Source organism: Streptomyces sp. XM4193 (assembly GCF_023072595.1).
In the GTDB taxonomy this organism is placed as follows: domain Bacteria; phylum Actinomycetota; class Actinomycetes; order Streptomycetales; family Streptomycetaceae; genus Streptomyces.
This window is the reverse complement of sequence record NZ_JALLGK010000001.1, coordinates 1665900-1723570: the sequence shown is the minus strand read 5'-3', so window position 1 is coordinate 1723570 and position 57671 is coordinate 1665900. Positions and strand designations below refer to the sequence as shown.

The window sequence follows — 57671 nt, the reverse complement described above, 5'->3', positions numbered from 1 at the left end:
CAGTACGGCCACCGCGACGTTCTCCGGCAGCGGCCAGCCGATCCGCGCGGCCCGTTCGGTCAGCATCGACCTGCGGCTGTCGGTGTTGCCGTGGTCGGCGAAGAGCATGTCGAGCAGCCCGCGCTGGAGCCGGAGACGTTCACCGGCCTTGCGCGCGGCGGCCTCTGCGTAGCCGCGCACCGACTCGGCGACCAGGCCGTCGAGGTACTGGAAGCCGGACTCCGCGAGTTCGTACATGGCGGGGGCGGGGATGTCCGCCTCCTGGCCGATCTCCGCCAGCCGTCGCCAGGCGAGTCGTACGCCGAGCCGGTAGATGGCCTGGAGCGAGTCCAGGCTGCGTCCGCTCAGCAGCTCGCCCCGCCCGAACTCCTGGAAGACGGGCGGGTGTTCGTGCGGGTTGCCGAGGCCGGTGGCGAGGTGCTCGACGAACTGCTCCAGCGCGCGGCGGATTCCGATGAGGGACATCGGTACGCCGTTCTGGTCCAGGATCACCGGGAGCATCGGGTACTCGGTGCGGATCTCCTGGAGGATGACCTCGGCGAGGATGGGGATCTCGCTGCGGGCCTGCTCCGTGAAGTGTCGCGTCTGGCTCGCGGGCACCGACCGCCAGGCGGATCCGGCCGCGCTGTCCACGGTCACTCCTCAGCGGGTGCCGGTGCGTCCGAGGCGGCCTCTTCGTTCTCGGGGAAGTGCACCAGGGGAACGTTGGGCTGCTCGGGGCTGGCGTTGAGCAACGCCACTGCGCCAAGACCGGCGCCGACGGCGAGAAGGGCCGCAGCTACGCAGGTCAGAGCGGCTGCGAGGAATCTGTGCATGGCGCGGCGGACCTCTCCGTGTGGATTCACTGCACCAGCGGTCGCCCCCGACACCAGTTCGTCTAGGTGAGTGTGGAAGGGCATTGACTCGCTGTCAAGAGTTCGCCTACGGTCACCGACCCAGGCGGGCTTACTCGCCGCCTTCACTTTTCGAACGGGCACTACACCCTCTGGGAGCACCCGCCATGCGCCGTTCCGCATCACCCCTGTCGCTGACCCTCCTGGGGATCGGCGTGTTTCTGCTGGTCCTCGGGCCCATGTTGGCCTACTACGTCGAGCCGCGTGCCCAGCGCACCCCGATCGACATCGACCAGACCACGGTCTTCAACGGCACTGGCAAGTACTTCGACCAGGGCGCACTGGAGACGAAGAGCGACCAGAAGCTCACCATCACCCGCCGGGTACTGGGGAACGTCGCCGAGAGCGAGAAGAACGACGTCGCCGTCTGGGACGTGTCGACCTCGATCGACAACCCCGACACCCTGCCGCACAAGGACCCCCGCAAGTCCTTCCAGTGGGAGACCGAACGCTGGGTCTCCGACCGTGAGACGACCAAGCCGGTGCACTGCTGCGGCGAGGCTCCGGTGCAGGTCAAGGGCGACGCGTACCTGAAGTTCCCGTTCAACGTGCAGGAGAAGACCTACCGCTGGTGGGACGGCACCCTCGGCGACACAGTGCCGCTGCGCTACTCCGGCCGCGCCAAGGTGCAGGGCTACGAGGGCATGCGCTTCACCGGCAAGGTCGAAGCGACCAAGGCGGGCAAGCGCCAGGTTCCGGGCCGCCTCGTCGGACAGGACGAGACGGGCCAGGTGGTGGCCGAGGAGTGGTACGCCAACCACGGCATCGAGCTGATCGTCGACCAGGCCACCGGCCGCATCCTGCGCGCCGCCATCGGGCCGCGGGTCACCCTGCGCGCCCCGGGCGGCGACAAGGACGAGGTCGTGCTGCTGGAGAGCAAGCGGATCGTCTTCGACAAGAAGACGCAGCTCGGCCAGGTCGAGCAGGCCAAGGAGCAGAGCGGGCAGTTGAAGCTGGTCGGCGAGACGGTGCCGATGGCCAGCGGCGGCGCCGGCGTGCTGCTGGCGATCGTGGGCGGCGTGCTGGTGGTGCGCGGCCGGCGCGAGCAGGTCTGACCCGACGCCCGGGACGGCGCCGGCCGGCGCCACGGCCCGCGACGGCCGGGATCGCGAACCGCGTTCGTGCAGACGGGGTTCGCGCGGGTGAAGGGCTGAACAGCGACGAGCGGGAAGGGCGTCCGGCGTCGTACGGAAATCTCCCAGAGGGTTCTCCGTACGGCGCCGGACCTCGCTCGGGCCGGCCGTGCGCCGGTGTTCGGTCGGGCCGGTTCCGGGCCGGGCCCCGGTCACGCGCCGCACCCCCGTGCGGATCCGGTTTCGCGGTCGGCCCGAGCGGGGCCCGGGGTCGAGAACCGCGCCTCGCCCCCGGTCGCACGGGGTCCGAGGGTGCGAGGCGGCGTGACGTACGAGACCGCACCGGGAGGTGTGCGAGACCGGATCGAGACTTCCTCCCGAAACACTGAACGAGCATGCTGACCGGCCAGTAGGAAACGGCTCCGACGGGCTCGAACCCGGACCCGAATGACAACTGGAACGGTCCGCGATGACAGAAATTGTCATCCAGGTGAGTAGCCGCATCGAACGCGGCAGCGAACACTGATGTTTCCCATCGCCAGCTGCCCCCCGGCGATCACCGGTTCGTCACCCTCGAGCAACACCGAAGCAATACCAGCAGCACCCGGCACTACCGATCAGTAAGAGCTGTACCTGCAGATTCGAGCAATACCCAGCAGCATCCCGGCGCCGTCCGGGCGGCCGGCCGGCCGCTCGAACCGGCAGCGCGGAGCTCCACTGCAGCAACGAACTCACCGCGCGACACCCGCGCACCCGCACCACCGGAGTCACCGCACCACCGCACCACCCGAGTCACGGCACCACCGGATCCACCACGGTCCACCCGCAAGAGCCGCCGCGCCACCCCAGCGCATTGGTCATCCCTCATTCGCACCTTGAGACGAGTTGGAGCGCCCATGCCCCAGCACGTGCCGCCGGTCGCACCCCCCGTCACGTCCCTGGTTCCGCGTCAGCCGTCGGAGGCGAACGTCCCGACGCCTCCCTCCGAGAGCACGCCCGTTCCGCGGCGCATCGTCTTCCTCGCCCGCCGAGACCTCGACAACCCCGCCGCCGGCGGGTCCGAGCTGCTCATCGACCGCATCGCCCAGGGCCTCACCGCCCACGGGCACCAGGTCACGCTGCTGTGCGGCGGCCCCGCGGCCTACCGCGACTACCGGGTCGTCTCGGCCGGTGGCGACGCGGGCCACTTCCTCAAGGCGAAGCGGGCGCTGCGCCGCCAGGTCGGCGAGTGCGATCTGCTGGTGGAGGTGTCCAACGGGCTGCCGTACCTGGCACCGCTGTGGCACCGCGGCCCGACGCTGTGCCTGGTCAACCATGTGCACACCGATCTGTGGGGCATGCGCTACCCGGCGCCGGCCGCCAGGATCGGGCAGAAACTGGAGCACTGGGCACTCGCCGGTTCCCACAAGGAGAACCTGATGGTGGCCGTCTCCGGCTCCACCGCGGGCGCGCTCCAGAACATCGGGGTGCCCGGCGACCGCATCCGGATCGTGCACAACGGCGTCGAGGACCCGGGCCAGTTGATGGCCAAGTCCCGGGAGCCGCTGTTCCTGGCGGTCGGGCGGCTGGTGGAGTACAAGCGCATCGACCTGCTGCTGCGGCTGTGGGAGCGGGTCCGCCCGGTCACCGGCGGCCGGCTCGTGATCGTCGGCGAGGGCCCGGAGCGTGCGCGGCTGGAGGCGATGGCCGGTCCCGGCGTCACGTTCACCGGTCACGTCTCGGAGGCCGAGAAGCACCGGCTGCTGTGCGAGTCCTGGCTGCTGCTGCACCCCTCGATGATCGAGGGGTGGGGGCTGGTGGTCATGGAGGCGGCGGCGCGCGGCACACCCGCGATCGGCTTCGACATACCCGGGTTGCGCGACTCCATAGTCGACGGCGACACCGGCACGCTCGCCTCGGGCGAGAGCTCCTTCGCCTCCTCCTGGTGCAGCCTGGCGCTGTCCACCCGCCGCCGCGAGGCGATGGGCACGGCCGCCGCCCGCCGCGCCAAGGACTTCGGCTGGGACCGTACCGTCGAGGCGTTCCGCGCCGTGGCGGCGGAGGCGTACGCGTCCCATTCGGCACGTTCCGCCGCGGGGGCCCGCCGCGGCCCGGCCGGGCGGTGAGGGGAACCCGGTGAGAGACCCGTCCTTCCGCAGATCAGTCTCGCTGTTCCGCGCCTTCATGAACGAGCAGAGCAACCCCGAGCACTGCTACCAGCTGCTCGCCCGCGACGCCGCCTCCCAGGTGGAGCGGTACGAGCCACTCCGGGGCGCCACCGTGCTCGACATCGGTGGCGGCAGCGGGCACTTCACCGAGGAGTTCCGCCGCCGGGGCGCGCGCAGCTACCTCTTCGAGCCCGATCCGCAGGAGTTGGGGGCCGGCGGTCGCAAGACGGCGGGTTCGGTCCTCGCGGACGGCTATCTGCTGCCCGTCGCCGACGGCACGGCGGATGTCACCTTCTCCTCCAACGTGCTGGAGCACGTCTCCGATCCGCAGACCTTCCTCAGCGAGATGGTCCGCGTCACCCGCCCCGGCGGGCTGATCTACGTCTCCTTCACCAACTGGTACTCCCCCTGGGGCGGACACGAGACGGCGCCCTGGCACTACTTCGGCGCCGCGCGGGCACGTGCCCGCTACCGGCGGAAGACCGGCCGACCGGCCAAGCACACCCTCGGCGAGAACCTCTTCGCCGTGCACATCGGTCCCACCCTGCGCCATGTAAGGGCACGTGACGACGTGGAACTCGTCACCGCCCGGTCCCGCTACTGGCCCTTCCTGGCGAGCGCGATCACCCGAGTCCCCGGCGTACGCGAGTTCGCCACCTGGAACCTTCTCCTCATTCTGCGGCGGTGTCCCCATGTCGACGAGCACTGATTCCACGCTCCAGTTCGCGCCAGGACGGCGGCGACGGGGCCCTGACGAGCGACCGCGCTCCCGGCGGTGGCTCTTCGGTTTCTATGCCGTCGTGCTGCTCTGCTTCGTGATCGCGGCCCCCGGCCTGGTCACCTTCGAGACGAAGCTCGGTGTCGTCCTCGACCCGTGGAAGTTCCTCGGCGACCTCGGCCAACTCTGGTCGGACGAGTCGGGCTTCGGCGGTCTGACCAACCAGTACATCGGCTACCTCTTCCCGATGCTGCCGTTCTACGCGCTGACCGATCTGATCGGTCTGCCGGTCTGGCTGGCCGAGCGGCTGTGGCTGGCGCTGGTGGTCACCACCGCGTTCTGGGGCGCGCTGCGCCTGGCCGAGCGGCTGCGCATCGGCTCGCCGGCGACCCGGCTGGTGGGAGCCACGGCGTACGCGCTGTGGCCGACCTTCACCATCATCGTCGGCTCCACCTCGGCCGGTGCGCTGCCCGGCGCCGTACTTCCGTGGGTGCTGCTGCCGCTGATGTCGGAGCGGCTGAGCGCGCGGGTGGCGGCGGCGACCTCGGCGCTGATCATCCCGTTCATGGGCGGCGTGAACGCCGCGTCCACCCTGTGCGCGCTGCTGCCGGTCGGTCTCTACCTGGTCACCCGCACCGGACGCCGACGCACCTCGCTGCTGCTGTGGTGGCTGCCCGGCGCGCTGCTGGCGACGCTGTGGTGGACGATCCCGCTGCTGCTGATGGGCTCGTACGTCGAGAACTTCATGGCCTACGTCGAGCAGGCGTGGAACACCACCAGCACCATGTCGGCCGTCGAGATGCTGCGCGGCACCGGCAACTGGGTCGGCTACCTGAACTTCGGCAGCGCCTGGCTGCCCGCCGGCTGGCTGCTGGCCACCGGCGTCCTCGCGATCATCGGTACGACGCTGGCGGCGGCGCTGGGCCTGGCCGGTCTGGCCCGGCGGGACATGCCCGAGCGGCGCTGGCTGATGCTCACCGCGATCGTGGTGACCGCCGTGATGCTCGCCGGTTACGCCGGTTCGCTGGGCGCCCCGTTCGCGGAGGGTGTGCAGAGCCTGCTGGACGGCGCGCTCAAGCCCTTCCGGAACATCTACAAGTTCCAGCCCGGTCTGGCGCTGGCACTGGCGCTCGGACTGGCCCACCTCGTGGCGGTGTTCGCCCGCAGCGACGGTGCCAGGCCGCTGCCCGGACGGCGTTTCCTGCCCGCGCTCGCGGCGGCCCTGGTGCTGCCGGCGATGGCGCTGCCGTACCTCAACGGCGATGTGCTCCAGCCCGGCGGTTTCAAGGAGCTGCCCAAGCACTGGCAGCAGACCGCCGACTGGCTGGAGGACAACTCCCCCGAGAACCGCGCGCTGGTGGTCCCCTCCACCGCGCACGGCATCTACACCTGGGGTTCGCCGATCGACCAGCCGCTGCACGTGCTGGCCGAGTCGCCCTGGGCGCAGCGGGACTACGTGCCGTTCGGCACTCCCGGCGAGCGCCGGATGATGGACGCGGTCGAGCAGGCGCTGATGAGCGGCGGCGAAGTGCCGGGCCTGTCGGACTACCTGGGCCGCGCGGGTCTGCACAACGTGGTCGTCCGCAACGACCTCGACCCGGACCAGGTCGGCTACGTGCCGCCGCAGACGGTGAAGCGGACGCTGGAGGCGTCCGGGTACAAGAAGGTCAAGGACTTCGGTCCGACCGTCACCGCCGGCCGCATCCCCGCCGACACCCCGATCGAGATCCAGGGCTTCTACCCGCGGCAGAAGTCGGTGGAGATCTACGAGCCCGCCGAGGCGAAGCGGCCCTCGCGGGTCGCCGCACAGCCGGTGTCGGAGACGGCGCGTCTGAGCGGTGGACCGGAGTCGATGCTGCCGCTCTCCGCGGACCCGAACTTCCGCGACCGGCCGGTGGTGCTGACCGGGGACAACCACCCGGGCATCGGCAACCCGAGCCTCCAGGTCAACGGTGACGGGCTGCGCCGGGCGGACACCCGCTTCGGCCTGATCAACAACAACACCTCGTACACCTACACCAAGGACGAGAAGAACCACGAGGGCAGCCTCCAGGACGCCGGCAAGGAGCCGAAGCAGATCCTGCCGAGCCCGCAGCTCAAGCACCAGACGGTCGCCGAGCTGCGCGGAGCGAAGAACGTCACCGCCTCCAGCAGTGGCAGCTGGCTCTTCCACATGCCGCAGTTCGACCCGGTCAACGCCTTCGACGGCAACCCCGAGTCGGGTTGGGCCGAGGCGAGCGCGGGCGACAGCACCGGCGAGTGGATCAAGATCGACTTCGACGGGGCGACCGACATCCCCGGTTCGATCGACCTGACCCCGCTCGCGGGCGACGGCGTCCGTCCCTCGGTGACCGGCGTGAAGATCGAGACCGACCGCGGTTCCGAGGAGAGCACCCTCCAGCCCAACGACGAGACCCAGCGCGTCAAGGCGCCGCGGGGCACGGCGAAGTGGCTGAAGCTGACCATCACCGACGTGCAGGAGTCGCGGGCCGGGATCACCGGCGCCGGCTTCGCGGAGATCGAGATCCCCGACGTCCAGGTGACCAGGATGCTGGCGCTGCCGAACGACGCCCCGGGCGACCGGACGGAGTCGGAGATCTACTCCATGCACCGCAGCCCCGACCCGGGCGGGCTCAACCCGGCCGGCATCGAGTCCGGACTGCACCGCCAGTTCACCAGCGAGCGGTCGGCGGAGTACACGCTGAAGGCGAGCGCCACCCCGGTGCCCGGCAGCGCGTACGACGACATGCTGGACGAGATCGCCCCCGGCTCCCGCGACCGGATCACCGCGAGCGCCGAGTCGGTCAGCCCCACCGGCGTCTCGCTCAGTGCGCGCAACCTGGTGGACGGTGACCTCACCACCGCCTGGATCGCGGGCGACAAGCCGGTCATCCGGCTCTCCTGGCCGGAGAAGACCGAGGTCGACTCGATGGTCCTCTCGGCCGCCGGCGGTGTCTCCGCCAAGCCGGCCGAGGTGGAGATCACCTCCGACGACGGCGCTGTCACCACCTCCGTCGACGAGAACGGCTGGGCGCGCTTCGAGGCCATGGAGACGGACTCCATGCAGATCACCATCACCAAGACCGCGCCGACCACACTGCACAACCCGGTCGCGGGTGACGACATCCAGCTGCCGGTCGGTCTGAACGAGCTGCACGTCCCGGCGCTGGAGGACTTCCGCGTCGAGGCGCCGGCCGGCAACCGGAAGTTCGAGCTGGAGTGCGGCGACGGTCCGATGATCGCGATCGACGGCACGCTCCACGCCACCAAGGCGTCCGGCAAGGTCAGCGATCTCACCGAGCGGCGGCCGATCTCGGTCGAGCTGTGCGCGGGTGACCAGAAGAACGGCACCATCGAGCTGGACAGCGGCAAGCACACGCTGGAGACCGGCAGTGGCGGTCCGCTGGCGATCAACGACCTCACCCTCACCCGCGGCGACACCGCGCCGAAGGCGAGCGCCGAGCGCGAGGTCACCGTCAAGGACTGGGCGGGCGAGGACCGCGAGGTCGAGGTCGGCTCCGGCGAGGCGTCGTACCTGCGCACGCACATGAACATCAACAAGGGCTGGAAGGCCACGCTCGACGGCAAGGAGCTCACCTCGCTGCGGCTCGACGGCTGGCAGCAGGGCTACCTGATCCCGGCCGGCGAGGGCGGCACCGTCAAGCTGGAGTACACCCCGACGACGTACTACCAGGGCGGTCTCGCGGTCGCCGGGGTCGGCATCGTCGGACTGCTGGGCATGGCGTTCATCCGTCGCCGCGGCGGCGAGCCGCTGGGTGCGCAGGACGCCGCTCCGGCGCCGAGCTGGGTGCTGGGCGGTGTGGTGCTGACCCTGGTGTTCGCGCTGATCGCCGGTCCGTACGCGCTGATCGTGCCGGCCCTCGCGGTGGTGGCCTGGCTGCGTCCGCGCTGGCTGGTGCCGCTGTCGGCGGCTGCCATGCTGGGTGCCGGTGTGATCGTGGCGCTCGGCGCGGGCGACGGGTACGTGGCGGACGCCGGTGCGTTCGGCTGGCCCGCCCAGGCGTTGGCGCTGCTGGCGCTGGCGGCGGCGCTGGTCACCGTGCCGCAGCGGGAGCGCGCCGAGGAACCGCAGGACGAGCGGCCGAGCTACACCGAGCCCGCGCCCGCCTCGGCCGGCGGCATGCCCGCACCGCCGCTGCCGCACCGTCACCCGGAGCAGCAGGGTCAGCAGCAGACCCAGCAGCTCCAGCAGACCCAGCAGGACGGCCCCGCGCAGCAGGGCCGGCACGGCGGCCCGTCCGCGCCCCCCGGGGAGGAACCCTCTCGATGACCGCACAGCGCATCCCGTTCCCGGTGGTGGACGAGATCTCCCGGCACACCCGTTCCGCGAGTGAACCGGAGAACGTCCACGTCGAACTCCACCTGCCGGGCCGGATGGACCCGAAACGGCTGAGCAAGGCCGTGCGGGAGGCGCTCCGGCGCCACCCGCGGGTCCTGGTCCGGCAGGCACCGGGACGCTGGTGGCACCGCGCGTACGAGTGGGAACTGACCGAGGAGCCGGACGTCGATCCGGTCTCCTGGCCCGGCGGCAGCCTCGAAGAGGCCCGCCGCCGGGCGATCGGCAGCATCCCGCCGCTGCACCTCTCGCCACCGGTGCGCATCGAGGCCGTCGAGCCCAACGCGGCCGAGGGCGGCGGCACCGTGCTGGTCGCGTGCGTCAACCACACCGCGCTGGACGGCCCCGCGTTCCTGCGGGTGCTGGCCACCGCCGCCGAGCTGTACGGCGGGGTGGACAACGCGCCGATGCGCCCGCCGCCGGTGCGGGAGGCCAACGAGGTCTCCGAGGAGCCGCCGCCCCCGCCCGCCCGCTCCTCCTGGGCGCGCCCGGCCAGGGTCGCGGCGGTACGGGCCGCGGCCGGGGCCCCGGCGGGCCGCGGCAACGGGATGGCGGTCCTCGACCTGCCGGTGCCCACCCGGCCCAAGGGCGCCCCGTACACGGTCAACGACCAGCTGCTGGTCGCCACCTTCCTCACCGTCGTGCGCTGGAACCGCGAGCACGGCGCGCGGGTCGATCCGGTGCGGATCACCATGCCGGTGGACGACCGGCCGCGCACCGAGGACATGCCCATCGGCAACGGCACCCGGCTGGTCGAGGTCACCTTCGGCGACGAGGAGCGCGACCCGGAGAACACCGCCCGGCTGCTGCGCGCCACCGCCGCCCGCACCAAGGCCCTCAAGGGCCGGCCCAGGGCGCAGCTCGGGCTGAGCGGTTCGCTGCTCACCACCCCCGTACTGCCGGTGGGCGTACGGGCGTTGAGCACCAGGGCGCTGCGGGTCGCCGCCTCGCCGTGGGCGTCGACGACGCTGCTCTCCAACCTCGGCCGCATCCCCTATCCGATGGATTTCGGCGACGCGGGCAGGGCCACCGCGGTGTGGGTCTCGGCACCGGCCAGGATGCCCAGAGGTCTGGCCGTCACCACCACATCCACCGGCGGCCGGCTCCAGCTGGTGCTGCGCTGGTCGCGGGCCCGGCTGGACGACAGCGCGGGTGAACTCCTCGGCGAGATCTTCACCGAGTCGCTCCACACCACCGCGCGCACCACCCCGGAGGCCGCGTCATGACAGCTCAGTCAGGCAGTACGGACACCGACGGCGCACGGGAGGCGGGCGCGCGCGGCACCGACGAGCCGCGCGACAGTCTCCAGGCGCTGTACGAGGACCCGGCCACCCCGGTCGCCTCGGGCCCGGACCGCTCCCGGCGCCAGGCCCGCATCCTCGCCCGCGCGCTCGGCCGCACCGAGCCGGGCGTGATCCTGGACATCGGCTGCGGCGACGGCAGCGCGGCGGCGACCGCGGCCCCGATCCTGCGCCCGCACCGGCTCGTCGGGGTGGACTGGTCGCAGGACGCGCTGCGCCGCGCCAACCGCCATCTGACCGCTGTGCGCGGCGGGTTGGACGATCCCGGACTGCCGTTCGCCTCCGGCAGCGCGGACGCGGTGCTCTTCAGCGAGGTCATCGAGCACCTCGTCGACCCGGACGCGGCACTCGACGAGCTGCGGCGGGTGCTGCGCCCCGGCGGCCATCTGCTGCTCTCCACCCCGAACCTGGCCGCCTGGTACAACCGCGCGCTGCTGCTCGGCGGCGTGCAGCCGGTCTTCTCCGAGGTCTCGATGCGCGGCATCTACGGCCGTCCCGGCAAGCAGGTCGTCGGACATCTGCGGCTGTACACGGCGCGGGCGCTGCGGCAGATGCTCCCGGCCGCCGGCTTCGAGGTGGTGCGGATGAGCGGCGCCCCGTACCACGACGTGCCCAGGCCCTTCCGGCCGTTGGACCGGCTGGCCTGCCACACCCCCTCGCTCGCCTCGATCCTGCTCGTGCACGCCCGGCGCAGGGAAGGCAGCTAGCCGTGTGGCTGGGAGTGGCAGCCGCGCTGCTGGCCAACCTCCTCATCAGCATCGGCTTCGTGGTGGAGAAGCGTGCGCTGACGGGGCTGCCGCCGCTGTCGGCGACCCGTCCCCAGCAGCTCGTACTGCATCTGCTGCGCAGTCCGCTGTGGATCGTGGGCGCGGCCTCGCTGGCGCTCGGTTTCCTCGCGCAGCTCGCGGTCTACCGGACGCTGCCGCTGATGGCGGCGCAGGGCCTGTTCGTCACCGGTCTGGTGATGCTCCTGCTGCTGTCCTCGGTCTTCCTCGGCGAGGAGTCCAGCGGCCGGGAGCGCTGGGGCATGGCCTCGATCGTGGTGGCGCTGGTGATGATCGTGCTGTCGCTGCGCGGCGACACCGAGGAGATCAGCCGCAGCGCGCCGACGGCCGTCATGGTGGCGATCGTGGTGCCCTCGATCCTGGCGGGGCTCGCGCTGTTCGCGGGCGCCGAACGCAGGTCCAGGCGCCGGCACCGGCTGCCGACGGCGGGTGTGCCCTACGGGGCGGCGGTCGGTTTCCTCTACGGCGTCAGCTCGCTCGCCATCAAGGGCGTCGCCGGGCTGCTGGACACCGCGGACCTGGCCGGCTCGGTCACCTCGGTGCTCACCTCGCCGTACCCGTACATCCTGATGGTCACCGGTTCGAGCGGTCTGGTGCTCTCGCAGACCGCGCTCCAGCGGTGCCGTGCGTCGCTGATCGTGCCGGTGTGCACGACGGTGACGTTCCTGTACACCGTCGCCGCGGGGACGGTGGCCTTCTCCGAGCCGCTGCCCGAGGACCCGCTGCGGCTCGCGCTGCGGCTGGGCGGCTCGGTGCTCGCGGTCTCCGTGCTGCTCACGATGCCGCGGCACGACGAACCCCCGCAGCACGGCCCGGAACGCTCCGGGGCCGGTCCGGAGGCGGACGGCGACACCGGCCGGGACGCCGACGGCGGTGCGCCGCAGGGACCGCCCACGTTCCTGGACGGCACCCCGGTCACCAGCCCTCCGGTCGGCGGCCTCTACCTGGACGGCTCCCCCGTCCCCGGCGGCCCGCACGACACACCGGCGCACGGGACTCCCCGGCACGTCCCGCCCGGACGCGTCCCGCCCGGACGCGGCGGGGAGCGCACGGGCGGGGAGCGCACCGGCCGGGAGTCGGCAGCGCGCGGGGAGGAACGTCCACCGTCGGACGCCGACTCCCCCAACGGCCGCTCCGTCAACGGCACTTCGCCCGTCCAGGGTGCGTCCGGCAGCCCACCGGCCGCACCGTCCGCCCAGGGGCCGCGCACCGCGCGTCGGCCCGAACCCCGTCCCCACCCGTCAGGGTCCACGGCGCGCCAGGTCAACGGCGCGCGCGAGGCCCACGAAACGCACGAGGAAGGCAGCCGTCATGTCACCTGACGACCCGCTCCTGAAGATCCTGGTCTGTCCGCTGGACAAGGGCGCACTCGTCCTGATCGAGGACGAGATGGCGCTCTACAACCCGCGGCTGCGGCGCCGCTACCCGATCGTGGACGACATCCCGCAGCTGCTCCCCTCCTCCGGCGAACCGGTGAGCGACGAGGAACACACGCGGTACGGCGACCGGGTCGGTCTGTCATGACCCTCGCCGCGAAGATCGGACCCCGACTGCCTCCCGCCGTCGTCGCCCGCGCGGCCGGCCTGATGTACCCGCGTTTCGAGCCGGAGATGCGCCGCCTCGCCGACTTCTGCCCCCGCGGCGGTACGGCCGTCGACATCGGCGGCTGGTACGGCCCGTGGACCCGCAGGCTGGCCCGGCGGGTGGACCGGGTGGTGACCGTCGAGCCGGTACCGCATCTGGCGCGGGCGCTGCGGGCGACCTGCCCGGCCAACGTCGACGTCGTCCAGGCCGCCGCGGCCGAGACCCCCGGCAGCGCGACGCTCCATCTGCCCTCGGGCGGACGCGGCGACCAGGGCATCTCCTCCCTGGTCCGCCGGGGCGAGGTGCACAGCACCACGCTGGAGGTGCCGACCGTCTCGGTCGACGCGCTGGAGCCCCGCGACGTACGGGTGTTGAAGGTCGACGTGGACGGCAGCGAGCTGGCGGTGCTGCGCGGCGCACGGGAGACCGTCGCCAAGTGGCGGCCCGCGCTCTTCGTCGAACTGGAGGTGCGCATCCAGCCGCTGGAGCCGGTGCTGGAGCTGATGGCCGAGTACGGCTACGACGCCTGGGTGCTGCCCGACCGCGACTGGCTGCCGCTGGGCGCCTTCGACCTGGCCGACCACCAGCAGCGGGTGGGCCATGTCGCCGAGCACGGCCTGCTGCGGCGCTCCCTGGTGCCGCGGCCCAGGTACGTGAACTCGGTGCTCTTCCTGCCCGAGGGCCGCGTACCGGGTCGGGAGCCGGGACGCGACTGAGGTCCGCACACCGACCGGGGCCCACGCGCACCGGGCCGCACGCGACGCCGCCCGCTCACCCGGGCCGACCCGCCCGGCGAGTGGCGCGGTGGCGCAGCGCCTATGGTGACGGCCATGGGAATACGCACCGCGGTCGCGCCGCTCGCCGAAGTTCTGCCGCTGCGCTGGGAGATCCTGCGCCCCGGACTGCCGCGCGAGAGCGCCGAGTTCGCGGAGGACGTCCAGCCGGGCGCCTTCCACATCGCCGCCTACGGTGACGACGCCGACACGGAGGGCGCCCTCGCGGTCTACGGCTGCGGGAGCTTCTACCCCGAGGCGTTCCCCGGCGACGAGGCGGCGACGGCCGAACGGAGCGTGCGCATCCGGGGCATGGCCAGCTCCGCGCGGGTGCGGGGGCAGGGCTACGGCACCGCCGTGCTGGAGGCCGGTACGCGGGAGGCCCGCAGCCGGGGCGCCCGGCTGATGTGGTGCAACGGCCGCACCGGCGCCCGCGGCTTCTACGAGCGGCACGGCTACACCGTGCACGGCGAGGAGTTCGAGATCGAGGGCGTCGGCCCCCACTTCGTCTTCTACCGCGCACTGGACTGAGCCCCCACCGCGGCCCGTCGCGCCGGGCACGCCGCACCGGCTCGCCCCCGTACCCGCCGCTCGACCGCGCGCCACCCGTACGTGGCCGAGGGGCCGGGTCGGGTCGGCGACCGGTGAACGTAGACTTGCCGTGTGGCGGGAAGGATCAACGACGAGGACGTACGCGCGGTGCGGGACGCGGTCCCGATCGATGCCGTGGTCTCGGAGTATCTCCAGTTGCGCCCCGCCGGCGGCGGCAACCAGAAGGGCCTGTGCCCCTTCCACGACGAGAAGACCCCGTCCTTCCATGTGAGCAACACCAAGGGCCTCTTTCACTGCTTCGGCTGCCAGGAGGGCGGCGACAGCATCGCCTTCGTGATGAAGGTCGACCACCTCAGCTTCAGCGAGGCGGTCGAGCGGCTGGCCGCACAGGCCGGGCTCACGCTGCGCTACGAGGAGGGCGGCTACGGCCGGGCGAGCCAGCAGGGCGAACGCACCAGGCTGGTCGAGGCGCACAAGGCCGCCGCCCGCTACTACGCGGAGCAACTGGACAGCCCCGAGGCCCAGATCGCCCGCACCTTCCTGCACGAGCGGGGCTTCAAGCCCGCCGACGCGGAGCACTTCGGAGTGGGCTACGGCCCCGCCGGCTGGGACCATCTCACCCGCCATCTGCGCGGACGCGGCTTCACCGACAAGGAGTTGATCCTCTCCGGGCTCTCCCAGGACGGCCGCCGCGGACCGATCGACCGCTTCCGCGGCAGGCTGATGTGGCCGATCCGGGACATCACCGGCGAGGTGGTCGGCTTCGGCGCCCGCAAGCTGCGCGAGGACGACAACGGCCCCAAGTACCTCAACACGCCCGAGACGCCGATCTACCGCAAGTCCCAGGTGCTGTACGGAATCGACCTGGCCAAGCGGGACATCGCCAAGGAGGGCCGGGCCGTCGTCGTCGAGGGCTACACCGACGTCATGGCCTGCCACCTCGCCGGCGTCACCACCGCCATCGCCACCTCGGGCACGGCCTTCGGCGAGGGCCACATCAAGATCCTGCGCCGGGTGCTGATGGACAACTCCCGCACCGAGGTGATCTTCACCTTCGACGGCGACGCCGCGGGGCAGAAGGCGGCCCGGCGGGCGTTCGAGGACGACCAGAAATTCGCCGCCCGCACCTCCATCGCGATCAGCCCGGGCGGTATGGACCCCTGCGATCTCCGGCTCGCCAAGGGCGACCGCGCGGTGACCGAACTCGTCGAAGGCCGCTCGCGGTTGTTCGAGTTCGTGCTCCGCCAGATCGTCGACGAGCACGACCTCGACAGCGCGGAGGGCCGCTCCGCCGCCCTGGAGGCGGCAGCGCCGGTCGTCGCCCAGATCAAGGACGGCTCGCTCCAGCACGAGTACGCGGTACGGCTGGCCGGCCTGCTCGGCATCCTGGACACCCAGTTCGTGGTCCGGCGGGTGGGGCAGCTCGCCCGCTGGAAGCGCGACGGCGGCGGCCAGGGCCGCGGCCCGCGCAACGCCCAGGACCCCTCGATGCAGTCCGCGCCCACCGCCCCTCGGATCAGCGGGCCGCCGCTGCATCTGCGCAGCCCCGGCCAGCTGGTCGAGCGGGAGCTGCTCAAACTCGCGCTGCAGTACCCGCAGTTGGTCTCACCCGCCTTCGACGCCTACGGCTCGGACGAGTTCACCGCGCAGCCGTACGCCACGGTCCGCGAGACCATCGAGGCCGCGGGCGGAGTCGAGCGTGCGGACCGCGACTACCTCTCGCGCGTGCTGGAGACCGCGCCCGACGACACCGTGCGCAAGACCATCACCGAGCTGGCCGTCGAGACCCCGCGCAGCCCCGGCAGCGGCGATCCGGACGAGCTGTACGCCGGTCAGCAGTTGGTCGCCGTACGACTGGCGGCGGTGCGCTCCCGGACCGCCGAACTGGAGGGCAGCGCCCGCCGGTTGGACGCCCAGGGCGCGGGCGCCCGGTCGGCGCCGCTGTGGCAGGAGCTGTGGGTGCTCCAGCAGTACGCCACCGCCCTCCGCGAGCGCGGCGCCGCAGCGCTGTAGCCGTACCCGCCCGAGACGGTTCGCGGCGCGCGCCGGCTGTTGCGGTTGTCCGCGTGCACGTCGCGGTTACCGGCCCGCCGACTCAGTCGAACCGGGCCCCCGCTCCTTAGTCGAGACCGGCTGAAGCCTTATTCGTAGGACTGCTCTTGGGTCTCCAACTCCCCTTCCTCCAGAGCGACTTAGGGAATGAGCCCCAAGATCGCCGGCGTGCGCCTCCTTAGCTTCCGGCCGCCCACTCGGGACCCCTGCCACCTGCGACGGGTGGCACTACGGTGTCGATCGTGAACAGCGGGTGACCGTTCGCAACCCATGCAGCCAGCCCCCTGCGAGGACACCCTTCACAACGCCACGGCCATTCCTGAGCAACACCGCGCACGACAGGAGCACTTGATGCCGATCAGAAGGGCCGTCACCGGTCGCTCGCAGGACCCCCGGGCACGGTTCGCCGAAGAACTGCGGTCCTGCCGCAGGCAGTACGGCAAGACCCTCCGCGAGGTGGGCAGGGAGATCACCTGGGACCACTCCCACCTCGGCCGCATGGAACTCGGGGAGACCCTGGGCGGCCCCGAGATGGTCCAGGACCTCGACCGCCTCTACCGCACCAACTACCTGCTGATCCTCTGGGAGTTGGCCCAGAAGGACCCCAGCCAGTTCCGCGCCCGCTACCGCCGCTACATGGCCATGGAAGCGGAAGCGACCGGAATCCAGATCTACTCACCGGCCATCGTCCCCGGCCTGCTGCAGACTCCGCCGTACGCCGAGGCCGTGCTCCGCGCCGGAGGACTCAAGGGCACAGAGCTCGAAGCGCAGGTCAAAGCGAGGATCGGACGACAGGATCTCCTCGCGGGGAGCAAGCCTCCGAAACTTCGCGCGATCGTTTCCGAGGCCGCCCTCCGCACTCCGATCACCCACGCCTCCGAGTGGCGCGAACAACTGCGGGCGCTCATTGACAGTTCCGGCCCCGTGGATGTCTCACTCCAGGTCGTACCGCTCAGCACCGGTCCGCACGTACTCGCCAACACCTACGTTGACTTCCTCAGACTCCCCTCGGCAGTCACGGTGGCCTGGGTGGAGACATCACACCGAGGCGAGCTTGTGGAGGAAACAGCAGCCGTCGAGCATCTGTTGCTCAGCTACGATCGTGTGCGCGACCAAGCACTGAGCGTTGCCGAGACACACGCGTTGATCACCAACCTCGTGGAGGGCGTGCCATGCGATTCCGCTTCGACATGACGACTACGGCCTGGCGCAAGTCCAGCTACAGCAACTCCGACGGTGGTTCTTGCCTGGAGGTCGCCGACGAGCATGTCGGTGTCCTCCCCGTCCGGGACAGCAAGAACCCGAGCGGTCCGTCACTCCTCTTCACCGCGCACGACTGGAGCAACTTCGTCGACGCCGTGAAGTCCGGAGACCTCTCCGCCTGACACGTGCCGCGCCGGACCCCGTCAACTCACCACAATCAGACGGGGTTCGGCGCGCCTCCCCACCGGGCAGCCTGAGAAGTACACCGCCGGCACCATCATCCGGAGGGCACTCATGCACACCCACCACCTCCGCGTCCCACCACTCACCTGGCGCAAGTCCAGCCACAGCAATGCGGACGGCGGTGACTGTCTGGAGGTCGCCGACTATCTCACCGGCGTCCTGCCCGTCCGCGACAGCAAGAGGCCGACCGGGCCCGTGCTCGTATTTCCGGCCGACAACTGGAACGCATTCGTCTCCGCAATCAAGACCGGGGGCTTCTCCGGCTGACACCGCACACCTCGAACCCCGTCCAATCGACCGCGAGTTGGCGGAGTTCAGCACGGCCCGGCACCGAACAACCACGGTTCACACACCCGGCCAGTCCTCGGAGGTTCCATGCCCTCCCGTCCCGAAATCGCCACTACCGCTTGGCGTAAATCGAGCCACAGCAATCCGGACGGCGGTGACTGTCTCGAAGTCGCCGACGACTTCACCGGCATTCTCCCCGTCCGCGACAGCAAGACGCCGACCGAGCCGGTGCTGGTGTTCCCTGCCGCCGGCTGGGCAGTCTTCATCTCTTCGGTGAAGACCGGCGGTTTCTCCGCATGACATTGGCAGCGACTCCCGCATCCCACCGGCCCACACGACCGGAGGACTTCGTGCACACAGGCCCCGACCTCACTCACGTCACTTGGCGCAAGTCCAGCCACAGCAACCAGGACGGAGGCGAGTGCCTGGAGATCGCCGACGGTCACAGCGGCGTTCTCCCCGTCCGCGACAGCAAGAATCCGGCCGGTCCGGGACTCGTGTTCTCCACCACCGAGTGGGACGCGTTCGTCTCCGCCGTGAAGGCCGGGGACTTCACGGGCTGACGGCCCCGACCCGGCGAGCGGCGAGCGCGCGAACCCCCGTCTCCCTCAGGGGAGTTGGCGTGGTGTGCACGGGCGTGCCCCGCCAGGCACTTCTCCCGTGCCCCGGCCGTCACTTCTCCACGCGTCGTCTGCGTGCGTGGGTGCGGGCCTTCATCCGGTTGCCGCAGACGGCCATGGAGCACCACCGGGCGGTGCCGGGCCGGCTGTGGTCGACGAGGTAGAGGTTGCACTCCTCGTTCGCGCAGGCCCTGAGTCGTCCCGGCAGTTCGGTGATCACGCGCGACCAGGCGAGCACCACACGGGCGGCCAGTTCGTCGTCCGGCGGGGCTGCCAGCTCCCAGGCGACTCCCCCGACGGAGACCGAGGGTCGCAGGCCGGCGTGCTCCAGCGCGGGCACGAGCCCGTCGGTCTCCGTGGAGTCCTCGCGGATCAGCCGCTGAAGGGTGTCGCGCACCTGGCGCAGCCGGTCGCGTTCCTGCTCCGAACCGCAGCCGCCGAGCGCCCGCGACCGGTTCGCCGCCTCCGGTCCGTGCAGCAGGTCGGTGGGCCGACCGTCGACGACCGGCGAGCTGTTGAGCACGGCGAGCAGCAGTTCCTCGTCGTCCACCTCGGCCACTTCCACTCTCCTTGACGCTCGCAGCAGGTCGGTGCATCATCAGCCTAACCTAACCGGTTAATTCACTTTAAGAGGTTACCGTGACTGCTGTGCACCACCGGACCGCCGACATCGACGGACTGCGGGTCTTCTACCGGGAGGCGGGGCCCGAGGACGCGCCCGTGCTGCTGCTCCTCCACGGGTATCCGACGAGCTCGCACATGTTCCGGCATCTGATCCCGGCGCTTGCCGGTCCCTACCGGCTGATCGCACCCGACCACATCGGCTTCGGCCGGTCCTCGGCGCCGGACACAGACGAGTTCGACTACACCTTCGACGCGCTCGCCGACGTGACCCGAAAGCTGCTCGCCGTCCTCGGGGTGCGGCGCTACGGCATCTACGTGCAGGACTACGGGGCGCCGATCGGCTGGCGCCTTGCGCTGGCCGACCCCGAGGCGGTGATCGGCGTCGTCACCCAGAACGGCAACGCCTACGACGCCGGCTTCACACCCGACTTCTGGGCGCCGGTCTGGGCCTACGGCCGGGACAGCGGCCCGGAGAACGAGGAACGCCTGCGGCCGGCCCTGGGCCGGGAGGCGGTGGAGTGGCAGTACACCCACGGCGTGCCGGACCCGAGCCTGGTCGCACCGGACGCGTGGGAGCACGATCTGGCCCTGCTGGGACGGCCGGGGGTCGACCGTGCCCAACTCGCCCTGTTCGCCGACTACTCCAGCAATCCGCCGCTCTATCCGGCGGTGCACGCGTGGCTGCGCTCCAGCGGCGTCCCGGTGCTGGCGGTCTGGGGCCGCAACGACGAGATCTTCGGACCGGCCGGGGCCGAGGCCTTCCGCCGGGACGCCCCGGACGCCGAGGTGCTGCTGCTGGACGGCGGGCACTTCCTGCTGGAGAGCCATCTCGACGAGGTCGCCGACGCCGTCCTCCGGTTTCGGCCGCGCCTGCTCGCCGGACGGCACGCCACCGACACCTGAGCGGGTACGGGCCGAGCGCGACCCGGGCCGAGCGCATACGGATCCAGCGCGGTCCGAGCGCGTGCGGACCTGTCCGCCGGGGGCCGGTGACGCGGCGAACTGCCCGGCGCCGCAGCGGAGTTGACGCATCACCGGTTCCGTCGCGTAGTGCTACCGACGCGTGCGGTGAGCGCGAAGCCCAGAAAATGGGCGCATACCCCTACTGACCCCCGTAGGTCGTACCCCACACTGGAGCACGGTGACTCGGCCGATGTGGCAGAGACACCCGTACGGGGAAGGACTCAAGCGCCGAGCCGAGACGGCCCCTCGCGCCTTTCCCGGTTCGCACGTCGCCCGTGTAAGGCAGCGATCACCGTGGAGGTCGCCCTCGTGCAGACTCTGAGCCCGACCGGTACGGCCACCGCCGTCCCGGCCCCGCAGAACGGTTCCGCTCCCGCCGATCCGCGCGGAGCAACGCGCGTCGACGTGCCTCCCGACGGCGTACCGATCGACGAGGGCGGACCCGAGCCGACGTCCCCGCACGAGCGGATCGACCCGCTCGCGATCGGCGGAAGGGCGTCGGGCCGGGCCGCGCGGGTGCCGTCCCAGGGCGGCCGGGGCCCGGACGGGCCGTCCGCGGACCTGCTGCGCCAGTATCTGCGGGAGATCGGGCGGATACCGCTGCTCAGCGCCGAGGAGGAGGTGGAGCTCGCCAAGCGGGTGGAGGCCGGCCTCTTCGCCGAGGAGCGGCTGCGCGGCGGACAGGAGACCGACACCGAACTCGCCCTGGATCTCGACCGGTTGGTGGTGCGCGGTCGGCTGGCCAAGCGAAGACTCATCGAGTCCAACCTGCGACTGGTCGTCTCGATCGCCAAGCGGTACGTGGGCCGCGGACTGACGATGCTCGATCTCGTCCAGGAGGGGAATCTGGGCCTGATCCGGGCCGTGGAGAAGTTCGACTACGCCCGCGGCTTCAAGTTCTCGACCTACGCGACCTGGTGGATACGCCAGGCGATGTCGCGCGCGCTGGCCGACCAGGCGCGCACCATCCGGGTGCCGGTGCACGTCGTCGAGCTGATCAACCGGGTCATCAGGGTCCAGCGCAGGATGCTCCAGGAACGCGGGTACGAGCCGCCGGCCGAGGAGGTCGCGACGTATCTGGGGATCACCGCGGAACGCGTCGCCGAGGTGCTGAAGCTGGCGCAGGAACCGATCTCGCTGCACACCCCCGTGGGCGAGGAGGAGGATGTGGACCTCGGCGACCTGATCGAGGACAGCGACGCCCCCTCGCCGGTGGAGTCGGCGGCGTTCCTGCTGCTGCGCCAGCATCTGGAGGCGGTGCTCTCCACGCTGGGCGAGCGCGAGCGCAAGGTCGTGCAGCTGCGGTACGGGCTCGGCGACGGGCAGCCGCGCACGCTGGAGGAGATCGGCCGGCTCTTCGGCGTGACCAGGGAGCGGATACGGCAGATCGAGTCCAAGACGCTCGGCAAGCTGCGCGACCACACCTACGCGGGTCAACTCCGGGGCTACCTCGACTGATCGGCGGCCCGCGCCCCGCCCGCGTTCCCGTCCCCGCCCGCGTTCCTTTCGCCGCCCGCGTTCACGCCCCGCCCGCGCTCCCCTCCCGGCCCGCGTCCCGGCCGCCCGCGTTCCCGTTCCGGCTGCGGAGGGGGCCGGGCAGGTCCAGAGGCGCGGGCGGGGGCAGCGGTTCTGCGTGCTCGGCGCGGAAGGAGTGCAGGAAGTAGGCCACCAGGCGCCGGGAAGCCGCCGTCGAACCCGGCGCCGAGTCCCCGACGACACCGCAGTTGGCCCGTAGCAGGAGCACGACGTCGGAGACCTCGAAGTCCGCACGCAGCTTCCCGGTCCCCTTGGCCGCACGCACGAGCCGGGCCAACCCCTCGTCGGCCCGGTCGCGTTCGCGGCCGAACTCGCCGCTGTCCGGGAACTCGGAGAGGAACGCCTCGGTGAAGCCGCGGTCGGCGGCCTGCATCGCACAGACCTGCTCGATGAGCGTGCAGAAACCGTGCCAGGGATCGGGGTCCGCCAGCGCCTCGTCCAACACCCCGACACAGCGCGACAGTTGACGGGAGAAGGCCGCCGTCACCAGTGAGGCGCGAGTCGGGAAGCGGCGGTAGACGGTGGCGACGCCGACACCCGCGCGTCGGGCGATGGTGGCGACCGGCACGTCGATTCCGTGCGCGGTGTACGCCTCGCGGGCGGCCCGCAGGATGCGCTCGCGGTTGTAGCGGGCGTCGATGCGCAGCCCGTCCGACGCACCGCCGGCCGCCGCGGCGGGAAGGTCCTTGTGAGAAGGCTGGTCGCGCATGTCTCTCACTTTAACGGCAACCGGAAGGGCCCGTCCGTTTCCCTGGTTAACGTGGGAAAACAGGCCCGCGGTACCCACCGCGCCGACTGACGGGACAGCGAAGTGAACGAGATGCTGGCAGCCCTCTACGACAGTTACGGACCGCCCGAGGTGCTGTACGTGGGCCGGGTGCCCGTCCCGGTGCCGAAGCCCGGCGAGGTCCTCGTGCGGGTCAGTGCGGCAAGCGTCAACGGCGGCGAACTGCACGGCCGGGCGGGGCGCGTCCGCCTGGTCACCGGGCGCCGCTTCCCCCAGCGCACCGGCCTGGACTTCGTCGGAGAGGTCGTCCCGGGCGGCGCCGCGGCGGACGGACCGCGGGCGGGCGAGCAGGTGTGGGGCGTGCTGCCGCGCGGACAGTTCGGCAGCGCGGCGGAGTACGTCGCCGTCCACCCCCGACGGCTCGCCCCCGCTCCCGCGGGGGTGGACGCCGTGCAGGCCGCCGCACTGCCCGGAACCGGTACGACCGCGATCACCGCACTGCGCGACAAGGCGCAACTGCGCCCGGGCGAGCGGCTGTTGGTGCGCGGAGCAAGCGGCGGGGTCGGCAGCGTCGCCGTCCAGCTCGGCAAGGCGCTCGGCGCGCATGTCACCGGGCTGGCGGGCCCGAGGAACCTCGACTTCGTCCGCGAACTGGGCGCCGAGGAGGCCCTGAGCCACACCACGACCGACGCCGCCGATCTGGACAGCTTCGACGTCGTCCTCGACACCGTCGGCACCCACCACCCGGCCTACCGCAGACTGCTGGCCCCGGGCGGACGGATGGTGGCCGTCGCCTTCGACACCGAGCACGTGCTGGCCGGCCTCGGCTACATCCTGGGCTCCGCGGTGCACGGCCGCCGCCGGGTGCGGGTCTTCAGCGGCAATCCGCAGCGCGAACTCCTCGCCGACCTCACCCGGTTCGTCGAGACCGGAGCCGTCCGCCCCGTCGTGGACACCGTCCGGCCGCTGGCCGAGATCGCCGACGCCCACCGCGCGCTGGAGGCGGGCGGCGTACGCGGGAAGCACGTGCTGCGGATCCCCTGAGCCGGCCCGGAGCACAGGTGCCGAACGCAGGAAGCCGAACGCAGGCGCCGAGCGCACGTGCCGGGGCGGACGCGCAGGTGCCGGGGCGGACGCGTCGCTACGTCGCGGTCTGGCCGCTGGTCGCGGCGAAGGCGCCGGGGTGGCGCTCGTCGCGCACCGCCGCGTACTGCTGGTGCACCGCCTGGCCGACGGCGACGTCCTCGCCCGGATCGTGCACCTCGCCGGCGGCGGCCGGCCAGACCGGCGGGTCGTACGCGCCGAGGCGGCCGTCGTGGACACCGAGCGCCCAGGCGGCCTGCCGGGCGGCGCCGAGCGTGGTGTAGTCGGCTGCCTCGGGCACCACGACCCGGGCGCCGAAGAGCGCTGGTGCCAGCCGGGTGACCGCGGGGAGCCCGGCCGCCGAGCCGAGCAGGAAGACCCGCCGGACCTGGACACCTCGCGCACGCAGGACGCCGAGCGCGTCCGCCAGACCGCAGAGCATGCCCTCGAACGCCGCGCGCGCCAGATGCTCGGGCTTCATCGACTCCCGGCGCAGCCCGGCCAACGTGCCGGCGGTGTGCGGGAGTTCGGGGGTGCGTTCGCCGTCCAGGTACGGCAGCAGCACGAGCCCGTGCGCACCGGGGGTCGAGCGCAGGGCGAGTTCGGAGAGGCCGGGCAGGTCGACGCCGAGCAGTTCCGCGGTGCCCCGGAGCGCGCGTACGGCGTTCTGGGTGCGGACGACCGGCAGATGGCGGCCGGTGGCGTCGGCGAAGGAGGTGATGGTGCCGGTCGGGTCGGCCAGCGCGGAGTGGTGGATCGCCGAGACCGAGCCGGAGGCACCGAGCGAGACGACCGCGTCGCCGTCGCTGATGCCGAGTCCGAAGGCGGCGGCCATGGTCTCACCCGTGCCGGCCGAGATCAGCAGCCCCTCGGGGGTGCGTCCGGCAGCCTCGGCGGGGGCCAGCACCTCGGGCAGTCCGGCCTGGTGGCCGAGTGCCAGCTCGACCAGGTCGGGACGCCAACTCCCGTCCGCCGCCGACCAGTAGCCGGTGCCGGAGGCGTCGCCGCGGTCGGTGGTGCGGCGCGCCGGACGGCCGAGCAGCTGCCAGGTCAGCCAGTCGTGCGGCTGCGCCACGGCCGCGACGCGCTCCGCGGCGGCGGGCTCGGTACGGGCCAGCTGCCGCAGCTTGGTCACCGCGCGCCCGGCCTCCGGTACGCAGCCGACGGCCTGCGCCCAGGCGTACCGGCCGCCGAGCGCGTCGATCAGGTCGGTGGCGGCGCCCTGTTCGCGCGGGTCGTTGCCGACGAGCGCGGGGCAGACCGCGTTCCCGTGGTGGTCGAGCGGTACGACGCCCTGCTGCTGCGCGGAGACCCCGATGGCCTGTACGCCCTCCAGGAGCCCGCCGCCCGCCGCCTCGCCGAAGCCCATCAGCCAGGCCTGCGGATCGGCCCGCGTCGGTTTGCCGCCGTCCGGTTCGGGAGCGGTGTGGTGGGCCGCGTACCCCTCCCGGATGACGGCACCGGTGTCCGTGTCGCACACGACGATGCGGGTGCTGTCGAGCGAGCTGTCCAGTCCAGCGACGATCCCCATGGGTGGAGATGATGCCGTACCGCCCGATGTGACGGGTCCCAGGGGCTCACCGGGCCATGTCCGGGGCCCGCCCGTCCCCGTCGCGTCGCCGTCGTGTCCGGACCGGTTCCGCCCGGGGACGCGGGTGGGCCGCGGGCGGGGCCGGACAGCGGCGGCGTGCGCGGATCAGCGGCGGTCGTAGGTGAGGAAGAGCGCCCCGCTCTCCAGGGCCACATGGTCCGTGAGGGTCCAGACACGGGGGTCGAAGGCGGCGTCGCGGCCGAAGAGGGGGATGCCGCTGCCGATGGTCAGCGGGCCCAGCTTCACGATCAGCCGGTCGATCTCGGTGTACAGCGAGCCGGCGAGCTTCCCGCCGCCGATCAGCCAGATGTCCTTGCCCTCCTGCTGCTTGAGTTCCCGCACGGTCGTCGCCGGGTCGCTGCGCAGCACCTCGACGGCCGGGTCCGGGCTCTCGGCCAGCGTCGTGGAGAACACCAGGTGCCGCAGGTGCGGGAAGGCGTCGGTGACACCCGCGGCCAGACCGACCCCGTACGAGGCGCGCCCCTCCACGACGGTGTCGAAGTGCGTTCCCTCGGCCGTGACGCCCATCGCCTGCCGGGCCGGGCCGGGCAGCGTCTCCGGATACGTCTCGATCATGTGCCGCACATAGTCCTCGGGGATCGGCCAGAAGCCCTCCGGGCCGGACGGGTCGGCTCCGTCGGGGCCCGCGACGAAACCGTCGAGCGTGGAGGCGACGTAGTAGACGAGTTTGCGCATGTGGCTCTCCGGGACGACGGATCAGGGCAGTGCGCCCACATCATGCCCAACGCGCAACCTCCGGGCGCAGCCAGGGTGTTCGCCGCGCAGCGCGGCGTACGGACGGGCGCACCGCGCACGGTCGGCACACCGCGCGCGGCGCGCGTGGTGTGGCGGCGCGGGCGGGCTATGCGCCCGGGTCGAGGTCTCCGTCGACGTAGACCCAGGCGCCCTGATGACGCACGAAGCGGCTTTTCTCGTGCAGCTCGCCGGGACGGCCGTCATCGCTGAAGTACGCCCGGAACTCCACCGTGCCGCCGGCGCCGAACGGCCCGCCGTCGTCACTGGCCAGGATCTCCAGCCGCAGCCACCGCACCCCGTCCTCCAGCCGCAGCGCACCCGGCCTGGTGCGGGGGTGCCAACTGCGCAGCAGATACGCCTCGTCGCGCAGCACGAAGGCGCTGTACCGCGAGCGCATCAGCTGCTCGGGCGTGCTCGCGGCGGCGGCGCCGCTGTGCAGCGGGCCGCAGCACTCCGGTAGCCCCGCGCCGCTGCCGCAGGGGCAGAGCGCGGGACGGGCGTCGCGGGCGGAACCGGCGGTGCGGGAAGAACCGGCAGTACGGGCGGCACCGGCGGTACGGGCGGCACCGGCGGTACGGGCGGAGGAACGGGGTCGTCCGGTCATGGGGCCATTGTCGCCGGGCAGGCAGCCGTCCCACCGAGCGGGCCCGCCCCCGTACCGCCGCGTCGGCTCCGTACGTCCCGCGCGCCCGTACCGTCGGACCGGGCACGCGCCGCCTACGCCGCGGTCGGGTGGCCCGATTCGCCGGTGGTGCGGGCCGACGGTGCCTGCGCCGCGACGTCGAGGGCGCGGACGACGAGGGCCAGTTCGTTGCGCAGGGTGTAGTACGGGCGTATCCGGGCCGGGAGTCGGGTGTCGCGGATGCGGGCGGGCGGGATCACATCGGTCTCCTTGCGGTCGGCCGCGTCGCCCCGCACTCTGCTGACCAGCACCGGCTCGGCCCCCGGCTCGGCGGTGAACTCCAGGTCCCAGAGGGTCCGTTCGCCCTCCCACTGCGCGAGCAGCGCCCGCAGCGGCAGGGTGAAGACCACCTCTCCGCCGGGGTGTTCGCTGTCGGACAGCCATGCGGTCGGGCAGTCGACCGCGAGCACGTCGGAGTCCCGCGGCACCGCGCGCACCCGGGGCCGGGCGGCGTCGCGCGCCGCGCCGTACAGCCGCAGCACCACCGTCAGCGTCTCGCTGCCCGTTCCGCCCACCGAGCCGCCGGTCGCCTCGGCCACCCAGCCGTCGGTCGTTCCGTCCGCCCGGCCGGCGCCTGTTCCGTCGGCCGCCAGGTGCACCCGGTCGACCTCGGCGTGGGCGGGGCGCAGCCAGGTGCGCAGGGTGAGGTTGCCCTCGACGGTGCCGTACGGGATCCAGTGGCTCACGCCCTCCGGGTCGGACCGCAGCGGCAGGGCCAGCAGTTCGCCCTGTTCGACCACGCCCGACTCGATCCGCAGCCGCCGCCCCTGCTTCTCGGCCCTGCCGGGGCGTTTGGCCGGGGCGAGGTAGAGGTCCCAGCGACCTTCGGCCAGCCGGTGGCCGTCGCGGTCGAGCACGACGTCCAGTCGTCCTTCGCGCGCCTCCGAACGCGGCGGCAGCGGCAGCCGCACATCCTCGTGCCCGGAGTCCTTGCGTCTGCGCAACAGCAGGTCCCAGTGGCCGGAGGGCAGCCGGTCGGTGTCCAGGCCGAAGACCGGCGAACCGTCCGGCGCGACCACGCAGTCGGCGATCGGGGCCAGTTCCTCGCGCGGTGCCCGGCGGACGCGCGGGACCGCGGCGGGCAGCCCGCGACGGAAGGCCTCCCGGAGCCGTCGCACCGCCCCGACCCCGTCCGCGGACTGCTGCGGCACAGCGGCCCGCGGTGCGCCGAGTTCCTCGAAGAGGTCCAGATAGCGCTGCCCCACCAGCTCCGGCACATAGCGCGCGGCCTTCTGGCCCGCCCTGGCGCTCATCGCCTCGCGACGCTCCCGGCTGCCCATGAGGATCCACAGCGCGTCGGCGAGCGCGTCGGCACCTCCGGAGAGCGGGACGAGCAACCCGTCGGTGCCGGAGCTGATGATCTCCCCCGGTCCGTACGGGCAGTCGGTCGCGACGACCGGCAGGCCGCAGTGCATCGCCTCGACGATGGTCATGCCGAAGGCCTCGTTGTCCGAACTGACCGCCGCCAGCTCGCCCTTGGCCCACTCGGTCTCGATCGGGGAGACCGCGCCCATCAGCCGTACCCGGTCGTAGAGCCCGAGCCGGTCGATCTGGCGGCGCAGCGCTCCGGCCTGCTTGCCGCGGCCGTAGATGCGCAGCGACCAGTCCGGGTAGTCGGGGGCGACCCGGGCGAAGGCGTCGATCAGCCGGTCGTACCGCTTGACCTTGGCCAGGCGCCCGGCGGCGACGATCGTCCGGGTGTTGCCGGTGACGCGTCGCACGCGCGGTCGCGGTACGGCGTTGGGGATGCAGGTGATGCGGGTGGTCACGTCGGGGAGGGCGGCGCGGTAGTGGGCGGCGTCCGCCTCGGAGACGGTGACGAAGGCGTCGAGTTCGGCGAGCGCGCGGTTCTGGTCGGCGCGCTGCTGCTCGTTGTGCATTTCGAGCGTGAGGTGCTCCTGGCCGATGCGCAGGCAGCGGGGATCCCCGTAGCGGGCGAGGTAGCCGTTGAGCAGCGGGCGGGTGGCGATGACGACATCGGCGTCGGTGCGGCGCAGATGGGACTGGACGCGTTCGTCGGTCAGCCGGGAGGGCGCGAGCGGGCCGAAGGCGACCCCGGAGTCCTGCCACATGCTGCTGGGGCGCTGCGCGGCGAGCGTACGGCGGGCGCAGCCGGGCTCTCCGCGGCGCCACTCGATGAGCGGACGCACGGTGACGCCGGGGCCGAGTGCGAGTGCGGGTTCGGCCGCGGTGCGGTAGACGGACGCGATCTCGACGGTGTGCCCGGCCGCGGCCAGCGCGGCGCTGAGGTTCACCGTCGAGCGGATGGTGCCGCCTATGCCGTAGAGGTTGTAAATCAGAAAGGAAATCTTCACAGCAGTCCCCCATGCGCACGCCAACCACCGTTGCGGGAAGGCGAGTTCGGGGCCGGGGTGCTCCACCTCGGCCGGTGCGTTTCGCACTGGACTAGAGCCCGTGGGAGCCGGGAGGTTGCCGGAGGACGCGGAGGGGCGACGCAGGTCACACCTCCGGTCAAAAGCCGCTAAAGACCACTCCCCGGTCGACTCAAATCGGGAACCGAAGGCGCCCGAAAAGCATCCGCGGACACCGATTACCCCTTTTGGCCCCATGGTGGGTTCGCAGTTCACCGGTCGCAACCCGGGCCCGAACGGGGTACCGAAAGCCGCACTCCGCGCAGGTCGCGGCGGAGGCCGGGCGCACAGAGCGGGGCACACCGGGCTGGCACACCGGGCGGGCACACCGGGCGGCGGAACGGAACAAATCCTTCGACAGCAGGCCCGGGCGGCGTGCAGAGTCCGTGCCCATGACGAGCAGCGAAGTGTGGAGCCGCGGTACCGCCGAACGCTACGACGACGAAGAACGCGCCAACTCCTCCGCCGAGACGCTCGGGCCGATGCTCGACCTGCTGGCGGAGCTGGCCGGGGACGGCCGGGCGCTGGAGTTCGCCATCGGCACCGGAAGAGTGGGGTGCCCACTGCGCGAACGCGGCACGCCGGTGGCCGGGATCGAGCTCTCCCCGCACATGGTCGCGGTGCTGCGGCGCAAGATCGACGAGGACCGGCTCCCGGTCGCCGTCGGAGACATGGCCACCACCGTGGTCCCCGGCGAGTTCTCGCTGGTCTACCTCGTCTACAACACGATCTCCAATCTGCTCACCCAGGACGAGCAGGTCGAGTGCTTCCGCAACGCGGCCCGGCACCTGGCGCCCGGCGGCCGGTTCGTCGTCGAGCTGGGCGTACCGCCGCTGCGGTCCCTGCCGCCCGGCCAGAACGCGGTCCCCTTCGACGTCTCCGAGCGGCATCTGGGCTTCGACACCTTCGACCTGGTCGCACAGCTCCTCGTCTCGCACCACTTCACCCGCGCCGACGACCCGGGGGGCAGACGAAGCAGCGACCGGCGACGGTGTCCGTTTCCGGCGGGGCGCTTCGCGGCACCGGTACGCCTGGCCCGCGGAGCTCGACCTGATGGCACGCATCGCCGGACTGGAGCTGGAGCGGCGCACGGGCGACTGGAGCGGGACACCGTTCACCGGGGACTCCCCGAAGCACGTCTCGGTGTGGCGCAAGCCGGCCTGAATCGGCAGCCGTCCACGCGCACCGGAACGGGGCGGGACAGAACTGGACGGGACGGCAGGACGGGACGGCAGGACGGGACGGGTCAGCCGCGGAGCCGGCCCTGGCGGTTCTGCACCTCGCCCCGCGCCGAGTACGCGACCGGCGCCCCTGCCGACAGGTCGCCCGGCGGGATGCCGGGGTGGTGCTCCACCGGCGAGGACACCGGCGGGGGCGGGGCGTCCGACGGGGACCCCTGCGGGGGCTCCAGGGAGAGCCGGGAGACGATCCGGTAGCGGTCGCCGCGGTAGAGCGCGTGCACGTACTCCACCGGACGGTCGTCGGTGTCCGTGGTCAGGCGCTCGAAGAGCAGCGCGGGCGAGAGCTCGGGGACCTCCAGCAGCCGGGACTCCTCGGGAGTGGCCACGGTCGGCTCGATCGACTGCACCGCCTCCCGGACGTGCACGCCGTGCCGCGTGCGCAACTGCTCGTGCAGACGCCCCCGTTCCAACTCGGCCGCGGTCAGCCCGGGGACGCGCTCCAGCGGCAGATGCAGATACTCCAGAGCCATCGGCACCCCGTCGACCAGCCGGAGCCTGACCACGTACCGCACCCGCCCGGCGGGCGACATCCGCAACCGGCGCCCCACCCGCGCACCGGCGGGCACCACGGTGAACTCCAGCAACCGGCTGCTCCACACCCCCGCGGCCCGGGGCAGGCTGAACGCGCCCTGTTCCGGGGCGAGTTCCTGGACGATCTTCTCGGGGGCGACGAACATGCCCCGGCCGTGCTCACGCACCAGCAGCCCTTCGCGGACCAGCTCGTCCACGGCCGCCCGCAGGGTGGGGCGGGAGACGCCGAGGTCGGCGCAGAGGGCCCGTTCGGAGGGGATGGCGTCGCCCGGACGGCGCGTCTCCAGGAGTTCGAGGATCGCCTGACGGACCCGTTCGCGTTTGAGCACCGCACCCGAGGCGGCGGGGTCGATCGTCATCCGGCAGGCACTCTCTTCGGTCGACGGCAACGTGCGGGCGGCGGCGGGCAGTTCGGCCCGCGCGGTCGGCAACGGGCTGCTCGCGGACGGCAGTTCACCGACGGGCGGACTCGGTGGGCCGGTTCACCGGCGGGCCGGAGCCGCACCGGCCGCCGGTTGACCAGTATCCACCCACTGGTCAACCCCGGGGCGAGAGCGCTCTCAGCCCTCAAATCCCGTGCACGCACGGGTACTTGACGACCGGAATGGTCCATGCCAATGTCGAGCCCGCGCCCAACTGGTAAGCCGCCCCTCCCCACTGGTCAAGTCCGCCCCGGCGCACCCCGGACCAACCGCCGTGCCCGGCCCGGGCCTGCTCGCCGCTTCCCCCGCGGGCGCCCACCGCCGTTCCTCCTCCCCCACCGAAGGGACCGCACGATGCGCACCCACTCCCGCCACCTGCGTACGACGCTGGCCTGCGCCGCGCTGCTCGGCGGCGCCGCCGCACTGGCCACCCTGCCCGCCTCCGCGTCCACCGCCGCACCGGAGGCGAAGGAGGTGCAACACCGCGCGGGTGAGGCGCTCTTCGACGACTTCGCCTACAGCTCCCACACCGACCCGGCGCTCGGCTCCAACGGCTGGCACGTCCGCTCCTCGCCCGGCGGCCCCGGGGTGCCCGGCGCCACCTGGGACCCCTCGAAGGTCACCTTCCACAACGACGGCGGCGACTCCGTGATGAACCTGGAGACCTCCACCTCCGGCACGGGCGCGAGCACCACGCACACCGAGATCCTCACCAAGAGCACCAAGTTCAGGAACGGCACCTACGCGGCCCGGGTGAAGTTCGCCGACGAGCCCAAGCACGGCCCGGACGGCGACCGCCTCGTCCAGGCGTTCTTCACCATCAACGACCTCAAGGCGCCGATGGCCAAGGACTACTCGGAGTACGACTTCGAGTACCTGCCCAACGGAGGGTGGGGCGAAAGCGACCACACTCTCTTCGTCACCTCCTGGGACACCTACAACCCCGAGCCCTGGGAAGCCGTCAACGAGCACACCGCCGACCGCTCGGGGCACGCCGGCTGGCGCGATCTGGTCGTCACCATCGACGACCGCGAGATCACCTACTACGTCGACGGACAGCACTTCGGCACCCACGGCGCCGAGTACCTGCCCGAACGGCCGATGTCGATCAACTTCAACCAGTGGCTGATCGATCTGGACGCCCTGACCTCCGACGAGCCCCGTGCCTACGACCAGCAGGTCGACTACGTCCTGCACGTCAAGGACCAGGTCCTCAGCCCGGCCGAGGTGGCCGACCGGGTCGCCGACTACCGCGCCTCCGGCACACCGTTCGTGGACGAGATCCCCGAGCCCTGACCCGAAGCCCGGACGGTGAGGCCCGGACCGCGCGTCCGGTACCGCGCGTACCGGCCCGCGGCACCGGACGTCGAACCGGCACCCGGTGGGGACGCGGTGGGAGCGGATCCGATCCGTCCGCCCCCACCGCCCCACGGGGCCGGCGGCGCCGGGCCCGCCGCACGCAGGACCGGCGCCGCCGGGGTCAGCCCAGCCCCTGCGCCAGGCGGTGGTACGCCTGGCTCCAGCGGAGCCGGTCGTCGAACTCCTCGGTGCGGGTCTCCCCGTCGATCAGCACGAACTCGGTGCCGGTGATCCGGGCGAAGTCCCGCAGCACCTCCGCACCGGCCGTGGTGAGCACCGTGTGGTGCGGTCCTCCCGCGATCAGCCAGCACTCCGCGGAGACCGGCAGCGAGGGACGCGGCTCCCACAGCGCGCGGGCCACCGGCAGCCGCGGCAGCGGCTCGTCCGGGGCGACCACGTCGATCTCGTTGGCCACCAGTCGGAAGCGGTCGCCGAGGTCGACCAGGCCGACGACGACGGCGGGCCCGGGCTGCGAGTCGAAGACCAGCCGCACCGGGTCCTCGCGGTCGCCGATGGAGAGCGGATGGATCTCGCAGGAGGGCCGGCCCGCAGCGATGGTCGGGCACACCTCCAGCATGTGGGCGCCGAGCACCTTCGGCCGTCCCGGGCCGAAGTGGTAGGTGTAGTCCTCCATGAAGGAGGCCTGCGGGCCCATCGCCTTGGCGCCGGCGAGCAGTGCCGCGGTCTTCCAGTCGCCCTCGCCGCCGAAGCCGTAGCCGTCGGCCATCAGCCGCTGTACCGCCATGCCGGGCAGCTGCCGGAGGCCGCCCAGGTCCTGGAAGTTGGTGGTGAAGGCGCCGAAGCCGCCGCGCTCCAGGAACTCGCGCAGTCCGGCCTCGATCCGTGCGGAGTAGCGCAGCGAATCGTGCCGCGCACCGCCCGGGGTCAGCTCGGGCGCGAGCCGGTACTCCTGCGCGTACCGGTCGACGAGTTCGTCCACCGCGAGGTCGGGCACCGCGTCGACCAGCTCGGCCAGCTCGGTCACTCCGTAGGTGTTCACGCTGACGCCGAACCGCAGTTCGGCCTCGACCTTGTCGCCCTCGGTCACGGCGACGTCCCGCATGTTGTCGCCGAACCGCGCCACCCGCAGCGTGCTCATCCGACGGTGGCCCATCGCCGCCCGCGCCCACTCGCCGACCCGCCTGGCCACTCTGGGGTCCGAGGCGTGACCGGCCACCGTCTTGCGGGCGACGCCGATCCGGGTCTGGACGTAGCCGAACTCCCGGTCGCCGTGGGCGGCCTGGTTGAGGTTCATGAAGTCCATGTCGATGGTCGACCAGGGCAGCGCGCGGTTGAGCTGGGTGTGCAGATGGAGCAGGGGCTTGCGCAGCGCGTCCAGACCGGTGATCCACATCTTGGCCGGCGAGAAGGTGTGCATCCAGGCGATCACACCGATACAGGAGGGGTCGGTGTTGGCCTCCTCCAGGCAGCGCCGGATGGCGGCGGAGTCGGTCAGTACCGGCTTCCAGACGATCTCGGGCACGATGCTCGCCGAGGCGTCCAACTCCCGCCGGATCTCCCGGGACTGGTCGGCGACCACCGCCAACGCCTCGGGTCCGTACAGGTGCTGACTACCCGTCAGGAACCAGATCTGCGGCGCGTCCTCGCGTGTCATCCCTCTGCCCCTCGTACTCGTGGCCACCGGCTGCGGACGTCGCCGGTCACTGGCCGTAGACGTTCTGGTAGCGCTCGTGCAGGCGGTCGACCGACGCGCGGTCGATGGCCTCGGGCGTACCGAGCTGGTACGCGAAGTGGACGGTCTTCGCCACGTCCTCCAGCATCACCGCCGCCTTCACCGCGGCCCGGGCGTCCCTCCCGACGGTGAACGGGCCGTGGCTGCGCATCAGCACGGCGGAGGAACGGTTCTCCCGCAGCGTCTCGACGATGCCGCGGCCGATCGAGTCGTCCCCGATCATCGCGAACGGGCCGACCGGGATGTCGCCGCCGAACTCGTCGGCGATCATCGTCAGCACACAGGGAATCGGCTCGCCGCGCGCCGCCCAGGCGGTCGCGTACGAGGAGTGGGTGTGCACCACTCCCCCGACCTCGGGCATGTGCCGGTAGACGTAGGCGTGGGCGGCGGTGTCCGAGGAGGGCGCGAAGTCGCCCTCCACCAGCTCGCCGTGGAGATCGGTGACGACCATCGACTCGGGGCCCAGGTCGTCGTAGGAGACCCCGGAGGGCTTGATCACCATCAGATCCGCACCCGGCACCCGCGCCGAGACGTTCCCGGCGGTCCAGGTCACCAGGTCGTACCTGGTCAGCTCAGTGTGCAGGTCCGCCACGGTCTTCCGCAGCGCCCGCACTGCCGCCTCGTGCTCCCTCATCCGTTCTCTCCCGCCTCGACGGCGTCGCGCCGCAGCGCGCGCAGGGTGTGCATGACGTCGTTGCCCCGACGACCGAAGTGGTCGTGCAGCGCCAGGTACTCGGCGAAGAGCCGGTCGTAGGCGCGGGCCGCCGCCGGATCGGGCACGTACACCGCCCGGCGCACCGAACCCATCGCCTCCGCCGCCGCCCTGATGTCCCGGTGGGCGCCGGCCGCCACCGCCGCGTGCATCGCGGCTCCCAGACTCGGCCCCTGACTGGAGCCGATGATCGACAGCGGCAGATCGAGCACATCGGCGTAGATCTGCATCAGAACCGGATTGCGCACCAGCCCGCCCGCGACGATGAACTCGGTGACCGGCACCCCCGACGCGTTGAAGTTCTCCACGATGACGCGTGCGCCGAACGCGGTGGACTCCAGCAGCGCCCGGTAGACGTCCTCCGCGCGGGTGGCCAGGGTCTGGCCGATCACCAGCCCGGAGAGCTCGTGGTCGACGAGGACCGAGCGGTTTCCGCTGTGCCAGTCCAGGGCGATCAGCCCGTGCTCGCCGACCCGCTGCCCGGCGGCCAGCTCGGAGAGCAACTCGTGCACGGAGACGCCCCGTTCGCGCGCCTGCTCGTGGTAGCGCGGCGGAACCTGGTTGTCCACGTACCAGGCGAAGATGTCGCCGACGCCGCTCTGCCCGGCCTCGTAGCCGTGCAGACCGGGCACGATCCCGCCGTCGACGACCCCGCACATGCCCGGCACCTCGCGCAGCACGTCGCTGCTCATCACATGGCAGGTCGAGGTACCCATGATCGCCACCATCTGCCCCGGCTCGACCGCTCCGGCGGCGGGCGCGGTGACATGCGCGTCCACGTTGCCGACCGCCACCGCGATCCCCTCGGGGAGCCCGGTCAGCGCCGCGGCCCGGGCGGTGAGCGAACCGGCGCGGGCGCCCAGTTCGCCGATCGGCTGGTCGAGCCTGCTGGTGACGAAGTCCGCGAAAGCCGGGTTGAGTTCGGCCAGGAACTCCGCCGAGGGATACGCGCCGTCCTGGTAGATGCCCTTGTAGCCGGCGCTGCACGCGTTGCGGACGTAGGAGCCGGTGAGCTGCCAGACGATCCAGTCGGCGGCCTCCACCCAGCGCTCCAGCGCCGCGTACACCTCCGGCGCCTCCTCCAGGATCTGGAGCGCCTTGGCGAACTCCCACTCCGAGGAGATCAGCCCGCCGTAGCGCGGCAGCCACTTCTCCCCGCGTCGCGCGGCGAGTTCGTTGATCCGGTCGGCCTGCGGCTGGGCGGCGTGGTGCCGCCACAGCTTGGCGTACGCGTGCGGGTGCTCCCGGAAGGCGGGCAGTTCGCACAGCGGGGTGCCGTCGGCGGTGGCCGGGACCATGGTGCAGGCGGTGAAGTCGGTGCCGACACCGATCACCCGCCGCGGATCGACACCCGCGTCCGCCAGGGCCGCGGGTATCGCGCCGCCCAGCACGTCGACGTAGTCGGCGGGCACCTGGAGCGCCCAGTCCGGCGGCAACGGCGCGCCCGAGCCGGGCAGTTGCCGGTCCACCACCGCGTGCGGGTACTCGTGCACGGCGCTGCCCAGCTCGACACCGTCCCGCACCCGCACCACCACGGCACGGCCGGACAGGGTGCCGAAGTCGACACCGACCACCAGCGGGTCTGTTTCGTCGGCCACGGGAGCCCACCTCACTCAGTACGGGCCCCGCTCCGGGATGCACCGGTCGGGGCGTCGGTCGTCGGGTCGCGGTCGGGAACGCGGGTGCGCGGCGGTCGGGCCGGCGACCCGGAGGCGGAAGCGCCGCGGCAAGGGCGAACCGGCCGGTGTGGACGAGCCGCCGCTCCAGCAGTGTTATCGCTAACAACAGCGACGTCAAGAAGTCGCAAAGCATTCACCGAAAACATGGCCTGCTCAGGGAGTTCGACGGGTGTGAGCGCACACAGCACTGCCGTCGCGCCGCGTCACAGCGGGCACGCGGGGCACGCGGGGCACGCGGGGCACGCGGGGCACGCGGGGCGACCTCCGCCGGCGGGCCGGCGGTGAGTGACGGCGCGGGTAGCCCTGCGTGCCTGGGCCGTCTCTGCACTTCGCCCGAAGGGACGGCAAGAGTGGCGGAGCGCGCAGGTCTCCTGAAACGCGGGTGCGTGAGGCGGGTGCGTCCTGAAGGATGCCCGGTGTGACTCCTGCGACCGACACAGCCCTGCCGCCGCCGTCCGTTCTCAAGGCCTTCGGGCTCACCGGACGGCCTGAGCCGCTCGAAGGAGGCCAGGGTCGGAGTGTCCGAGTGGGCGATGCCGTGCTGAAGCCGGCCGGTGACAGCGCGGACGTCGAGTGGGCGGCGACTCTGATGGACGGGCTCCAGGGCCGACAGGGCTTTCGGGTCCCGCGATTTCTGCGCTCCCCGAACGGGGAACACGTCGTCGGGGGATGGGCCGCGACCCGGTTGGTGACGGGCGAGCCGGGGCCTGCCGGCAGATGGGATTCCCTGTTGGCTGCGGGCAGGACCTTTCACGAGGCTCTGCGGGAAGTGCCGCGGCCTGCTCGACTGGACGTGCATCAGCACCCGTGGGCGGTGGCTGATCGAGTTGCCTGGGGCGAGACGACAACGGAAGTACCGCCGCAGGTGGAGCGGTTACTCACCGGGTTGCAGGCGTTCCGCGAACCCGTGGACGCGCGTGCTCAGCTCATTCACGGCGACCTGACGGGAAACGTTCCCTTCGCGCCCGGCCACGCCCCCGCGATCATCGACTTCTCGCCCTACTGGCGACCGGTTGCCTACGCGGAGGCGATCGTGGTCGTCGACGGCCTGCTCCATTACCGGGCTGGAGCCCGCCTGGCGGACTCGGCGGTCCCCGGCGCCGAGGGCGCTCAGATGCTGCTGCGCGCGTTGATCTTCCGCCTGGTCGCATCGGGCGTACTGGCCGGCGACGGCGGTGCGCCGCCCGATGAGGAGTTGATCGGGTTCACTCGCGTGTCCCGGTTCATCGAGAAGCGGATCGGCGGATAGCGCGGGGCGGCCTTCGACGTGCGCGACCAGGACGAGGTGGCGCCCGGGTCCACGCCCCGCGCCCGACCCCGCCCCGTGTGCGGTGCCGGGCCTGCGCGGAGTCGTCCCGCCGGGTCAGCCCGGTGGTGCGGCCGTGCTGGAGCGCGCGATCAACTCCGGGGTGAGGACGCGGTGTTCGCTGCCCGAGCCGGTGCCGTTGATCCGGGGCAGCAGCAGCTCCAGGGTGTCGGTCGCCGCCGCGTCGAAGTCCGGCCGCACGGTGGTCAGCGGCGGAGTGAAGTAGGCGGCCTCCGGCACGTCGTCGAAACCGACGATGCTCACCTCGTCCGGCACCCGGCGGCCCCGTTCGGTCATCGCCCGCAGAATGCCCAGCGCCAGATGGTCGTTGGCCGCGAACACGGCGGTCACCTCGGGCATCCGCGCCAGCATCTGGCCGGCCCGGTACCCGGAGGCGGCGCTCCAGTCCGCCGGGCTGACCGGTGGCACCTCGGCGCCCGCCGTCTCCAGCGCGCGCCGCCAGCCGCGCACCCGGCCCGCCGAGTCGAACCAGTCGGCCGGACCCGACACGTGCCACACCGTCTCGTGGCCCGCGTCCAGCAGATGCCGGGTCGCGGCGGCGGCACCCGCCTCCTGGTCCACGGTCACCAGCGCGCCGCCGCGTTCGGGGTCGCCGTCCACGGCGACCAACGGGATGTCGGCGGGGACCTCGGCGAGCGCCTCGTCGGCGGCGGCCGTGGGTGCGATCACCACGATGCCGGCGACCCGCTGGTCGCGGTGGTGCTCGACCGCCGCCGTGATCGACGCCCGGTCCAGATGCCGTACGCGCCGTACGCTCACCACGAACCCGGCCGCTGAGGCGGCCAGTTCGAAGGCGGCGAGCAGTGAGGAGGGCCCGTACAGGGTGGAGTTCTGCGCGACCACGCCGATGATCTGGGAGCGGCCGGTGACCAGTGCGCGCGCGGCCCGGTTGGGACGGTAGCCCAGCTCCTCGATGGCCGCGCGCACCCGCAGCCGGGTCTGCTCCCGCACGTTCGGGTGCCCGTTGAGGACCCGGGAGACGGTCTGGTGCGAGACTCCCGCCAGCCGTGCGACGTCGGTCATCGCGGGCTCACGTGCCGCACGCACCGTCGATGAGGTGTTCTCCACCGAATTCCCCCTGTCTTGCCCACCGACGGCCGCCGGCCCCGAGCGGGCCCGCGGGCACAGCGTCGGCCCGAACGCCGACCAGAGTACGCAGCCGGCGCACCACCGCCGCGCACCCTCGCGGCCGTCCCGCCTCCTGCGGGGCCCGCTCCGGGCGGGCCCCGCACTCCCGCGTCACGCGGTCTCCCGCCCGGAGCGGCCCGGGCCGGCGTCCCCGACTCCGGGGCGCGGACGGGCCGTTCGGATCCGCACCGGTGGTGGAACGCCGGTCCGAGCAGGCTCAGGAACCGACCCTGCGTTTGTTCCAGACGTCGAAGCCGACGGCGGCGAGCAGGACGAGTCCCTTGATCACCTGCTGGTAGTCGGTGCCGATGCCCACCAGTGACATGCCGTTGTTGAGCACGCCGAGGACGAGACCGCCGATCACCGCGCCCATCACCTTGCCGACGCCACCGCTCATCGAGGCGCCGCCGATGAACGCCGCCGCGATCGCCTCCAGTTCGAACATCAGGCCCGCCTGCGGGGTGGCCGCGTCCAGCCGCGCCGCGTAGACGCAGCCGGCGAGCGCCGCGAGCGTGCCCATGTTGACGAAGACCAGGAAGGTGACGCGCTTGTCCTTGACGCCGGAGAGCTTGGCGGCGGCCTTGTTGCCGCCAAGCGCGTACACATGGCGGCCCGTCACGGTGTTGCGCATGACGAAGCCGAGGGCGATGAGCAGTGCGCAGAGGATCAGCAGCACCACGGGCACACCGCGGTAGCTGGCCAGCGTCAGCGTCACCGCGACGACCGCGGCCACGATCGCCACGCACTTGACGACCCAGATGTTGAACGGCAACGGCTCCAGCTCGTACGCCAGTTGGCTGCGCCGGTCCCGCCACTGCTGCACCAGGACGACGACGATCACCAGTGCGCCGAGCAGCAGCGTCGGGTTGTGGTACTGGGTGTACGGCCCCACCTCGGGGATGAAGCCCTGCGCCATCTGCTGGAATCCGTGCGGGAACGGCCCGACGGACTCACCCTCCAGCACGATCTGGGTCGCGCCCCTGAAGAGCAGCATGCCGGCGAGCGTCACGATGAAGGACGGGATGCCGACGTAGGCGATCCAGAAGCCGTGCCAGGCTCCCGCCAGCGCCCCGATCACCAGTGACAGCACCAGCGCCGCCACCCAGGGCATGTCGTGTTTGACCATCATCACCGCCGACAGCGCGCCCACGAAGGCGGCGACCGAGCCGACCGAGAGGTCGATGTGGCCGGCGATGATGACGATCATCATGCCCATCGCCAGGATGAGGATGTAGCTGTTCTGCTGGATCAGGTTGGAGACGTTGTTGGGCAGCAGCAGGGTGCCGCCGGTCCATATCTGGAAGAGGACGACGATCAGCCCGAGGGCGACGAGCATGCCGTACTGGCGCATGTTGTCGCGTACGGCGTCCCTGAGGACGTCGACGACGGACCGGGAACGCCCCGGACTCGTGGCAGGCGTGCGGGTCTCGTTGGTCATGGGGGTCTCTCAGTTCCTGTCCATGGTCATGTGCCGCATGAGCACTTCCTGCGTCGCCTCGGCACGGTCGATCTCACCGGTGAGCCGCCCGGCGGCCATGGTGTAGATCCGGTCGCACATGCCCAGCAGTTCGGGCAGTTCGGAGGAGATGAAGAGCACGGCCTTGCCCTCGGCGGCCAGTCGCTCGATCACGCTGTAGATCTCGAACTTGGCGCCGACGTCGATCCCGCGGGTGGGCTCGTCGAGGATGAGCACCTCGGGCCCGGCGTGGATCCACTTGCTCAGCACGACCTTCTGCTGGTTGCCCCCGCTCAGACGCTGCACCTGCTCGAAGACGGTGGGCGTCTTGATGTTCATCGACTTCCGGTACCCCTCGGCGACCTGCCGCTCGCGGTGCTCGTCCACCACGCCCCGGCGGGCGAGGGAGGGCAGCGAGGTGAGGGAGATGTTGCGGTTGACGCTGTCGATCAGGTTGAGGCCGTAGGTCTTGCGGTCCTCGGTGACGTACGCGATGCCGTGGTCGATCGCCTCCGGCACCGAACGGGTGCGCACCTCACGGCCGTTGACCGCCACGCTGCCGCCGTCGTACACGCCGTAGCTGCGGCCGAAGACGCTCATCGCCAGCTCGGTGCGGCCGGCGCCCATCAGCCCGGCGACTCCCACGATCTCGCCCCGGCGGACCTCCAACGACACGTCGTCGACGACCTTGCGCTGGTGGTCGAGCGGATGGCGCACGGTCCACCCCGACACCTCCAGCGCGACCTCCCCGGCGTCCGCACCGGTGTACGGGGTGCGCTCGGGGAAGCGGTTCTCCAGATCGCGGCCCACCATGCCGCGGATGATGCGGTCCTCGGCGATCTGCGGCTCCGCGTCCGGTGTCTCGCGCACCGGGAGCGTCTCGACGCTGCGCCCGTCGCGCAGGATGGTCACCCGGTCCGCGATGCGGCGGATCTCGTTCAGTTTGTGCGAGATGACGATGCAGGCGATGCCCTGGGAGCGCAGCTCCAGGATGAGCCGGAGCAGGTGCTCGCTGTCCTCGTCGTTGAGCGCGGCGGTCGGCTCGTCGAGGATCAGCAGCTTGACCTCCTTGGACAACGCCTTGGCGATCTCCACGAGTTGCTGCTTGCCCACCCCGATGTCGGAGACCCGGGTCTGGGGCAGGTCGGGCAGCCCGACGCGGCGCAGCAGCCGGGTGGCGTCGCGCAGCGTGGCCCGCCAGTCGATGACCCCGCGCCGCGCCTGCTCGTTGCCGAGGAAGATGTTCTCCGCGAGCGAGAGATGCGGGATGAGCGCGAGCTCCTGGTGGATGATGACGACGCCGCGCCGCTCGCTGGCGTTGATGTCGCGGAAGGCCACCGGCTCGCCGTCGAGCAGGATCTCGCCCTCGTAGGAGCCGTGCGGATGGACCCCGCTCAACACCTTCATCAGCGTCGACTTGCCCGCGCCGTTCTCGCCGCACAGCGCGTGGATCTCCCCGGCGCCGACCTCCAGGTCCACCCCGGCCAGCGCCTTGACCCCGGGGAAGGACTTGGTGATCCTGCGCATTTCGAGTACGGGTCGGCTCACGAGATCTGACCCTTCTTGTAATACCCCTCCTCGACGAGGAGTTCCACGTTGGACTTGTCGACGCTGACCGGGTCGAGCAGGATCGCCGGGACGACCTTCTCGCCGTTGTCGTAGTCCTCGGTGTTGTTGAACTTCGGCTTCTTGTCGTTGAGAAGCGCGTCGCCGACCTGGACGGCCTGTTCGGCGAGCTTGCGGGTGTCCTTGAAGACCGTCTGCGTCTGGCCGCCGGCGACGATCGACTTGACCGAGGCCAGCTCCGCGTCCTGACCGGTCACCACCGGGTACGGACGGGACTTCGTGCCGTAACCCGCGCCCTTGAGCGCCGAGATGACGCCGATGGACATGCCGTCGTACGGGGAGAGCACCGCGTCGATCTCGCTGCTGCCGTAGTGCCGGCTGAGGATGTCGTCCATCCGCTTCTGGGCGGTGCCGCCGTCCCAGCGCAGCGTGGTGGCCTGGTTCATCTTCGTCTGGCCGCTGCGCACGGTCAGCTGCTTCTTCTTGAACCAGGGCTCCAGCACGTCCATGGCACCGGACCAGAAATAGCGCGTGTTGTTGTCGTCGGGCGAACCGGCGAACAGCTCCAGGTTGCCCTTCCTGCTCGCGCCGTCCTCCAGTTCGAGGGCGTCGACGACGTACTGGGCCTGGAGGGCGCCCACTCTCTCGTTGTCGAAGGAGACGTAGCCGTCGATGTTCGGGGTGCCCATGATCAGACGGTCGTAGGCGATGACCCTGGTGCCGGCGTCGTGCGCACGGTCCAGCACGTCGTTGAGGGCCGAGCCGTCGATCGCGGCGATCACCAGCAGCTGGTGGCCCTTGGTGATCATGTTCTCGATCTGGGCGACCTGGTTCTCCACCTTGTCGTCGCCGTACTGGAGGTCCGTCTTGTAGCCGGCCGCCTCGAACTGCTCGGCCATGTTCTGGCCGTCGGTGATCCACCGCTGCGAGGACTTCGTGGGCATCGCCAGACCGACCGTCGACCCCTTTCCCGCGTCGGGCTTGTAGCGGCTCCCGCCCCTGGCCTCCTGGCCACACGCGGTCAGCGTCCCGACCAGCACCGCGGCGACCGCCGCCGCTGTGAGTGGGAGGGTGCGCATCCGGGTACGCATGCGGGTCAACTCCTTTCGAAGGGGCTGCGCCGTCACGGGCCCGACTCCCGGCCGCCGTGGGGCGGGGTCGCCGGTGGCGCCCCGACTGCTCCGGGCGCCGCCGCGCACAGGGTTCCGCGCACGGCGCGAACACCCGGGCAAACCAGCTTGGTTAGCGCTCAACAACGGATTAACCCATATGTGACAAGCATTACGCTAGATACGTGCGGGCTCTTTGTTAACGCGCACATCACCCCGGCGCAATCCGCCCCGAACCTCCGCGCAGCCACCCGGGACAAGCACCCCGGACAGCTCCCCCATCACCCCTCGGCCACCCGCGCACGCACGCCCGGGGCCGCACCCGCGAGCACGCGAAGTCGGCGGCTGCTCCGCCTCCTGCCCCGACCCGCCCCACCCACACCACCCCGCGCCCACGTTTCGCACAGCGCACGAAGAGCGGCGCCTCCACGGACCGCACCGGGAGCCCGGACACACACGGGGACGTCGACTGCCGTGCGGGGGCCTGCCCACCGCCGCTACAGCGAGCGGCGGAGCTGCCCGCTGGGAGGGACTGCCGCCTGCCGCCGGATGGGCTGCCGCCGTCGGGGCGACGCACTGGGCGGGGTCGTACGGCCGGCATCGGCACGGCCGCGGGTCGGCAGGGATGCAACCCGGCCGCCGTCTGACGGGGCGCCAGCCCGGCGCCGGCCGCCCGGCGGCAGTGACCGCGGGGCGGCGGGGAGACGACGCTCCCCGAAGTTCGGTGGGGTGGGTGGGACTCGAACCCACGGCCGACGGATTATGAGTCCGCTGCTCTAACCGGCTGAGCTACCACCCCGGTCCGGCGCGTCGGGAAACACTCCCCCACGCCGTCTGCCGCAGCATAGCCGCTCATACGATCTCCCGCCCGCACGGGGCCGCTGCTCCCCCTCCATGACATCGATCATGGTCGGAACGGTTCCCGGGGTGTCGGAAGAAAGATCGAGGTGCGGTGGTGCGCAGGGGGCGCACTTCGCGCGGCGCGCGCCCGTACTCGTGGAGGAGCCGGGCACACGAAGAAGGGCCCCGCTTCCGGGGCCCTTCTTCGATCATGCTCCCCCGACTGGATTCGAACCAGTAACCTGCCGGTTAACAGCCGGCTGCTCTGCCGATTGAGCTACAGGGGACTGCACTGCTCGGGCTCGCCCGGACGATGTCCGGGGGCGTTCCCTCGCCGCGGGCAATACATTAGCGCATGGCAGGGGGTGCTTTGAAATCGGTACGGAGCACCGCGGCGCAGCCGGCCTGTGTGCACTGTCGAGGACCCGAAGGAAAGGCTGTCCCATGCGGCACCGTTGGACGTTCGTGACCGGACTGGCAGTCGGCTATGTGATCGGAGCCCGAGCCGGGCGGGAGCGGTACGAGCAGCTGCGCCGCAGTGCGCAGCGCTTCGCCGAGAACCCGGCTGTGCGCAACACCGTGGAGTCCGCCTCCCACAACGGGCGGGAGGCCGCCGCCAAGGCGGCGAACGCGGTCACCGACCGGGTCGGCGACCGGCTGCCCCCCTCGGTGGTCGACAGGGTGCGCGAGGCGACCGGCCGCAAGGGCTCGTCGTCGCTCGACGCGGACGACTGGGGCACCACCAACACCTGAGCGCGCATGGAGGAGGGCCTGCCACCGATGCCTCGGTGGCGGGCCCTCCTCCATGCCGGAACGGACCGCGCGGCCGGCGGCGGAGGCCGGGCGTCAGGGGCGGGGGATGTTGCGGAGGTTGGAGCGGGCCATCTGGACCATCCGGCCGACGCCGCCGTCCAGCACCATCTTGCCCGCCGACAGCGCGAAGCCGGTCACCATCTCGGCCTTGATCTTCGGCGGAATGGACAGCGCGTTGGGGTCGGTGACGATGTCCACCAGCGCCGGTCCCCTGTGCTTGAACGCGGCCTTCAGCGCACCCCGGACCTCCTTCGGCTTCTCCACCCGCTGGCCCCAGGCTCCGGCCGCCCGGGCGACGGCGGCGAAGTCGGGGTTGTGGTTGGTGGTGCCGTGGGCGGGAAGGCCGGCCACCAGCATCTCCAACTCCACCATCCCCAGGCTGGAGTTGTTGAAGAGGACGACCTTGACCGGCAGATCCTGCTGCACCAGCGTCAGGAACTCCCCCATCAGCATGCTGAAGCCGCCGTCGCCGGACATCGAGACGATCTGGCGGCCCCGGTCGAGGTACTGGGCGCCGATCGCCTGCGGCATGGCGTTGGCCATCGAACCGTGCGTGAAGGAGCCGATGACCCGCCTGCGCCCGTTGGGGGTGAGGTAGCGGGCGGCCCAGACGTTGCACATGCCGGTGTCGACGGTGAAGACGGCGTCCTCGGCGGCCTCCTCGTCCAGCACCGAGGCGACGTACTCGGGGTGGATCGGGGTGTGCTTCTCGACCTTGCGGGTGTACGCCTTCACCACGCCCTCCAGCGCGTCCGCGTGCTTGCGGAGCATCCGGTCGAGGAAGGAGCGGTCCTGCTTCTGGGTCAGCCGGGGCGTCAGACAGCGCAGCGTCTCGCGCACGTCGCCCCAGACCGCGAGGTCGAGGGTGGAGCGGCGGCCGAGGTGCTCGGGGCGCACGTCGACCTGGGCGATCTTGACGTCGTCGGGCAGGAAGGCGTTGTACGGGAAGTCGGTGCCCAGGAGCAGCAGCAGATCGCACTCGTGGGTCGCCTCGTAGGCGGCGCCGTAGCCGAGCAGGCCGCTCATGCCGACGTCGTACGGGTTGTCCCACTGGATGTGCTCCTTGCCGCGCAGGGCGTGGCCCACCGGGGAGTTGACCCTGGCGGCCAGCTCCATGACCTCCCGGTGCGCTCCGGCGGTGCCGCTGCCGCAGAAGAGGGTGACCCTGCGCGCGCCCTCGATCAGCTCGACCAGCGAGTCGATCTCGGCGTCGGCGGGACGCACCGAGGGGCGGGAGGTGACGAGCGCGTGCTGCTCGGCGCGCTCGGGTGCCTGCTGGGCGGCGATGTCGCCGGGCAGCGCGACCACGCTGACGCCGCCCCGGCCGATGGCGTGCTGGATCGCCGTCTGGAGGACGCGGGGCATCTGCTGCGGGTTGGAGACCAGCTCGCAGTAGTGGCTGCACTCGCGGAAGAGCTGGTCCGGGTGGGTCTCCTGGAAGTAGCCGGTGCCGATCTCGCTGCTGGGGATCTGGGAGGCCAGCGCGAGCACCGGCGCCATCGAACGGTGGGCGTCGTACAGGCCGTTGATCAGACGGAGGTTGCCCGGCCCGCAGGAGCCGGCGCAGGCGGCGAGCGAGCCGGTGAGCTGCGCCTCGGCGCCTGCGGCGAAGGCCGCCGCCTCCTCGTGCCGCACGTGCACCCAGTCGATGCCGGCCGTGCGGCGGATCGCGTCGACGACGGGGTTGAGGCTGTCGCCCACGACGCCGTAGATCCGCCGCACCTCGCTGCGCACCAGGATCTCGACGAACTGCTCGGCCACGGTCTGTCGTTTCGCCATCGCTTGCACACCTCGGGTCTCGGGAGGGCGTTCGGGCCGGTAAGCCACCAGCAAATTACCGCTGTATGCGGCTTGTGCCCGGAGTGTGCGGTGCGACGTGCGCGTCAGCGGCTCACAGCAACGCGGTCAGCGGTACGGAGAGGTCGGCCAGCCGCTCGGGGTCGACGGGGCCGCCGGACCGTACGAGCTGCTGGATCTCCTCGGTGCGGTCCCAGACGTTGACGTTCATCCCGGCCAGTACGCGGCCCTCGCGCAGCCAGAAGGCGATGAACTCCGGCTTGCCCACGTCGCCGCGGCACACCACCTGGTCGTAGCTGCCCGCCGGCGCCCAGCCGCTGTACTCCAGGCCCAGGTCGTACTGGTCGGAGAAGAAGTAGGGCAGCCGGTCGTGGGAGACCTCGCGGCCGAGCATGGCGCGGGCGGCGGCCGGGCCGCCGTTGAGCGCGTTGGCCCAGTGCTCGACGCGGATGCGCGTGCCGAGCAGCGGGTGGTGCGCGGCGGCCGCGTCGCCCGCCGCGTACACGTCCGGATCGGTGACGCTGCGCAGCGAGGCGTCGACGGCGATGCCGCCGGTCGCCTCGTCCAGCTCCAGACCGGCGGAGGCGGCGAGCGAGGTGCGCGGCGCGGCTCCGATGGCGGCCAGCACACCGTGCGCCGGGTGCTCCTCGCCGTCGTCGGTCTGCACCGCCAGCACCTGGCCGTCCTGGCCGGTGATCCCGGTCAGCCTCGCGCCGAAGTGGAACCGGACGCCGTGCGCGCTGTGCAGATCGGTGAACAGGGCGCCCATCTCGGGACCGAGCACCGAGTGGAGCGGGCTCGGCTCCGGCTCGATGACGGTGACCTCCGAGCCGTACCGCCGCGCCGCCGCGGCTGCCTCCAGTCCGATCCAGCCACCCCCGGCGATCACCAACTGGCCGTTCTCCCGGCCGAGTCGGGCGAGCATTCCGCGCAGCTGGTCGGCGTGGGCGAGGCGGCGCAGATGGTGCACCCCGGCGAGCTGGGTGCCGGGCACCTCCAGGCGCCGCGGCTCGGCGCCGGTGGCCAGCAGCAGCGCGTCGTACGGCAGCACGGTGCCGTCGCCGAGGGTCACCTCGTGCGCCCGGCGGTCGATCCGCACCGCGGGCTGACCGAGGTGCAGCTCGATGTGCTCGCGCGCGTACCAGGCCGGTTCGTGGACGAGGAGGCTTTCGCGCTCCGTCTCGCCGTTGAGGTAGCCCTTGGACAGGGCCGGGCGCTCGTAGGGGTGGTCGCGCTCGTCCCCGACGAGGATGACGCGGCCGGTGAAGCCCTCCGCCCTCAGGGTCTCGGCTGCCTTCGCCCCGGCCAGCCCCGCGCCGATGATGACGAACGTCCGATGTGCGTCCACCACGTGTTGCCTCCTCGCTGCTGTTGCGCCCCGCGTCCTGCCGCACGCCGATTCCGATTCCGGTGCGTACGGCACGTGGTGCGGTGGCCCTCCCTGGAGCGTCCCGCATCCGGGCGATCACCGGAAGAGCGCGGGCCGTTCACCGCGTGGCGCGGTACGGGTGGGGGGCGGGTGCGGTGCGGGTGTGGCGCACGGGTTGTGCGGGCGTCGGCGCGGGGCGCGGTGCGGGTGGGGCGGTGGTTGTCAGTGCGGGCCGAGGCGGGCGTGCAGGGTGCGGGCGGAGGCGTCGGTCAGGCAGGCGATCTGGTCCACGACCGCGCGCACCCGGGCGGCGTCGTCACCGGCCCGTGCGTACTCGGCGCGGAACTGCGGGTCCAGTCCGTCGGGGGCGCGCAGCAGCAGGGCGTGTGCCAACTCCCCCAGCACGACGCGCTGTTCGGCACGCAGCCGCTCCTGGTCGGGGCGCTGCATCACAAAGCGGTCGGCGACCGCCTTCAGCACCGCGCACTCCAGCCGCACGCCCCGCTCCACCAGCAGGTCCGCCCGGTAGCGGGTCAGCGGGCCGTCGCCGTGCGCGGCGCGGGTGGCGGACTCGGCGCCGAGGCAGAAGCGGCCGATAAGCTGGCTGGTGGCGTCCTTCAGCCGCGCCTGGGCGGGCGCGGTGCCGTCGTAGCCGTGCGGCCACCACTCCTGGTCCAGGAGCCGGTCGAGTGCCTCGGCCAACTCGTCCTCGTGGGTGTCGGCCGGGGCGTACCGCGCGGCGGCGAGGGCGAAGATCTCGCGGCGCTCGGGGCCGGCGAGGAGGGCGTTGGGGTCGAGGTAGCCGGCGTGCAGTCCGTCCTCGACGTCGTGCACGGAGTAGGCGACGTCGTCCGACCAGTCCATCACCTGGGCCTCGAAGCACTTGCGGTACGCCGACGCCCCCTTGCGCAGCCACTGGAAGACGGGCACGTCGTCGGTGTACACCCCGAACTTCGGCGACTGCGGATCGGTGGGGTGGCCGCCCTGGTGCCAGGGGTACTTGGTGGCCGCGTCGAGTGCCGCGCGGGTGAGGTTGAGCCCGGCCGGGCGGCCGTCGGCGGTGAAGTGCTTGGGCTCGATGCGGGTCAGCAGCCGCAGCGACTGCGCGTTGCCCTCGAACCCGCCGCACGGTTCGGCGATCTCGTCCAGCGCCGTCTCGCCGTTGTGGCCGAACGGCGGATGGCCGAGGTCGTGCGCCAGACAGGCGGCCTCGACCAGTTCCGGGTCGCAGCCGAGCGCGGCGCCGAGGTCCCGTCCGATCTGGGCGCACTCCAGCGAATGGGTCAGCCGGGTGCGCGGGCTGGCGTCCCAGGCGTGCGCGCTCGACCCGGGCGCGACGACCTGCGTCTTGCCGGCGAGGCGGCGCAGGGCCGCGGAGTGCAGCACCCGGGCACGGTCGCGCTGGAAGGCGGTGCGACCGGGGCGCTTGTCGGGTTCCGGCTCCCAGCGCTCGGTGTCGGACGGGTCGTATGTGCCGTGCATGCCATGACGGTAACCGGCGTCCGCCCGGGCGACGGCGGCGGACCTGCTCGAAGGGCAGGTGGTCAGACGGCGTCGGGCCGGCCGGAACGGGGCCAGGCGACGGTACCGGGACGGCTGCCGGTACCGGCGCGGCCGGTGGCCGGAAGAGTGGCGCACGCCTCGTCGTAGCGGGTCAGCAGAAGTCGGGCGAGGGCCGGGTGCGGGCCCAGAGGCGGGCTTGTCGGCACCTGTCCGGCGAGAGCCGCACAGCGCGCGGCGAAGTGCCCGGGGGCCGTGAAGTACGAGGCCACGAAAGGGCGTTGGCAGCCGCGCGCCCGCAGGGCCGCCAACGCCCGAGGCACTGTCGGCGCGGTCGCCGAGAGGTAGCCGGGCAGCACCGGAACGTCGCCCAACCGGGCGGAGAGCAGCGCGGCACTCGCCTCCGCGTCGGCCGCAGAACCGGGGTCGCGCGAGCCCGCGGCGGCCAGTACGAGCCCGTCCGGTGCGCGGCGCCCGTACGGCGTCGGGGCGGCGGCGACACGGTCGGCGAGGGCGTCGGCGAGCAGCGGGTGGGGGCCGAGGGCGGCAGCCACCGAGCAGCGCAGCCACGGGGCGGCGCGCCCGGCGGCGGGCAGGTCGTACCGCAGATGGTGGCCGCGGCCGAGCAGCAGCGGCACCAGTACGACCCCGCCCGGCGGATGCGCCGCGAGCACCTCGGCGAGCGACGGCCGGGCGATCTCGATGTAGCCGAGCGCCGTGCGAAGTCCCGGGCGCAGCGCACGAACCCGGTCCAGCAGCGCGAGGCCGGCCGCCTCGGCACGGGAGTCGCGCGAGCCGTGAGCGACGGCGACCAGGGTGGGGGCCGGAGGAGCGGGAGCCGCAGGCCGGGCCGGTGGGGCGTGGGTCGGAGGGGCGTGGGTCGGAGGGGCGTGGGTCGGAGGGGCGTGGGTCGGAGGGGCGTGGGTCGGAGGGGCGTGGGTCGGAGGGGCGTGGGTCGGTGGGGCGGGAGCCGCGGGGGCGGGGGTTGGGCGGGAGGGAGTGCGGTGGTCGGGAGCGGTGGGTGGTTTCAGCCCGCCGAGCTGCTGGGCGAGGCGCACGGTGAAGGCGGACAGGAGTTGCTCCGGAGTGTCGAGGCGGTCGGAATCGGGCACGGCGACGGGCCGTTCGGGCCCGGCGGGCGCCGCCGCACCGGCGGGCGCACCGTTTCCGGTGGAACTGTCGGCGTCGTGGCGCCTCACACCGAAGGCGGTGCCGACGGTTGCACGCGGGGAGGCGGGTTGCCCGGGGCGATCCGCCGAAAGTGGTGACATGGCAGGAGCCTGGTCGAGTGGCGTTGCCGGCCCGTTGCGCCGGGATCACGGCTGGTTGCGGACGTCTCACCGCCCCGGCCCCGGCTGCCCGGAGAACGCGGGCGCCGCACCTGTCCGCCGGATGCCAACTGCCCGCGCACCGCCGCGATTTGACCTCTTCGCGCGCTCGGACGCGGCACCCGGGAAACACAGTGCCAACGTCTCCTTGCCGAGAGTGAATTTCTTCCCGCCGCAAGTGCCACGAACTGCCCGAATCACCCCGGGTGACGACGGGAGGCGAGTTCCGGGCTTGGCGCAGCGCACAGCGGGCCGTAACCTACGGTTTCGTAACCTACGGACCCGTAGGTTGTTCCGCCGTCTTTCGCAGGAGCCCCTTGTGACCCTCGCTTCTCCCCATCTCGGCAGCTCAAAGGAGTGGACCGACGCCAAGCTGCTGTACGCCCTGGAAGAGGTCGTGGAGAAGGAACTCAACCGGCATCTCAAGGTCGCCAAGGACTGGATGCCGCACGAGTACGTGCCCTGGACCGACGGCCGGAACTTCCCCGGCTTCTACGAGGACGGCGAAGCCTGGGACAAGTCCCAGTCCAAGGTCACCGACATCGGCCGCATCGCGCTGATCGTCAACCTGCTGACCGAGGACAACCTCCCCAGCTACCACCACGAGATCGCCAGCCTCTTCGGCCGCGACGGAGCCTGGGGCACCTGGGTGCACCGCTGGACCGCCGAGGAGGGCCGGCACGGCATCGTGATGCGCGACTACCTGCTGACCTCCCGCGCCGTCGACCCGGACGAGCTGGAGCGCTTCCGGATGGTGCACATGTCGGAGGGCTTCGAGTCCGACAACCGGCACTCGATGCTGCACTCGGTCGCCTACGTCGCCTTCCAGGAGCTCGCGACCCGCATCTCGCACCGCAACACCGGCCACCAGTCCGGCGACCCGGTGTGCGACCGGATGCTCGCGCGCATCGCGACCGACGAGAACCTGCACATGGTCTTCTACCGCAACCTGCTGCGCGCGGCCTTCGACCTCGCGCCCGACCTGACCATGCAGGCCGTGCGCGACGTGGTCGTCCACTTCCGGATGCCCGGACACGGCATGCCCGGCTTCGAGCGCGCCGCCGCACGCATGGCCATCGGCGGGATCTACAACATGCGCATCCACCACGACGACGTGCTCCAGCCGGTGCTGCGCTTCCTGAAGGTCCTGGAGATCGACGGACTCGGGCCCGAAGGGCTGCGCGCCCAGGAGGAGTTGGGGATGTACATGGCCGGGCTGGACTCCGAGGCCCGCAAGCTCGACGAGAAGCTCGAGGCCCGGCGCGCCCGCATGGCCGCCCGCGGCGCGTAGGACGCAGAGCAGCGGGCACGACGCGTGCCCGCTGCCCCCTTGTCCCCTGCCCCTGTCCGTACGGCGAGCGCGCGGATCCCCGGCGTCCGGCGGGACGGCTGCGCGGCCCGTTCGTACGCGACTCCCCGGGGTGACGGGGTGAACCGCCGAGCGCGAGCCGGGACTTGGGCACGGCGCGCACACCGCAGCCGATCGGGCCCGGCGGTGCAGTCGTCGGGCGGTACGGGCAACCCGCGGCACAGGCGCCCGGTGGTACGGGCGCCGGCCTGGCTGCCGACAGAGGCGGCTGCCGCGGGCGGGGCGGCACGGGGCAGGATTGCCGCATGGCCCCGACACCGCCCGCTCAGGAGCAACCGCCCCCGCACGAGCCGTACGGGTCACACGGGCCGTACGGGTCACACGGGCCGTACGGACCGTACGGGCCGTACGGGCCGTACGGCTCGTACCGGCAGGGCAGGCAGGCCGACGGGGCGGCGGGGCCGGCGCGCGGTGGGGCGCGGCGCGTTCGCCGCCACGGCTTCCGGGGAGCGGTCCTCGCCGCGGTGGGTGCCGTGCTGCTGCTCGCCGGCGTGCTCGTACTGGCTCAACTCCCCGACGAACTGCGCGAACAGCGCGCGTACACAACCGCCTCCGCCTGCGCCGAGACGTCGGGAACCGCGGCGCACCGGAACGGCTCGTGCCTGGACACCGGCCCGGCGACGGTCGTGGAGATCAGCAAACGGGGCGGACGCGGCGGCGCCACCTATGACCTCACCCTCGCCGCCGAGACCGGTGAGCTGCGCACCTGGGCCGGATGGGGCGCCGACCCGGTGGTCCGGCATCTCGACGCGGGCGACACGGTGGAGCTGACCACCTTCCGTGCCGAGGCGGTCCGGATCAGCCACGGCGGTCGGACTCAACAGGCGGGCGCCACACCGGAGTTCGGCCCGATCGGCACCGCCGCCGTCGGCATGGTGCTGACGACCGCCGCCGGTTGGCTGCTCCTGCTGGGCCGGCGCCGGTTCGTCGACTCCTCCCGGGGCGAGGACCGGCCGCTCCGCTTCTCCGGGCTGATCGCGCCCGTGTTGGTCACACTCTTCGGCCCGCTCGCGTTCGCTCTGGCGGCCCGCGGGGCCGTGGGCGCCGCCCCTCTGCTCGCCGTACTGGCAGGCTGGGCCGCTCTGCTGCTCCTCACCGCACTCCTGCTCCGTCGCCGAGCCGTCGCCCGCGACAGACCGCCGCCCCGCCCCGGCTCCTGAAGCCGCCCTGCCGCCGCGGCCCACCGCGACCCGCCGCAGTCCGCCCGCCGCGACGTGCTCCGGGAGCGGCCCCTCAACCACCGCCCGCAGGCGCCGAGTTCGCCCGGAGCCGCGCGGACACGCGAGGCAGCGGTCGGCCGAACGGCTGGTCGGAAGGGCGGCGAGTCGGCGAGTCGGCGAGTCGCGGTGGCGACGGAACGGCGGGTAGACGGAGCCGCAGGCTGACGGCGTCTACGGCGTCGGCGGGGTCGGTGGGTCAGGAGCAGGTGGTGGGGGCGCGGGTGCGGGGAGCGGCCGTCCGCCAGAGGTCGGTGGCGGCCTTCGCGGTGAGTTCGGCGGCGTCGGTGGGGAGGTGCGCGGGACGGCGGGTGCCCGGCTCGGCACCCGGTCGGTCCGCGAACAGCACGACGCTCAGAGCCAGTTGGGAGTCGAGACCGTGCCACCAGGTGGTGCGCCGAGTGGACCCGCCGCCGGCGCCCCCGGTGTGGCAGGCGCTGGCGAGGGTGGGCGCGAGGCCGCCCGTACGGCCTTCTCCGACGACGGCCGGGACCGCGGCGTACGCCTCTTTGGCTTGCAGCACGCTGCGCACCTCGGGCTTCGCGGTGTGGACGGTGCGGCCGTTCCTGGTGATCCGCGCGACGGTGTACGGGGTCGCGTACCGGCCCTCGGCCACCAGGGCGGCGTACGCGGCGGTCAGGTTGACCGGGCGGGGAGCGGCGGTGTCGGCCAGTTCGTCCAGCGGCGCCCGGAGGCGGAGCCCGGCGAACGGTTCGAGCGCCGTACCCGCCTCGATGGCGCCGTCGAGCGCGGTGTTGAAGGGTTGGCGGGCGTAGTCGCCGCCGCCGAGGAGCAGGCGTACGGCGCCGTCACCGGGTTCGAGCGCGACGGCGGCGGCTCGCAGTCGGGAGGCTTTCGCGTCGCCGCCGCGGTCGTCGGACCAGTGGCGGTCGAGGCGTTCGGCGGCGGCGTCCTGGAGGGCGAGGTCGAAGGTGGTGTGCACGGTGTAGCCCTCGCGGGCGAGTTCGTCCTCGGTGATCCCGAGCCGGGCGGCGGCCTCGCGGGCGGCGGCGTCGATCAGGTACTGCTGCTGGCCGCCGGTGGCGCCGGGCGGGTAGTGGCGGAACGCGGGGAACCGGGCTTCGCCGCGCTGGCGTGCGGTGATGGTGCCCGCGTCGGCCATCGCGTCGAGCGTCCAGCGCCAGCGCGCCTCCAGCCGTTCGGTGACCTCGCGATCCGCGCCGGCCTTCTCGTAGTGGGAGGGGATGTTGATGATCGCGGCGAGCGCGGCGCCCTGGGAGAGGGTGAGATCGCGTGCGTCGACGCCGAAGTAGCCGCGTGCCGCCGCCTGGATGCCCGCCGCGCCGCGGCCGAAGTAGACGGTGTTGAGGTAGCCCTCCAGGATGTCGTCCTTGGAACGGGTGCGGTCGAGCTTCACGGCGAGCAGCGCCTCGCGGACCTTGCGAGTCAGCGAACGCTCCGGGCTGAGCAACGCGTTCTTCACGTACTGCTGGGTGATCGTCGAGCCGCCCTGCTGCGTGCCGCCGCGCAGTGCGGCGCCGATCGCGCGCGCGACGGCCTTGGGCGACACCCCGGCGTCGGTGCGGAACGACCGGTTCTCCGCGGCGATCACCGCGTCCTGGACGACCCGGGGGACGTCGCCGAGCGGTACGTCCTGGCGGTCGACGGGCCCGCGCCGCCCGAGGTACTCGCCGTCGTGACCGAGGAAGACGGTGCTCTGCATGACGGTCTCGGGGTGCGGCTCCGGGATGTCCGTACGGTGGTACGCGACCACGGCGACACCGCACAGCAGCGCCACCACGGTGGCCAACACCGTTGCGAGGATGCGGAGTTGGCGACGCCGGGACCTCCGCAGACGGAGCAGGGCGGGCACCCGCCGGGCACCCGTACGGCGGCCCCCGCCAGACGCGGAGGCGTCGCCGGACGCGGGGGTCACGCCGGACGCGGGGGCGTCGCCGGACGCGGGGGTCGCGGGTTCCGTCACGTCGCACTCACCAGTCGCGGCGGTGCTGCTCGGCACCGGGCTCTCCTCCGGCCCGCCGGCGGCGCCGGCCGCAACACCCGCCGCACCCGCCTCTCCCCCGCCGCGGTGCGTCCCGCTGCCGTCTGCCCGGCTGCGGCGGCCGGGGCCGGGGCCGGTCATGCGGCGGCCTCGGTGCGTGCGAGCACCCGACCCTCGTCGTCCCGGAGCGTCACGACCCGTTGGCCGTTCCGTTCGCCGTGCTCGCGCTGTGCGTCGCGCGCGCCGCGGTCGGCCCGCTCGTCGCGTCCGTCGCCGAACTGGCCGTCCGCTCCCGTGTGTTCGTCACCGTCGGCCGCCGGGACGGGTACGTACCAGACGCCCCAGCCCGGGTCTCCGGCCAGGCTCAGCAGTTCGGCGCTCTGCCGGCTGTCGCCGAACTCCACCTCGACACGGCCGAGTTGGTCGGTGACCCCGTAGTAGAGACCGGTCAGCAGTCGGCCGGCGGGCGGCTCCGCGCTCACCCCGGGTTTGCGCGCCCCGCTCCGGCCCTCGTCGACTTCGGCCCGTCCGCTCGCGCCGCCGGGGCCCGACCACTGCACCGAGTCCTCGGTCAGCCAGATGCGGGTGCCGCCGGGGCCCGAGACCCGTTCGCCCGTCGTCACCACGCGCACCGGGTCCTGCACCGCCATCCGCGAGGTCACCACGGAGGAACCGGACAGATCCGAGTCGCGCAACTGGTCGGCGAGGAGCAGACCGGACGGCAGCAGCACGCCGACGCATCCGGCAGCAACTGCCGCTGCGCGCAGGGCGGTTCGGCCCTTGCGCGGGGTGGTGGGCACGGCCGGACACGGCCCGGCGGGCTCGTTGCTCCCGGCTTCGGCGGCGTACAGGGCGCGGGCCGCGGCCGCGTCCAGACCGCTCTCGCGCAGCCCTCTGCGCAGCAGACGGCGCACGGCGCGCGGAGAGCAGCCGAGCAGTTGGGCGATGACCGTCTCCGGCATCCCGCCCCCGTACCGCAGTACCAGCGCGACGCGGCGCTGGGCGAACTGGCGGTCGCGGGCTCGCCGCACCACGATCCGCCGGCGGGCGTCCCGACCCGCGGCTCCGAGGCGACGGGCGGCAGGACGGCCGTCGCCGGTGGCGGGACGACGGGCCCGGGAGGCGGCGCGCCCGGCGTCCGGGGCGTCGGCGCGGCTGCCCGTGGTTCGGCGTTCCTCCCGCAGCCAGAGCGCGACGAGGCGCCGCCGCAGGTGGAAGTCGACGTCGCCCCGGGGGATTCGGTGCCGCCGTGCCGCCGCGCTGTACAGTGCTCTGCGCGCCAGGTCCTCGCCGGTGGTCGAGTCGCCGGTGAGCAGGCGGGCCGTGGACACCAGCGCCTCCCAACGTGCTTCGCCGCAGGCGGCGAACTCCTCGGGTGTGAGGGATCGATGGAGCCGGAAGGCGCTCTGCATCGTCTTGTCTCCAGGGTGTGTCGTCCGAGTGTGTGGCGCGGCGTTCCCCCGTGGACGCCACCAGCTGTACGCACCGGGGAGCACTCGGGTTGCACGGTGGAACGAGGAGATTTCCGGGAGCGCGATGACCGAGGACGAGTTCGACGCGTTCTACGCGACCGCCTTCCCGCGGCTCACCGGGCAGCTCTACGCGTTCACCGGCGACCACGGTGAGGCCCAGGACGTGGTGCAGGAGGCGTTCGTACGGGCGTGGGACCGCCGCCGCACCTTCCTCGCCGACGAGGCCCCGGAGGCATGGATACGCACGGTGGCCACGCGCCTCGCCGTAAGCCGCTGGCGGCGGGCGAGGCGCTGGCTCGAACTCGTGCGGCGCAGCCCGCAGCCCACCACCGCGCCCGGCCCCGGCCCCGAACACATCGCGCTGGTCGCGGCGTTGAGGCAGTTGCCGGAGGCGCAGCGGATGGCGATCGTGCTGCACCACCTGTGCGACCTCAGCGTGGCGCAGGTGGCGGTCGAGACCGGTGCGCGGGTCGGCACCGTCAAGGCCCGGCTCTCGCGCGGCCGTTCGGCGCTGGCGGAGCTGCTGCGAACCGACACCCCGCAGGAGGCCGTCGAGGCGGCGAACGCGCTGTCCGGCGCCACGACGGGGCCGACGAGCCGTACGTCGAACGCCGCGAAGAGCGCTGCGGGCAAGGGGAGTCGGGCCCCGATCGACCCGCCGCGCGCCGTGGTGACGCGGGCGGACCGGCCCTCCCGCGCAGCCGCGGACAGCGCCCCGCAGCCCAGCGAACAGGACGTACCGACGGTGGAGGAGAGCAGCCGTGGCCGATGACGACTCCCCGGACCGCAACGACCAACTCTCCGTCTCCCTGCGCGCGTTGGCCGACGCCCACCAGTCCCCTCCGGCGACGGACGGC

Annotated in this window: 45 protein-coding genes, 2 tRNA genes and 4 pseudogenes (2 of these 51 cut by a window edge); 27 read left to right on the top strand and 24 right to left on the bottom strand. The window is 72.4% G+C overall.

The window, feature by feature from the left end; genetic code table 11:
- A protein-coding gene (locus MTQ01_RS07240; RefSeq protein WP_374207621.1) for a helix-turn-helix domain-containing protein crosses the window boundary here: on the bottom strand, positions 1–633 show its 5' portion. The gene continues 579 nt to the left of window position 1, outside the view; 633 of the gene's 1212 nt are visible here — the first part of the coding sequence; it begins with the start codon at positions 631–633; the stop codon falls past the left edge of the window.
- A 2-nt stretch (positions 634–635) separates the two neighbouring features.
- On the bottom strand, positions 636–815 hold the full coding sequence (locus tag MTQ01_RS07235; protein WP_247487582.1) for a hypothetical protein: 180 nt from the start codon (positions 813–815) through the stop codon (positions 636–638).
- Positions 816–1000: 185 nt separating this feature from the next.
- Between MTQ01_RS07235 and MTQ01_RS07230 the strand changes: the two genes are divergently transcribed.
- The 16 genes and pseudogenes from MTQ01_RS07230 (at position 1001) to MTQ01_RS07155 (ending at position 18532) form a co-directional block, all read left to right on the top strand.
- Complete coding sequence (locus MTQ01_RS07230; RefSeq protein ID WP_247487580.1) at positions 1001–1948, top strand: DUF3068 domain-containing protein; 948 nt, start codon at positions 1001–1003, stop codon at positions 1946–1948.
- 914 nt (positions 1949–2862) lie between these two features.
- Positions 2863–4071, top strand: coding sequence for a glycosyltransferase family 4 protein (locus MTQ01_RS07225; RefSeq protein ID WP_247487578.1), 1209 nt, complete (start codon positions 2863–2865; stop codon positions 4069–4071).
- A 10-nt stretch (positions 4072–4081) separates the two neighbouring features.
- A complete protein-coding gene (locus MTQ01_RS07220) occupies positions 4082–4822 on the top strand; it encodes a class I SAM-dependent methyltransferase (protein ID WP_247487576.1) in 741 nt (246 codons plus the stop codon).
- Entirely contained in the window at positions 4806–9122 is a 4317-nt protein-coding gene (locus tag MTQ01_RS07215; RefSeq protein ID WP_247487575.1) for an alpha-(1->3)-arabinofuranosyltransferase family protein, read from the top strand. The genes MTQ01_RS07220 and MTQ01_RS07215 overlap by 17 nt, the downstream gene beginning before the upstream one ends.
- On the top strand, positions 9119–10414 hold the full coding sequence (locus MTQ01_RS07210; protein ID WP_247487573.1) for a condensation protein: 1296 nt from the start codon (positions 9119–9121) through the stop codon (positions 10412–10414). The genes MTQ01_RS07215 and MTQ01_RS07210 overlap by 4 nt, the downstream gene beginning before the upstream one ends.
- On the top strand, positions 10411–11196 hold the full coding sequence (locus tag MTQ01_RS07205) for a bifunctional 2-polyprenyl-6-hydroxyphenol methylase/3-demethylubiquinol 3-O-methyltransferase UbiG (RefSeq protein WP_247487569.1): 786 nt from the start codon (positions 10411–10413) through the stop codon (positions 11194–11196). The genes MTQ01_RS07210 and MTQ01_RS07205 overlap by 4 nt, the downstream gene beginning before the upstream one ends.
- 14 nt (positions 11197–11210) lie before the next feature.
- Positions 11211–12110, top strand: a pseudogene (locus tag MTQ01_RS07200) (DMT family transporter); the annotation flags it as partial.
- 475 nt (positions 12111–12585) lie between these two features.
- Positions 12586–12798, top strand: a complete 213-nt coding sequence (locus MTQ01_RS07195) for a Trm112 family protein (RefSeq protein WP_247487567.1) — start codon at positions 12586–12588, stop codon at positions 12796–12798.
- A complete protein-coding gene (locus tag MTQ01_RS07190; RefSeq protein WP_247487566.1) occupies positions 12795–13574 on the top strand; it encodes an FkbM family methyltransferase in 780 nt (259 codons plus the stop codon). Before MTQ01_RS07195 ends, MTQ01_RS07190 begins: the two co-directional genes overlap by 4 nt.
- 114 nt (positions 13575–13688) lie before the next feature.
- The gene (locus tag MTQ01_RS07185) at positions 13689–14162 is read left to right on the top strand and encodes a GNAT family N-acetyltransferase (protein ID WP_247487564.1); all 474 of its coding nucleotides are present in this window, start codon (positions 13689–13691) and stop codon (positions 14160–14162) included.
- A gap of 132 nt (positions 14163–14294) precedes the next feature.
- Positions 14295–16196 (top strand): DNA primase, encoded by a 1902-nt coding sequence (gene dnaG / locus MTQ01_RS07180; RefSeq protein ID WP_247487562.1) that lies wholly within the window; start codon positions 14295–14297, stop codon positions 16194–16196.
- A 390-nt stretch (positions 16197–16586) separates the two neighbouring features.
- Positions 16587–17429 (top strand): helix-turn-helix transcriptional regulator, encoded by an 843-nt coding sequence (locus MTQ01_RS07175; RefSeq protein ID WP_247487560.1) that lies wholly within the window; start codon positions 16587–16589, stop codon positions 17427–17429.
- Positions 17426–17620 (top strand): DUF397 domain-containing protein, encoded by a 195-nt coding sequence (locus MTQ01_RS07170; protein WP_247487558.1) that lies wholly within the window; start codon positions 17426–17428, stop codon positions 17618–17620. Before MTQ01_RS07175 ends, MTQ01_RS07170 begins: the two co-directional genes overlap by 4 nt.
- Positions 17621–17732: 112 nt before the next feature.
- Complete coding sequence (locus tag MTQ01_RS07165; protein WP_247487556.1) at positions 17733–17948, top strand: DUF397 domain-containing protein; 216 nt, start codon at positions 17733–17735, stop codon at positions 17946–17948.
- Positions 17949–18056: 108 nt separating this feature from the next.
- Entirely contained in the window at positions 18057–18269 is a 213-nt protein-coding gene (locus MTQ01_RS07160; protein WP_247487554.1) for a DUF397 domain-containing protein, read from the top strand.
- Positions 18270–18319: 50 nt separating this feature from the next.
- Positions 18320–18532 (top strand): DUF397 domain-containing protein, encoded by a 213-nt coding sequence (locus MTQ01_RS07155; protein ID WP_247487552.1) that lies wholly within the window; start codon positions 18320–18322, stop codon positions 18530–18532.
- Positions 18533–18641: 109 nt separating this feature from the next.
- On the opposite strand, the gene MTQ01_RS07150 is transcribed toward MTQ01_RS07155, so the two are convergent.
- A complete protein-coding gene (locus MTQ01_RS07150) occupies positions 18642–19148 on the bottom strand; it encodes a CGNR zinc finger domain-containing protein (RefSeq protein ID WP_247487550.1) in 507 nt (168 codons plus the stop codon).
- An 80-nt stretch (positions 19149–19228) separates the two neighbouring features.
- On the opposite strand from MTQ01_RS07150, the gene MTQ01_RS07145 reads away from it, so the two are divergent.
- Both MTQ01_RS07145 and MTQ01_RS07140 read left to right on the top strand, forming a co-directional pair.
- Positions 19229–20116, top strand: a complete 888-nt coding sequence (locus MTQ01_RS07145) for an alpha/beta hydrolase (RefSeq protein ID WP_247487548.1) — start codon at positions 19229–19231, stop codon at positions 20114–20116.
- A 147-nt stretch (positions 20117–20263) separates the two neighbouring features.
- Positions 20264–21634, top strand: a complete 1371-nt coding sequence (locus MTQ01_RS07140; protein WP_374207619.1) for a sigma-70 family RNA polymerase sigma factor — start codon at positions 20264–20266, stop codon at positions 21632–21634.
- A gap of 61 nt (positions 21635–21695) precedes the next feature.
- Here MTQ01_RS07140 and MTQ01_RS07135 read toward each other — a convergent pair whose 3' ends face one another.
- Positions 21696–22421 carry a TetR/AcrR family transcriptional regulator gene (locus MTQ01_RS07135; RefSeq protein ID WP_247487547.1) on the bottom strand — a complete coding sequence of 242 codons (726 nt, stop codon included), beginning with the start codon at positions 22419–22421 and terminating at the stop codon, positions 21696–21698.
- A gap of 102 nt (positions 22422–22523) precedes the next feature.
- Between MTQ01_RS07135 and MTQ01_RS07130 the strand changes: the two genes are divergently transcribed.
- Positions 22524–23483: an NAD(P)-dependent alcohol dehydrogenase gene (locus MTQ01_RS07130; RefSeq protein WP_247487545.1), complete on the top strand. Its 960-nt coding sequence runs from the start codon at positions 22524–22526 to the stop codon at positions 23481–23483.
- Positions 23484–23580: 97 nt separating this feature from the next.
- Here the strand turns inward: MTQ01_RS07130 and MTQ01_RS07125 are convergent, their stop codons facing one another.
- From MTQ01_RS07125 to MTQ01_RS07110, 4 genes are all read right to left on the bottom strand, one after another.
- On the bottom strand, positions 23581–25053 hold the full coding sequence (locus tag MTQ01_RS07125; protein ID WP_247487543.1) for an FGGY family carbohydrate kinase: 1473 nt from the start codon (positions 25051–25053) through the stop codon (positions 23581–23583).
- 165 nt (positions 25054–25218) lie between these two features.
- Positions 25219–25809 carry a dihydrofolate reductase family protein gene (locus MTQ01_RS07120; RefSeq protein WP_247487541.1) on the bottom strand — a complete coding sequence of 197 codons (591 nt, stop codon included), beginning with the start codon at positions 25807–25809 and terminating at the stop codon, positions 25219–25221.
- 166 nt (positions 25810–25975) lie between these two features.
- On the bottom strand, positions 25976–26473 hold the full coding sequence (locus tag MTQ01_RS07115) for a YchJ family protein (protein ID WP_247487539.1): 498 nt from the start codon (positions 26471–26473) through the stop codon (positions 25976–25978).
- A gap of 113 nt (positions 26474–26586) precedes the next feature.
- The gene (locus MTQ01_RS07110; RefSeq protein WP_247487537.1) at positions 26587–28866 is read right to left on the bottom strand and encodes a glycosyltransferase family 4 protein; all 2280 of its coding nucleotides are present in this window, start codon (positions 28864–28866) and stop codon (positions 26587–26589) included.
- A 449-nt stretch (positions 28867–29315) separates the two neighbouring features.
- On the opposite strand from MTQ01_RS07110, the pseudogene MTQ01_RS07105 reads away from it, so the two are divergent.
- Positions 29316–30087 (top strand): annotated as a pseudogene (locus MTQ01_RS07105) (class I SAM-dependent methyltransferase).
- Positions 30088–30169: 82 nt separating this feature from the next.
- On the opposite strand, the gene MTQ01_RS07100 reads toward MTQ01_RS07105, so the two are convergent.
- Positions 30170–31054 (bottom strand): GntR family transcriptional regulator, encoded by an 885-nt coding sequence (locus MTQ01_RS07100; RefSeq protein ID WP_247487535.1) that lies wholly within the window; start codon positions 31052–31054, stop codon positions 30170–30172.
- 552 nt (positions 31055–31606) lie between these two features.
- Between MTQ01_RS07100 and MTQ01_RS07095 the strand changes: the two are divergent.
- A pseudogene (locus tag MTQ01_RS07095) lies at positions 31607–32413 on the top strand (glycoside hydrolase family 16 protein); the annotation flags it as partial.
- Positions 32414–32597: 184 nt separating this feature from the next.
- Here the strand turns inward: MTQ01_RS07095 and araA are convergent.
- The 3 genes from araA to araB are packed head-to-tail and all read right to left on the bottom strand — an operon-like array spanning position 32598 to position 36479.
- The gene (gene araA / locus MTQ01_RS07090; RefSeq protein ID WP_247487533.1) at positions 32598–34091 is read right to left on the bottom strand and encodes an L-arabinose isomerase; all 1494 of its coding nucleotides are present in this window, start codon (positions 34089–34091) and stop codon (positions 32598–32600) included.
- Positions 34092–34137: 46 nt separating this feature from the next.
- On the bottom strand, positions 34138–34803 hold the full coding sequence (locus MTQ01_RS07085) for an L-ribulose-5-phosphate 4-epimerase (RefSeq protein WP_247487531.1): 666 nt from the start codon (positions 34801–34803) through the stop codon (positions 34138–34140).
- A complete protein-coding gene (gene araB / locus MTQ01_RS07080; protein WP_247487528.1) occupies positions 34800–36479 on the bottom strand; it encodes a ribulokinase in 1680 nt (559 codons plus the stop codon). The genes MTQ01_RS07085 and araB overlap by 4 nt, the downstream gene beginning before the upstream one ends.
- 607 nt (positions 36480–37086) lie before the next feature.
- On the opposite strand from araB, the gene MTQ01_RS07075 reads away from it, so the two are divergent.
- Positions 37087–37809 (top strand): aminoglycoside phosphotransferase, encoded by a 723-nt coding sequence (locus MTQ01_RS07075; protein WP_247487526.1) that lies wholly within the window; start codon positions 37087–37089, stop codon positions 37807–37809.
- 114 nt (positions 37810–37923) lie between these two features.
- Here MTQ01_RS07075 and MTQ01_RS07070 read toward each other — a convergent pair whose 3' ends face one another.
- From MTQ01_RS07070 to MTQ01_RS07045, 6 genes are all read right to left on the bottom strand, one after another.
- The gene (locus MTQ01_RS07070) at positions 37924–38910 is read right to left on the bottom strand and encodes a LacI family DNA-binding transcriptional regulator (RefSeq protein WP_247487524.1); all 987 of its coding nucleotides are present in this window, start codon (positions 38908–38910) and stop codon (positions 37924–37926) included.
- 322 nt (positions 38911–39232) lie between these two features.
- Entirely contained in the window at positions 39233–40453 is a 1221-nt protein-coding gene (gene mmsB, locus MTQ01_RS07065) for a multiple monosaccharide ABC transporter permease (protein WP_247487521.1), read from the bottom strand.
- A 9-nt stretch (positions 40454–40462) separates the two neighbouring features.
- Positions 40463–41998, bottom strand: a complete 1536-nt coding sequence (mmsA, locus tag MTQ01_RS07060) for a multiple monosaccharide ABC transporter ATP-binding protein (RefSeq protein ID WP_282613389.1) — start codon at positions 41996–41998, stop codon at positions 40463–40465.
- Between the two features lie 17 nt (positions 41999–42015).
- Complete coding sequence (chvE, locus tag MTQ01_RS07055; protein WP_247487517.1) at positions 42016–43128, bottom strand: multiple monosaccharide ABC transporter substrate-binding protein; 1113 nt, start codon at positions 43126–43128, stop codon at positions 42016–42018.
- Positions 43129–43871: 743 nt separating this feature from the next.
- Positions 43872–43945 (bottom strand) — tRNA-Ile (locus tag MTQ01_RS07050).
- A gap of 255 nt (positions 43946–44200) precedes the next feature.
- Positions 44201–44273, bottom strand: a tRNA-Asn gene (locus tag MTQ01_RS07045).
- 157 nt (positions 44274–44430) lie between these two features.
- Between MTQ01_RS07045 and MTQ01_RS07040 the strand changes: the two genes are divergently transcribed.
- Entirely contained in the window at positions 44431–44739 is a 309-nt protein-coding gene (locus tag MTQ01_RS07040) for a YtxH domain-containing protein (protein ID WP_247487515.1), read from the top strand.
- A gap of 93 nt (positions 44740–44832) precedes the next feature.
- On the opposite strand, the gene MTQ01_RS07035 is transcribed toward MTQ01_RS07040, so the two are convergent.
- From MTQ01_RS07035 to MTQ01_RS07020, 4 genes are all read right to left on the bottom strand, one after another.
- Positions 44833–46578: a pyruvate dehydrogenase gene (locus MTQ01_RS07035; RefSeq protein ID WP_247487513.1), complete on the bottom strand. Its 1746-nt coding sequence runs from the start codon at positions 46576–46578 to the stop codon at positions 44833–44835.
- 112 nt (positions 46579–46690) lie between these two features.
- On the bottom strand, positions 46691–47947 hold the full coding sequence (locus MTQ01_RS07030) for an FAD/NAD(P)-binding oxidoreductase (RefSeq protein WP_247487511.1): 1257 nt from the start codon (positions 47945–47947) through the stop codon (positions 46691–46693).
- 240 nt (positions 47948–48187) lie between these two features.
- Positions 48188–49447 (bottom strand): deoxyguanosinetriphosphate triphosphohydrolase, encoded by a 1260-nt coding sequence (locus MTQ01_RS07025; protein ID WP_247487510.1) that lies wholly within the window; start codon positions 49445–49447, stop codon positions 48188–48190.
- A gap of 62 nt (positions 49448–49509) precedes the next feature.
- Entirely contained in the window at positions 49510–50664 is a 1155-nt protein-coding gene (locus tag MTQ01_RS07020; RefSeq protein ID WP_308294365.1) for a CbiX/SirB N-terminal domain-containing protein, read from the bottom strand.
- 448 nt (positions 50665–51112) lie between these two features.
- Here MTQ01_RS07020 and MTQ01_RS07015 point away from each other — a divergent pair, with 448 nt between their 5' ends.
- On the top strand, positions 51113–52084 hold the full coding sequence (locus MTQ01_RS07015; RefSeq protein ID WP_247487508.1) for an acyl-ACP desaturase: 972 nt from the start codon (positions 51113–51115) through the stop codon (positions 52082–52084).
- Between the two features lie 323 nt (positions 52085–52407).
- Positions 52408–53322 (top strand): hypothetical protein, encoded by a 915-nt coding sequence (locus tag MTQ01_RS07010; RefSeq protein ID WP_247487506.1) that lies wholly within the window; start codon positions 52408–52410, stop codon positions 53320–53322.
- A 256-nt stretch (positions 53323–53578) separates the two neighbouring features.
- Here MTQ01_RS07010 and MTQ01_RS24925 read toward each other — a convergent pair whose 3' ends face one another.
- Positions 53579–55324, bottom strand: coding sequence for a transglycosylase domain-containing protein (locus MTQ01_RS24925; RefSeq protein WP_308294364.1), 1746 nt, complete (start codon positions 55322–55324; stop codon positions 53579–53581).
- Between the two features lie 155 nt (positions 55325–55479).
- Positions 55480–56754: a sigma factor-like helix-turn-helix DNA-binding protein gene (locus tag MTQ01_RS07000; RefSeq protein ID WP_247487504.1), complete on the bottom strand. Its 1275-nt coding sequence runs from the start codon at positions 56752–56754 to the stop codon at positions 55480–55482.
- Positions 56755–56878: 124 nt separating this feature from the next.
- Between MTQ01_RS07000 and MTQ01_RS06995 the strand changes: the two are divergent.
- Positions 56879–57361 (top strand): annotated as a pseudogene (locus MTQ01_RS06995) (SigE family RNA polymerase sigma factor); the annotation flags it as partial.
- 214 nt (positions 57362–57575) lie between these two features.
- On the top strand, positions 57576–57671 hold the 5' end (the start) of the coding sequence (locus MTQ01_RS06990; RefSeq protein WP_247487502.1) for a hypothetical protein. Its footprint extends 879 nt past the window's final position; 96 of the gene's 975 nt are visible here — the first part of the coding sequence; its start codon is at positions 57576–57578; its stop codon lies off the right edge, out of view.

Excerpts from the sequence above, each read along its gene's own strand:
- MTQ01_RS07185 (WP_247487564.1), top strand. The coding sequence starts at position 13,689 with ATGGGAATACGCACCGCGGTCGCGCCGCTCGCCGAAGTTCTGCCGCTG.
- MTQ01_RS07070 (WP_247487524.1), bottom strand. The coding sequence starts at position 38,910 with ATGACCGACGTCGCACGGCTGGCGGGAGTCTCGCACCAGACCGTCTCC.
- MTQ01_RS07165 (WP_247487556.1), top strand. The coding sequence starts at position 17,733 with ATGCACACCCACCACCTCCGCGTCCCACCACTCACCTGGCGCAAGTCC.
- MTQ01_RS07120 (WP_247487541.1), bottom strand. The coding sequence starts at position 25,809 with ATGCGCAAACTCGTCTACTACGTCGCCTCCACGCTCGACGGTTTCGTC.
- MTQ01_RS07195 (WP_247487567.1), top strand. The coding sequence starts at position 12,586 with ATGTCACCTGACGACCCGCTCCTGAAGATCCTGGTCTGTCCGCTGGAC.
- MTQ01_RS07205 (WP_247487569.1), top strand. The coding sequence starts at position 10,411 with ATGACAGCTCAGTCAGGCAGTACGGACACCGACGGCGCACGGGAGGCG.
- chvE (WP_247487517.1), bottom strand. The coding sequence starts at position 43,128 with ATGCGTACCCGGATGCGCACCCTCCCACTCACAGCGGCGGCGGTCGCC.
- MTQ01_RS07040 (WP_247487515.1), top strand. The coding sequence starts at position 44,431 with ATGCGGCACCGTTGGACGTTCGTGACCGGACTGGCAGTCGGCTATGTG.
- MTQ01_RS07135 (WP_247487547.1), bottom strand. The coding sequence starts at position 22,421 with ATGCGCGACCAGCCTTCTCACAAGGACCTTCCCGCCGCGGCGGCCGGC.
- MTQ01_RS07225 (WP_247487578.1), top strand. The coding sequence starts at position 2,863 with ATGCCCCAGCACGTGCCGCCGGTCGCACCCCCCGTCACGTCCCTGGTT.
- MTQ01_RS07035 (WP_247487513.1), bottom strand. The coding sequence starts at position 46,578 with ATGGCGAAACGACAGACCGTGGCCGAGCAGTTCGTCGAGATCCTGGTG.
- MTQ01_RS07160 (WP_247487554.1), top strand. The coding sequence starts at position 18,057 with ATGCCCTCCCGTCCCGAAATCGCCACTACCGCTTGGCGTAAATCGAGC.
- MTQ01_RS07125 (WP_247487543.1), bottom strand. The coding sequence starts at position 25,053 with ATGGGGATCGTCGCTGGACTGGACAGCTCGCTCGACAGCACCCGCATC.
- MTQ01_RS07025 (WP_247487510.1), bottom strand. The coding sequence starts at position 49,447 with ATGCACGGCACATACGACCCGTCCGACACCGAGCGCTGGGAGCCGGAA.
- MTQ01_RS07010 (WP_247487506.1), top strand. The coding sequence starts at position 52,408 with ATGGCCCCGACACCGCCCGCTCAGGAGCAACCGCCCCCGCACGAGCCG.
- MTQ01_RS07000 (WP_247487504.1), bottom strand. The coding sequence starts at position 56,754 with ATGCAGAGCGCCTTCCGGCTCCATCGATCCCTCACACCCGAGGAGTTC.
- MTQ01_RS07210 (WP_247487573.1), top strand. The coding sequence starts at position 9,119 with ATGACCGCACAGCGCATCCCGTTCCCGGTGGTGGACGAGATCTCCCGG.
- mmsA (WP_282613389.1), bottom strand. The coding sequence starts at position 41,998 with ATGCGCAGGATCACCAAGTCCTTCCCCGGGGTCAAGGCGCTGGCCGGG.
- MTQ01_RS07190 (WP_247487566.1), top strand. The coding sequence starts at position 12,795 with ATGACCCTCGCCGCGAAGATCGGACCCCGACTGCCTCCCGCCGTCGTC.
- MTQ01_RS07115 (WP_247487539.1), bottom strand. The coding sequence starts at position 26,473 with ATGACCGGACGACCCCGTTCCTCCGCCCGTACCGCCGGTGCCGCCCGT.
- mmsB (WP_247487521.1), bottom strand. The coding sequence starts at position 40,453 with ATGACCAACGAGACCCGCACGCCTGCCACGAGTCCGGGGCGTTCCCGG.
- MTQ01_RS07235 (WP_247487582.1), bottom strand. The coding sequence starts at position 815 with ATGCACAGATTCCTCGCAGCCGCTCTGACCTGCGTAGCTGCGGCCCTT.
- MTQ01_RS07230 (WP_247487580.1), top strand. The coding sequence starts at position 1,001 with ATGCGCCGTTCCGCATCACCCCTGTCGCTGACCCTCCTGGGGATCGGC.
- MTQ01_RS07085 (WP_247487531.1), bottom strand. The coding sequence starts at position 34,803 with ATGAGGGAGCACGAGGCGGCAGTGCGGGCGCTGCGGAAGACCGTGGCG.
- araA (WP_247487533.1), bottom strand. The coding sequence starts at position 34,091 with ATGACACGCGAGGACGCGCCGCAGATCTGGTTCCTGACGGGTAGTCAG.
- MTQ01_RS07175 (WP_247487560.1), top strand. The coding sequence starts at position 16,587 with ATGCCGATCAGAAGGGCCGTCACCGGTCGCTCGCAGGACCCCCGGGCA.
- MTQ01_RS07100 (WP_247487535.1), bottom strand. The coding sequence starts at position 31,054 with ATGACGATCGACCCCGCCGCCTCGGGTGCGGTGCTCAAACGCGAACGG.
- MTQ01_RS07215 (WP_247487575.1), top strand. The coding sequence starts at position 4,806 with ATGTCGACGAGCACTGATTCCACGCTCCAGTTCGCGCCAGGACGGCGG.
- MTQ01_RS07170 (WP_247487558.1), top strand. The coding sequence starts at position 17,426 with ATGACGACTACGGCCTGGCGCAAGTCCAGCTACAGCAACTCCGACGGT.